The following is a 57,671-nucleotide window of genomic DNA, read 5'->3' on the forward strand; positions in this document are numbered from 1 at the left end:
GGAGATCTTTTCATCAATCATTCGGATGATGCCTCGATCTTGCCTAGCCAGCGCTTCCCGAGCGTCCTTCAGAAGTTTTGCCATTTGTGTCCAGCACCGGTCGTTTTTCCTTGCAAGCTCCGTGGAGCGCAAGACGGCTTGCCCAGGCGAACGGATGCGATCGGCATCTCCGCTAGAATCCGGGCTCGGTGCCCAGATTCACTGACTGGAACAATCATTCAAATGAACGTTGGTGTGATCTGAAATCCGGCTAAGCTTGATCCGTAGGGGAATGACTGCTCGTTCGGAGACGCTTGAGCATATGATCATCGAGTTGTTTGGGCCGCCTGGCGCGGGTAAAACCACGCTGCTTCGCGGCCTCTGCCAAGGGCTGGCGAGACACGGCATCAATGTGAAGACAGTAAATGGGTATCGCCTGATTGAACCTGGATCGGCTCAGGATGACGCTCCGGAAATCCGCCATGGCATAGGAAGAATTGGCAAAAAGATTGCCACATCCGGTCCTATCTTGCTGTCGACCTTGCCAAAGGACAGTGTCGCGGCCCGGCTTCTGGCATCGATCCCTCTTCGAAGCCGCGTGTGGTCATGGCGAATGAAGGTCGACATCGCCCAACTGTGCCAGTCCTGGCGCCAAGCGCGGGAGTCGCCCGGTTGCTTCATCTTCGAAGAGGGCATGATTCAGGCTTTGTGTGCGCTGGGCGTGCTGGCTAGAACTCCAAGCCTCGACGCGGTCCGCGAGTGCCTGGCGTTCCTGCCGCGGCCGGATCTCGTTGTGCAACTCGACGCGCCCCAGGAAACGTTACGCCGCCGTCTTGTGGATAGGCATGCGCAGCAACCGCTCCTCGAGGTTATGCTGTTCGAACTTGGCGTGGACAAAGGATTAAGGCAGGCCGAAATCTCAAGAGAGGTCGGCGAGTGCCTGCGCCAGGACCGATGGCCGTTGATACAAGTCAATGGTGCTGAACCTCACGACGTGGACGGGGTCGTCGCGCGCGTTCTGGGAGAGCATGTTGGTCATGCTGCCTAGGCTGGCCCATGACCTATGATCCATGACACATTTATGCATTTGGCGCCAAGCCGGGCAGCATCTGCCGCCAAGCGCGCAATCATGTCGAATCGTGCTGATCGAGCACTTCGAGCATGGTCGTCAACATGCTTCCGACTTCCTCAGAGATTTCCTCGGGGCGGATTCCCGCTCTGATGGCATCCGCCGTTGCTTGGTCCGCAAGTTTCGCCGCAAGAGCCGGATCGGCCTTGGTGTAGAGTGGGATCTTATCCTCTACCCATTTCTGCAGGAATTCGATGCCGCGCGCGCTCATACCAAGTACAAGCTCGGCGGGGCTTCTTGGTTCCGTCAGCCATATTCAAGAACGTCAGACCATCTTGCTCAGGCTGACGTTCCCACGGTCACGTCACGATGAACGAGGACGCCGTCAGAGCCAGGTGTGGCGATAGAGTGGCAAATTGGATCTGATGTGCGCCGCCCGAGCCGTCGCTGTCAAAGGAAAGCGCGCCGGTCGAGCTGTTATAGACAATGTGATCGCCGCTGTCGTGCGCGGCCCTGCCGGCGTAGAACGCCGAAGAGGGAAGGGTGCCGGTATGCAGGCCGGCAAACACAGTGTGGTCGAGTTGGATCTTGTCGTGGCCCACTTTGAAATCGGTGACCTTGTCGATATTGCCGACCTTGAGAGCCGAATCGAAGACAAAGACGTCGTTGCCGCCATGTCCGGTCAGAACGTCTCTCCCACCACCGCCGTTGATAGTGTTGCTCCCGGAATTGCCATCGATGGTTTGGGCGAATTCGTTTCCCGTGAGCTTGATAGCGGCAGTTCCCAATTTGCTGGTGGTCGCAAGATGCTCGACCTGCGAGCCGGCCGACAGCGCGTAGCTGACCGATGCCAGCACGCTATCGTTGCCGCTGTGCCGCAGTTCCACCACCTTGTCGCCGGCGTTGTTGACATAGTAGGTGTCGTTGTAGCCGCGGCCCATCATCGTGTCCGCGCCAGCGGTGCCGCGAAGCACATCCGCGCTACCCGTGCCGTAGAAAATGTGATCGCCGGTGCTGGTCGGAGGGACACTTGTGGGCGGAGGCACTGTGCTGGTAGGCGGCGGCGTCGGTTCGCTGGCCGAAGGACCGCTTGCGGTGCTCTGGTTGTGTTGAAGGAACAGAGCCTGCAGCGTCGGCGAGCTCTCAAGCGCCGTGTCGCCCTGTTGAGAACCCCAAGCATAGGCATAGTCGAAGGCCGGCGAAGGCGCTACCTTGGCCCAGTGGTCCAACATGGTCTTTTCCTGAGCAACGCTGGGCAGGACATAGCGACCGCCCGTGTCGGTCGTCCAGTCGCCGCCGCCGAAGGTCTGATACACGGGAACGACCTGACTGAGCGGGATGCCCGAGGCGACGGCCGCCGCCACAGTCCTGTCGATCATGTTGTAATCAATCGTGCTTGTTCCGGTCCGTACCGGGTAGGGATCCAAGCCGTAATAGTCGATATGCGTGTTGGCAGGATTGAATGTGTTTGAAAAGTCGGGGTTAGCGGAAGACCCCATGTTCATCATGGTTATGAAGGTCTTGGCGCCGGGCAGGTGGCTGTGGATCCAGTCTGACTCCGCCTTCAGATCAGCGGCGGTGGCATAAGTTCCCCATTTGCCGGTCGGGTCCGGCTCATCGACCAGGAAGAAGCCAAACACTTTCGGATTGCCGATGAAGGGCGTGACCTTCTGGATAAAGGAGGAGGTTGCACCATCGGCTTCATTGAGCCACACCAGGCCTTTCTGGCCGGCCGGCAAGGCGTTGAGCTGGTCCAAGGAAGATACATCAACAAGATTGAATCCGGCTTTCGCGACCTCGGAGGCCGACCCGCCCGAGGCGTAATGGAGTGTTGTCATTGACATACCCTTCGTCCGATTCGGTAGGCGCCCCACACCTGCCTAGGGAAAGGATCCATTAGCGACAAATCAAATACCGGCGCCCCTTGATAGAATCTTTGATCAGCGTCCGAAAAACACAACAGCCTCGATGCTACGCTTGCCTCAGAGGTATGTAGATGATCCAAGTATGGGGTGCTCAAGCCTGCAACGAAAGCATTGCAGCGACGTCTGCCGGAGCGCCTTGTGCGTTTGCAGTGGCGGTAATCGGCCAATGCGCGCTTCGGTTGAGCCACCGCCCAAATGCGCGCTCCCGCAGGATTTCTTCGAGCTCAGACCGCAAAGGAATCGCGCCCTGGCGAAGCCTCCCATTGCAGCCGCTCGATGCTCCTCGTGAGCAAAGCCTCGGCGCCAAATGAGCAACAAGGCAGTACTCCACAAGGTCATGCGAGGCGCGGGCCGCTGGCAATTGCGGAGAGGCACTGAACTGGATCCCGCCGGGTTCAACGGAAAGGCGGGCGTGCCGGTCCGAATGACGGCGAGTATGGCAACGCGGTCGCCCATCCGCGGGAAGAGGCGGCTGGTGGTCCGACCATATCCAGAGACCGGGTGAAAGCCTGTTTCCAGACGAAGCGATCGGGAGAACTGGCGGTGCGAGTCATCACACCGCCTGGTCGCGATGTTGATCCGGCGAGAGAAGGCGGGCGGAAGTTGCTTTGAACGCGGCGCGCGGACCTTTCGAACACAGCCCTTTTCTATATCCCGCCCGCCGTGTCGTACGCGAAGATGTCGTCCTTGCACCGTCAGACCGGATGAATCCAACTCACTGACCGAGGCGACAGCGGTTGTGGCTGCATTGCCGCATCGTTGATCAGCTTGCTTCATGCAAACAGACGAGGACAGCACGAAAGCGTGCTCCTAGCGTGGGACTGGCTGTTGTGTGTTCAGGGGCGATGAAACCGGCCATGGAAACCGCGGATAGGATCAGCTGTTTTACGCGATTGGTATCGCATCCAGGAGCGACAGGATGAGTCCGCATCTGGTTTGCGTTGGCGGCGAGGATCATAGACTAAGAATCCCGTTTCTTTTGGCGCTTCGCGAAAGGGGTTTTCAAGTCACTGCCGTTTCGAGTGATCTCGGAGCCGCCTTCTCACCCCATGGCATTGCCCATCGCCGATTTGGGTTCGACCGCTTTGGCAGCGGCGGTGCAGAATGGGGTGCTGTCAGCGCGATCCGTGAACTGATGTCCGAACTGCGTCCGGACATCATTCAAAGTTTCGACACCAAGCCCAATATCCTAACTCCACTGGCGGTGCGCGGGCACGTTCCCGTCGTTCGCACCATCAACGGGCTTGGTTGGACATTCTCGTCGCGGGAGCCGCGGGCCCTGGCATTGCGTCCTTTCTTTTGCGGCCTTCAGGGGGTGGCGTCTCGTTGGACAGCCATGACCGTCTTCCAGAATAGTGATGATCAGGCCTTCTTCGAGCGCTACCGGCTGGTGGCTCGCGGCAAAGGGCGACTGATCCGGAGTTCTGGCATCGACCCCGATGCATTCTCGATGGCAAGGTATCGTGGTCCTTCGGCTGCCACGATGCGCGAGGAACTTGGCCTACAATCGGCCCAGGTCATAATATTTGTCGGTCGGCTCACGCGGCAGAAGGGGATTCCAACCCTCATCGAGGCGGTTCCTCGCGTTATCCGCGAGAGGCCCAACGCGCGTTTCGTACTTGTCGGCCCGCAAGACTCCGAAGGTCCGTTTGCCGTCAGCAGAGCCGATATCGAGCGCCATGTTCCCCACGTTGTCGCATTGGGGCCAAGGCGCGACATTCCAGCCCTCCTGGGGATGGCGGATCTGTTTGCGTTTCCGACGCAATATCGCGAGGGAATTCCGCGTGTCCTGCTGGAGGCGGGATTGTCCGGATTACCGATCGTCGCCTCCAACATGCCGGGCTGCAACGATGTGGTTGAGGATGGCTGGAACGGCTATCTCGTGGCGCCGCGCGATGCGGATGGCTTGGCCTCGCGGATAGTCGATATTCTTTCCGACCCCGCCCGTGGCAAGACCATGGGGAGCCGTTCCGTCGGATTCGTGCGGGAGCGGTTCTCGTTGTCGTGGGTCATCGACCAGTATTGCGACCTGTACAAGACAATCCTGGGTGGCAGATATCGCAGCAGGCTTGTTCAAGCTGCGCAGGCGAATCCGAGGGAAGAGGCGGTGCCGAGCCCCCATCGACTGGGCGAGGCGCGGCAATGATGCGTGATGCGCTTCTGGCCTTCGGCGTCGCGATGTCCTACGCGGCGCAACTCAGCATCCCAGGGCTGCCCTTCGGCTACAGCGAACTGTGCCTCACGCTCTGGATAATGCTGTCGATGACGCGAATCCTTGCTGGCGGCCAACTGGAGGTTACGCCGGCACTGGCTAAGCTTGGGCTTTTCTGGCTGATCCTGGCGCTTGCCATGGGCGTGGGTTACATCATCGGTTTTCTGACAACCACGTTGTTCCTGGATCCGTTGTTGCACGACACGCTGGCCTATGTGCTGTTGGCGTGCGTCACCTGTCTGGCCGCTGCGGAGCCCAACGCGTCTTTCCGTTTGCGTCGTATCGCCTGGTGGATGGTTGCTGTCGCGAATGCGGGCTTCATCATTCAGGTAGGGCTTGGTTTCGGCTGGCTCCATCAGGCTGGGGTCGAACCCTGGTACTGGGACCGCTTCTGCGGGTGGTCCGACAATCCGAACCAGCTTGCGCTCTACTGCGCCCTACTCGGTCCACTGGCCTTGCATCTTGCCACAACCACCAGCAATAAATGGGGAAGATGCCTTGCCCTATGCAGCCTCATATTCACCGTTTACGTCGGAAGGCTGACAAAAAGCGATACCTACCTTTATACCACGGTCCTGGCTTGTCTGATCCTTCTCGGGCTGCGGGTCCGGGCCTGGCTGGCGAGCGACGGCAATAAGGCGAGCCTTTCAAGGCAGCTTGCCGTCCTGATGGCCGTTGGCTTCCTGCCGCTGGCCCTGTCTATAGCGCCCTATGCCCTCAGCGAGGCTTCCAGCGCCGAAGACTTCGCCAAGAGCCTGACCAAAGACAAGGGCGGGGAAGCGACTGCCCAAACCGCGGCGCTTCGCCTCTACCTCTGGAATGCAGCCTTGGAGAAGGGGGCACGATCGGGATCGCTTGGACTGGGTCCGGGCCCGCATCTAGATAGTCCGCCCGTGGTCAATCAACAGTTTTTGCCGCGGCCCTTCGAGGCGCACAGCACCATCCTGGATCTCTACACTCAGGGCGGCCTGATTTCGGTTCTAGCCCTGATGTGGATCTTCGGCTCGGCTGCGTTGTCCGCCTGGCGGGCGAAGCTGGACGCTCTCGTGGCGCTCGTGGCATCGATCGCCGTTTTCAGTGCTCCGCATTTGGTCATCCGCCATCCGATCGTGTGGTTCTGTCTGACCCTCTGCCTTGCCGCCGGGACGCCGGAAGCGATCCCCGCGATTGTTCGCCAGAGGAGATGCTAGAATGTGTGGGATCGCCGGAATTTTGTTGGCGCCCGATGCAGCCAACGCAAGTGCGCTCAGGGCCATCGGACCGATGGCGACGACGCTTCGTCATCGCGGACCTGACGGTGAGGCCTTCTGGGTGAGCCGTGAAGGGGGGGTAGCCTTCGGCCACCGGCGACTGGCCATCGTCGACCTGTCCGAAGCGGGTCGCCAGCCAATGCTCTCCGCGAGCGGTCGGTATGTCATCACCTTCAATGGCGAGATATACAATTTTCGCGATCTGCGCCGTGAACTGGAAGGGGCGGGCCATCATTTCCGCGGCGCCAGCGACACGGAGGTCATGCTGTGCGCGATTGAAAGCTGGGGCCTTGATGCAGCCCTCGCGCGCTTCGCTGGCATGTTTGCTTTTGGGCTGTGGGACCTGAAGAACCGAACGCTTCAGCTTGCCCGCGACCGAATGGGGAAGAAGCCACTTTATGTCGCCCTGACACGTGATGCGCTCGTCTTCGCCTCGGAGTTGAAGGCGATCACTCGCTTCCCAGGCTTCACCCCGGAACTCGATGTCGATGCGGCGACGACAATGGTTTCCAAAGGCTGGGTGCCGGATGACCGTTGCATTTGGCAAGGCGTGTTCAAGCTGCCACCTGGATCAGTCCTGTCGGTCACTGCGGCGCAATTCGCCAACGCCCGAGGCACCGGTTCGCTTGCGCATCGCATTCACCCTTGGTGGTCGCTGGCCGATGTCGCCTGCAAGGGACAGCGCGATCCGATAGCTGCCAGCGACGAGGACCTCGCAACCGAGCTCGACAGCCTGCTCCGCCTGGCCGTCAAGGAACGAATGATTGCAGATGTGCCGCTGGGCGCCTTTCTGTCGGGCGGGATCGACAGCTCGACTGTCGTCGCCCTGATGCAGGCACAGTCCCGAAACCCCGTTCGGACGTTCACCATAGCGTTCGGGGAAGGTGGGTTTGATGAAGCTCCCCATGCGGCCGCGGTTGCTCGGCATCTGGGCACCGATCATACGGAACTTCATCTCTCGCCGGCTGCCGCGCTTGAGGTCATTCCGGAGCTGCCCCGGATTTGGGACGAGCCGTTTGCCGATGAATCGCAGATACCGACGCTGCTGGTGTCGCGCCTCGCGCGGCAACACGTAACCGTGGCGCTTTCAGGCGATGGCGGCGACGAGTGCTTCGCAGGCTATTCTCGACACTTCCTGGCAACCCGCCTCACAAAGCAGCATGAGCTGCCATTGTCATTTCGCCGGCTGTTGGCATCGGGGGCTGGGTTGCTGGCCCAAGCCTCTCAGAAAGATATCTTCGGCAATCTGCCGCTTTCGGCGAATATGCGGCATGGCTTGCGCGGTGACCGCCTGGCTCGCCTTGCCCGCCTGCTCGCGGCGCGAGATGAGGACGAACTCTTTCTGCAACTGACAAAATCTTCAGCCAACGACCTTGTTCATCGCAAGCCGTCGACAGCACCTACCGACACCACAAAGCTCGACGGCCTGCTCTCGCGTCTCCTATTCGCCGACATGACAGGCTATCTACCGGGCGACATTTTGGTGAAGCTCGATCGAGCCACCATGGCCAACAGCCTTGAGGGGCGATGCCCGATCCTGGACCATCGCGTCGTTGAATTTGCCTGGCGGTTGCCAGCCCGTGCCAAAGTCCGAAACGGGAAGGGCAAATGGTTGCTTCGACGACTGCTTGATCGTTATGTACCACGCCGACTGGTCGACCGGCCCAAGCAAGGTTTCGACGTTCCGGTCGGGACTTGGTTGAAAGGGCCCTTGCGCGGCTGGGCAACCGATATCATTGCCACGATCGGCCGCTCCGGGGACGGGGTCATCGACCGTGAGAAGGTTGACGCATGCTGGCGCAATCATCTGCATGGAAGCCAAGATAATTTCCGCGACCTGTGGCCGGTGCTCATGTTTCAGGCGTGGCGCAACGAAGCCATGCGGCCATCGACGGTCGCCACGCACCCTTCTTACCATATCGAACTGACAGGGGATTGAGATGGAAGGTTCCATAGCCAACCGCGCCCGGCGTCCGCGCGCCAAGCAGATGGAAGTTGGGACACTTGAAACCAATCTGCGCTTGATGCGGCCGCCACGCGAGCCAACGCAATCGTCACCCTTCCACCAGCTCGTCATCATCCTGACGACGCGAAAATGGTTCTTGCTTGCCGTGGCCCTTCTGGGCGGCATCCTGGCCGGACTGGCGGGCTTCACCCGCCCGGTGCTGTTCGAGGCAACGACCCAGGTCATTATCGATGCCCCGAGCAGCAGTGCTTCGGGCGGCGTGGCATCCGCCCAGGACTCGCTGGAATCGAACATCGATGATCATCTGACGATGCTCTCCTCGCAAGGCCACCTGCGTCGGGTCCTGGCAGCACTGCGCAAAGCCCAACCAGTCGACGGTAACGGAAAGACCGTCGTCAATGCCGTCCCGCCCGCGGCTGGCTCGTTCCTCATCGATCTCCTGAACAGGGCCTGGAGACAGGATAACAAGGTGGCGGAAAATCCGGACGCAGCGGACGCGCCCGAGCTGAAGGCGCTACGCAACGGAATGAGGGTCGGACAAGAGCTGCGATCGCGCGTCATCACCATCGGCTTCACCGATCCAAGTCCGGCGCGTGCGGCACTTGTCGCGAACACGTTTGCCCAGGTCTACATTCAAGATCTGGTACAAAAAAGCCGGGCATCGGATCAGGTTCATCTGGATTCGATAGTCGCCAGCCTTCCGCAAGTACAAAGGGATCTTGTCGAAGCGACAGATCGGCTGGAGACATACCGGCTCACGCATGGCGCCGTCGATCAGACTGCGGCCAACAACGCAGCCAGTGAGACAGCGGAACTCGGCCGGCAGATATTCCTATCGAAAGCCAGTCTTTCCGCGTCGGAAGCGCGCCTTCGCCGTATTGAGGACCTGCGCAAGGCGGGCGCCCCGGTCACGGCCATCGCTGAAGAAATCGGGTCGCCCGTGTTGACGGACCTGGTGGCACGCCAGTCGGGTGCCGCCGCCGACGGCGATCTGCGCAACGCGATCGCCCGCGAAATGGAGCAAAGCGTTGCCCGAATCGCTGCCGAGGCAAATGTCTACCGGTCTCAGGCTACGGCTCTTGAAAGTCGCAAGGCGATGCTCGACGCGGCCGTGGCCGACACGGCGAGCCAACTTTCGGGGCTGCGTTCCCTTGAACCTAGGGTAGCCATCGTGACGCAGCATTACAACGAACTCCTGAGCCGGCAGCAGGACTTGACACGTCGCATCGCCGCTCCTTCGCCAGGCGTAGCGGTCCTTTCGACCGCCTGGCCGCCGTCGGCCCCCACGACATTGTCGCCAATTTTCCTGATTCCTCCCGGCATGGTCGTCTTTGGTCTCATGGGGGCGGTCATTGTCCTGGTCCGCAACGGTTTCAACCAAACCTTGCGCAGTGAAGCCGAAGCCGAGGCCGAGCTTGGGGTCCCGTGCGTAGGACTGCTTCCCAGGGTTGCGGGACTTAACGCCAGAAAGCTGCGGCATCTGGTTCTGAGCCAGCAGAACTTGCCGTTCAGCCGCGCCGTGACTTCGCTGCTCGTCACTGCGGCGCCAACTCAGGGAAAGGGACAGCCGCCGCATATCATTCTCGTGACATCCAGCATCCAGGACGATGCCAAGACCGAGTTGGCATGGAGCCTGGCGCTGGCGGCAACGCGGCTGGGAGGAAGAGTGCTTTTCCTCGATCTCGATCGCAAGGATGTACGGCTCACGAACGGGTTTCGTGGTGAATTCAGCACCGACAAGGCCCGGAACTCCTTCGGCGACTATGTGAATGAACGTTGCGTGCTGAAGGATGCAATTACGAGGATGCCGGAAATCGGTATCGACCTCATGGCCGCTCCAGCACCTTCCGATGATCTCCTGACGCTTCTGTCCACCGTCGACAAATGCCAGTTCACCGAGGAGCTGCGTTCGGCCTACGACGTGGTCATCATGAACGGTCCCCTGGGCCTCGGGGGCCTGAAACCAGGCTGCTTAAGCGCTGGGCCGATTCGGTGCTTTTTGCCGTTCGCTGGGCAAGGACGAGGCGCAGCATTGCCCGTGGTGCTCTGGATGCAATAGGAGCCGGCGGATCCGCCACCGTTCCAGTAGGGAGTGTGCTCACCCGGGTGAACCTGAAGAGGCTAGCCGGCTCCAGGCTCGGAGACAACGCCGATCTTCTGTTGGAGAGGGTTTGAAGATGCGTGTGCGATCTTCAACAGAAGCTCCAGGGAGCGATCGAGCCCCTAAATCGAGCCAGCTACACGATGATCATTGAATTTTTCGGACCTCCAGGATCCGGCAAAACAACCTTCGCACATGCGCTTGCGCAGCAGCTGCGCGGGAAAGGCTATCACGCCAAGGTCGCTCTCAGCTACAAGCCAAGCACCAGGGCCGCCAAATATGATCTCGGAATCTTTCTGTTCATATCACGGATCGTATCGGCGATGTTTTCAACAGCCAGAATACTGCTTTTTTCGGCAGGGCGAGCCGATGATATTTCCAATTCCTTTGCAATAGTGAGGATGATACCGCCAAAAAACCGAATATGGCGCGCGCGAATCTGGCGATACATCCTGCACCTTTCGCGTTGCTGGAAGTCTGCGGAGCAATCGCCCGAAATTATAATCTTCGATCAAGGATATGTTCAAGCGATTGGTTCGCTTGCGATGTTTAATGGGAGCACCAACCCCAGAGCGCTGGAAAAGGCGCTCAGCCTCGCACCGGCGGCCGATCTCACCGTCAGGCTCTTGGTGCCAGCTGCGGTCGTGGAAAGTCGCCTTCGTCGGCGGATGGAGCTTGAGCCGCCGGCGGAACGGATTTTCGAGGCCGACTTGAGCGTTAACATGCGCTCATTCGCCGTTTTTGAAGCGATGCATGACCTCCTGACAACATCTGGCCGGGAAATCATCTCCGTCGAAAACACCGATGGTCCATCGACCTTTAAAAGTATTTGTCGGATTGAGAGACAAATACTTTCTGCATTGTCGCGCTTCGATAGGTCGGTCGGCGAAAAGCAAATTGAGTTGCCGGCTCATCGCGCAGATGTAACTGGTTCAGCAACCGCACCGCCGCGCAACAAGGACATGGGCTCGCGGCTGGCTTGGGCAAGCATATTCGCCTTGTTGATCTATATTGGTGGCGCTGGTTTGACCAGTCTTGCACAGTTGGCAATTGCACGCCTTATCGGACCTCACAACTACGGTATCTATTCCTACGTTCAGGCTTGGACGTCAGTGCTCGCCTATCTGGCAACGCTTGGCTTTAATGTATCATTGTTGCGTTTCCTCCCGGCCTATAGGGCCAGTGGCAGGCTTGATCTGGCCCGCGGGGTGATAAGATTTGCGCTGCAGAGATCGCTGATAGCGGCAACCTTGTTCGGGATGATCGGCGCTGCGTCCGTCCTGTTCCTTTCAGATCCAACGGAAAGAGGGCTTGAGACAAGCATCGTGCTCGGCATGATGGCTGTGCCCTTGGTTACGGCCTATGCTCTCGGAGCCACGCTTGTGCGTGCTTTCGGCGGCGTTGTCTCGGCGTTGTTGCCGGAGCGCATCATGCGAGACGGGCTCCTGCTCGTGTTGGTAGCGCTCCTGGCATTGTCGGGATTTCGAACAGTGGATGCGCCCTCGGTGACGCTGGCGGTGCTTGTGAGTTCCGCTTTCACAGCGGCGCTGGTGTTCATCATCGCTAGGAGGTTTGAACCACCCGGCCTGGGACACGCCAAGCCAAGTTATGCCTCGAGGGAATGGTGGCTTGCCGTCCCCCCGCTCATGCTCATCACTGGGCTCGATGTTTTCGTCAGTCGGGCAGGAGTCCTGGTTTTGGGCTGGACAAGCCATATTGCTGAAGCGGGTATTTTCGCGCTGGCCTTGAATGTCGCGATGCTCGTGGGCCTGTCCCGTATCGCCGTGGCAACCATGTTTTCGCCAACAGCAGCCGATCTCTACGTCAGAGGCGATCGCAGAGGCCTACAACAGCTGTTCGCGCGCGCAACCCTGCTTTCTGCTGGCGGTGCCATCCTGGTGGCCGTCCCAATGATGGTGATAGTCGAGCCGTTCTTGAGCTATTTCGGTGAGGGTTATAGCGCGGGAGCGCCGATCGCACGGGTTCTGATTTTGGGATATGTCTTTGTCGCGCTGTGCGGGCCCCAACAGAATCTCCTGACCATGACTGGAAATGAATGGGCTGCGGCAACGACGATGGTAGCGGGTGCAGTGGCCAATATAATTGCCTGTGCAGCCGGAGTTGCGGTGTACGGCCTGCTTGGCGCTGCGGTGGGTGTGGCACTTGCACTGAGCATCTGGAGCATTGCCATGGCCGTTTATATCCGCAAGCGACTGAAAATCATGCCAGGCTTGGTTTTTGCCTTGCTGTCGATGAGGCCGAGCGCGGTCGATGCCCGTCAATGGCATTGGTTCTTGAGGGCGAGCAAATGAGACCACTGTTTTCGCTACGGTGATCGCCGTCGTTCGGGCAGGAAGTCACGAAGCCCGGATCGCACAAAGGCCATAGGGCTGCGCAGACGCTTCGGCGTATACCTGTTCCGGACACCCGCGCGGGCAGCCGATACTTCGCGGGCTGTGTCCGTCATTTGAAGGATGCATCAGTTTCGGAGGCGCCCCAGGGTGTGCTCACAATCTGCGGAGCATCCATGGAACAAGCCCGAATGGCGAGCGCCTCGGCGCCTGCAGTGCGCCGTCGCTCGGAGAGATCGACGCCTGTCGAGCCCAGCCAACGCGAAACCCTCACCCAAGTTCAGGTCCTGCGCGCCCTCGCGGCTAGTTCGGTCGCGCTGCGACACGCCCAGCATGATGCGGCCACCCTGGAATTACAGGCCGGCCGCACCTTTCAGAGCTGGAATCCGATACCATGGAGCGCTGGAGTCGATATTTTCTTCGTGATTTCCGGCCTTATCATGGTGCATACGTCGCGACAGCTGTTCGCAAAGCCCGGGGGCGCGCGTCTCTTCATTTCCCGCCGGATCGCGCGAATTGTCCCGCTATATTGGGCGCTCACCTCGCTCTACATTGCGGTAGCGGTGGCCGCCCCAAATTTTCTCAACCAGAGCTACGTCGATTTCAGGTTTGTAGTCGAATCCTATTTATTCGTTCCGGCCAGTCGCCCTGACGGCGTCGTTCAGCCGGTCTACGAGTTGGGTTGGACGCTCAATTATGAGATGCTGTTTTACGTGTTGTTCACGGCGACGATCGTGCTGCCCATGCGGTGGGCAGTTACGGTCCTGCTCACGATCCTGGTTGGGATGGTGCTCTCGGGCGCTCTTGCGGCTCCTTTGCCAGAGCCCTGGGGTTTCTGGACCAATCCGATCATCCTCGAATTTGCTTTCGGCGCGATGATCGGGGTCATTTGCGCCTCGGGCCTGCGGCCTTCCGGCCCAATCAGGGCCTGTGTCGCCGCAACGGGACTGGGTGCCCTGATGCTTGCGGCGGCGTTTCCCGATATTTCGGCCGGCCTTGGTCGCCCTGTCGTGTATGGCATTCCGGCGTCTCTAATAGTTTGGAGTGCTGCCCTGGCACCGCCGGGTAAACTGAGGCATGACAGCCTGGCGGCGAGGTGGGCCGCTGGCGTTGGCGATGCGTCATACGCTCTTTACCTCATGCATCCATTCGTGATCCGCGCCATGCGCATAATTTTCTGGCGTACAGGCTTGATCTTTGTGCTCGGCCCGTGGGCTTTCATCGGTTCGGCCTTGGCGATAACCCTGGGCGTGGCATTTATCACCCACCGTCTGTTCGAGAAGCCGCTCACCCGCTATGCGCGGCGCCTTTTGGGGGTCGGGCACGGCACAGGACGGCAGCTTGGGTCCCTTCCAGTGCCGGCGTATCCCAAGACAGATTGAAGGCGAGCCGCGACCCTGCCACACCTGGGAAACGGCGGCGTTGTGCTCACTATGCCGTTGCCGGAAGGCCAGCTGGTCGCACCTGTCCGACAGGGCGTGCATGGAATTCCCGATACCATTCCACGAAACGTTGCACGCCGTCCTCCAGTGTTGTCGCCGGTGCGAAGCCAACGGCGCGGCGCAGGTCCCTGACATCGGCGCGGGTTTCCAGGACGTCACCTGGCGGTAAAGGTACGTTGACGCGAACGGCGCGGCGACCAAGGGCCGTCTCGATGAGCGCGATCAGATGGTTGATTTCTTCCGGCCGATCATTGCCGATATTGTAGAGCCTATATGGCGCCGAACTGGTGGCAGGATCGGCAGCGCGACCGTCCCAACCGGGATCCTGACACGGTGGTTTGGCGAGCACGCGAACAACCCCCTCTACGATGTCGTCGATATAGGTGAAATCCCGCCATACGCGCCCGGCATTGGCGATTTCGATCGTTCGGCCCTCGGCGATGGCATGGGTGAACGTGTATACTGCCATGTCGGGCCTGCCCCAGGGACCATAGACGGTGAAGAAGCGCAATCCGGTTACGGGCAAGCCGAACAGATGGCTGTAGGAATGCGCCATGCATTCGTTGGCGGCCTTGGTGGCGGCGTAGAAGCTCACCGGATGATTGGCACCATGATGTTCGGAGAAGGGTATGCGTCGATTGGCGCCATATACGGAGCTCGACGAGGCATAAACGAGATGGCTGACGCCGGCGTGTCGGCAGCCCTCCAGAACGTTGAGAAATGCGACAATGTTTGACTCCACATAGGCATGCGGGTCGACGAGCGAATGACGCACCCCGGCCTGGGCCGCCAGATGCACGAAGTGCGATGGCTGGAATTCGCAGAACAGCGCTTTCACCAGCGACCGGTCCGCCAGGTCGAAGCGCATCGGCGTGAACCTCGGCTCGGCGCAGAGCCGTGTAAATCGCGCCTCCTTCAGCTTCAGGTCGTAGTAAGGCGTGAAGTTGTCGACGCCGATGACCTCGGCGCCGAGCCGCAAAAGGCGTGACGCAACATGAAATCCGATGAACCCAGCGGCGCCCGTGACGATGATCGGCCCCGTGTGCGTAAGGTTCGACGCAGCACCATCCTGCAGCGCGTGAACGATATCCGCCAGCTTGTTGACCTTCGAATCTGCTTCGGCCATGGCAAGTCACTCCCGTTTCCAGGTTCCGCGTTCTGCGCTATCTCGGCAGCGCCTTGAACGATCGGAAATGGCGCCGCCGGCCTTGTGATCTACGCGACAGCGCGCTCAATGCGGGCCGCCGCCGTCTGAATCAAAGCGGATGCAGACAGCAGTCGATTTCTCATGGCAAAACCGAAATGCGCCCCAAAAGAGCCACTAGTTCCGCCTGACGCCTCGTGTCGGTCTTGGCGAACAGTGAGGCAAGCTGAGAGCGGATAGTCGTGCGACTGAGATGCCAACTGCGGGCGATCTCCAGGGGCGCGTCGCCATGGGCGAGGCGTAGCGCCAACTGCGTTTCCGCGCTGGTCAAACCGAACATCCTTTGCAACGTGCGAGGGTTGGCCGCCGATTTGTTATCCCGGTCCAGCAATGCGACGACGGTTGTCCCGTCCGGTGTAACGACGCCCGTCTCGTTCATGGTCACCGGCCTGTCGCCTCTGCTGTGGATCACTACCCATGAGAGTGAGCCCGGCTGGAGGTGGACCGGAACATTCGCGACCAGCCGCCTCAACCCGGCGGCAAGCTCGACGGCTGTATCAGTTGCTTCGCCCTGGCGTGCGAGGGTGTCCCGAGCGGCAGCGTTCCATTCTATTACTTTCTTGTCTCGGTCCAGGACGAGATAGCCGCAACCCATACGATCAAGCATGCCGGTGATGGATTCCAGGCTGCGTCGTCGAGATCCGCCGACCCTTGCGTCCGGTCGGTCCACAAGGCTTATCGGCCGTTCGTGGCGGGTATCGTTCAATACAATGTATTGCCTGCCTGCGAGCGTATCGTTTCGCGTTTCAATCAGTGTCATCGCTTCCACCCAACCCATTGCTACTGACGCAAATCAAATCGGTTGAAGTTGCTGCTTCAACTTGAATTTCCACATACTGCGAGAAATCTGCGAATGGTTTTTCCGCAGCGTCTCTTTGGATATACCTTTCTGAAGAGCGCTCCTGACACATGATTTTATTCGCCGGCAAAGTCATGGCAATCGGGCATTGGGATTAGGTGCCACCCCTTCGGCCTAGTCTCGACGGACTAGACCGAAAGTTGTAGTCTTTGCGCATGGGTTCGGACCTGCGCTGGCTCAAATCGAATGTGTCGAGCACTACGTTGGCTCATCTAGCTTCGCTGTTGGTGTTTGCAGCATCGATAGCATTCGAGGCGATAAGTACGGTATATGGCGGCCAGCCGTTGCCGCTTGTTGCGTTTATCCCCATAACCGTTGTCATCGTGTATCTTGAGGGCCGTTTTGTTGCCATCGCAGCAACGCTTCTGATGGCGGTCGCCGGCTTGTGGATGCGACACCTGCTGGACGGTCACCTCACTGGTGGAGACTGGACCGGGGCCGTCTTCCTCCTGGGTTCGGGTAGCCTGATCGCAGCTGTGTTCCACCGCCTGCGACAAGATCTGCACGGTGCGCTCAGGGTGGCAGAAGCGAGGCTCGCTGCCATCGACGCTGCCGCCTTGGGCTTTGCTAATACCAATCGCCATGGCGAACTGCTGCAGTCGAACAGACGGCTTTTGGAGATGACCGGCTACGCGCACAAGGAACTTGCCCAACTCGAGTTGCAGGAACTCATTGTCCCCGACGATCGAGGTACTGTGCGGAAACTTTTGGAAGATTTGGGCAATGGGACCGCGTCTGCGACGGATATCCGCGTTTTGCGCCAGGATGGCACGGCATTCTGGGCTCACCTGGCCCTGTCTTCGTCGCGGCCGGACGAGGCGCCAAATGAGAGCGTATTCGTGGTGGTTGACGATATTTCCGAGCGACAAGCGGCACGCGAGGCCCTTCGGGCTCAGAAGGAATGGCTTGATCTCGCCGTGTCTGCCGGGCGCCTGGGAACATGGCAAATAGACATTGACGATGGGACAGTCGCCGGCTCGAGCAAGTTCTGGGACATTCTTGGTCTGCCTCCGGCCCCAGTCCGCCGCTTGGAAGAACTCTCGGCTGTAATCCATCCCGTCGACTGGCCGAAGCTGTCCGCCTCGGCAAAGCCTTCATCGGCATTGAACTATGACGTCGAGATCCGTGTCCGGCAAGTGGATGGTCACACACGCTGGATTGCTTTGCGTGGACGGCAGGAAGAGCACGGCGACCGCAAAATGCGCATCGGGGTGGCGGCGGATCTGACCGAACGTCGACAAACAACTTTGCTTCGCGCCGCCGTAAAGAGACGCGAGCGCATAATGCGCGAAGAGCGCCATCGGTTCAGCAATGTGTTTCCAGTGATCAGAGCTCTGGTCAACATGATCGATATTCCCGACAATGACGTTGCCAAATACAAGGAGATGTTGATCGATTGGATTCGAACGCTGGAGGCGACCCATCGCATCCTTTCTCGTCACGCCAACCTGTCAGGGATGCTCCATGAGCTCGTGGACCGGGAATTGCAGCCCTTCAAGGAGACACGCGACATAACGATCAGTGGACCTTCCCTCACTGTGCCAAGCGGCGCCGCCGAGGGCTTGGCGATGATCCTTCACGAGTTGACGACAAACTCGGTGAAACATGGTGCGCTGGGTGACCCGAATGGCAGGGTCGAAGTTAAGTGGCGATTTGCATCCGAGGACGAAGGTGACGACCTCGTGTTCGATTGGGTGGAATCGGGCCGACGGAAGAGTTCAAAAGTCGTACGCCGCGGGTTCGGGTCACTGATAATCGGTGTGGACAGCACGCCGCTTGTCGGTCATTCCCCGAATATGGAAATAACCGAAGATGGCCTTCGATATTCGCTGCGTGTGTCGCGCAAAGAAATTGAGGAATTTGGATTGCAATAGAGCCCCTCCAAGTCGAAGCCGAATTGGCCAATTAACGGATGGTGTGGGCCCTTTGCTGCGATTTCCTGCAAGCAAACTCGGGCCGGTTCGAGGGGCATACGTCAACTTGCCTGTCTCGTCAGCCAGCTTTGGAGCAACACAGCTGCTTCGGTACGGTTTCTAACCCCAAGCTCACGCAGCACGGCTGCGGCATGGATTTTCGTTGTCGCCTCGGCAATGTCCAGATTGCGGGCAATCTCCTTATTCGAGTACCCCTCTGCCATCAGCTTGAGGACGTCCTTCTGTCTAGATGTCAGCCTAGCGACGTCGCCCGAGCCCTCGTGCCGGCGGCTGGCATTTTGTACCGGAGGTGGGGGGGCATGCGATCTCTGGTCGGCAGACGTTCGAGATAGGAGAGATGGCACATAGATCCGGCCAGCGAGGATTTCGTTTACAGCCAGCACGACTTCTTCGTCGCTCTGCGATTTGACGATATACCCGTGAAGTCCGATCGAAAGCGCGGTCAGTATCTCCGAGCGGGAATCATCCCCGGAAACGATCGCAAAGCGAGTGTCAGGATAGGCAGCCATAAAGTCGCTGAGCACTTCCTGATGGAACAGCCCAGGCATGTTCAGATCGAGGATCGCAAGATCGATGGACGCCTGCTCCTCTAGAAGATTGACCGCGGCATCGAAACACGAAGCTTCGAATATTTCGGCGCTTGGAATTCCAGCCATGAGTGCCAGCCGGAGACCACGCCGATATAAGCCGTGATCGTCGGCAATGACGATCCGAGCCATGCAACTACCCCAACGCGTTACTCGGTTCCCGACGAGAAAACCCGCTGGAACCTCCCATTCGCCTATGATCGACAATCCGTGGTGGTCCTAAAATGGCGGCCATCCACTGGTCAACGCATCACAGTGATGTCCGCAGCGTCCCATCCACGCACATCCAGAACGTCTAATATAATACTAAATTGCGAAGCTCATCCATAGATTTTTAACCCTGGCGTGCGGTGCCCGTCCGCAAAACGATGCCGGTTCCCCATTTGTGGGTCCAAAGCCAGCTGTTCAGGACCATTTCTGTTATGTCGCCACCCGCTGTCGCTGGACCTGTAGGCCGGCCCGGCCCGGGCGGATCGCAGCTTTTTTGAAAGCAACTGCTTTCGTTTTATCGCCGTCATGATCAGTGCCCAATCGCGCTTCTATCGGCTGTTGATCTCGTGGCCATCTAATACCTTGAACGTTTTGAATCCCTACCATTCGAATGCACGACGACAGCCGCCCCGGCTGTCACATACCTTTTCACATATGATGTTCGGATTGCCGCCGAGGTTTGGCCGGATTTGAGGGTATGCCCTGGCCGGACAATGGAACACCGATCCCGAACAAAGCCAACTGCAGATCAGGAGGATCGAATGAAAGCGGTGATTCAATGTGGTGGGATGGGTACGCGCCTTCGACCGTTTACATCGGTCCTGCCGAAACCATTAATGCCGATAGGGGCCCGGCCCGTTCTTGAGTTGCTTTTGAAGTGGCTGCGGCGCAACGGCATTGAAGACGTGTATATTACGACAGGGTATCTAGGGCATTTGATCCGTAGCGTCTGCGGCGACGGATCGCAATGGAACTTGAAGATCAAATATACCCAGGAAATGGAGCCACTCGGCACCGTCGGACCTCTCTCTCTGATTAGGGATGAACTGAACGAAACATTTGTCGTTCTGAACGGCGATGTCCTCACAGATCTAAGCCTGAGCCGGTTTGTAGCCGCGCACCGCTTGCATAGGGATCCCGTTACGATCGCCACGGCGTGCCGTCATATCAAGATGGACTTCGGGGTCATCGACGAGATCGACAATACCGTCCAGCTCTTCCGGGAAAAGCCGACGCTTTCCCATCTCGTCAGCATGGGGATTTACTGCATGAACCCAGATGTCCTGCGGTTCATTCCGTCCGGGATCCCATTTGGGTTCGATGACCTGATGCTGCAGATGATGCAGGGCGGCACGACCGTGCATGTTTACAAGCATGACGGTCTTTGGCTCGACATCGGTCGTGTCGATGACTTCCAGAATGCACAGGCAATTGCCTGGGAAGATCAGTCGTCCTCAATCGAGGTCGCGGCTGCCGCTGCAGCCGCATGAAAGTCTGATGCAGAGGTCTAGCCACTAACAAGGCTTTCAGGAGGTCAAGATGCTCTTGGTGAGCGCCCCGATCCTAGGCGTGCCAGAGAAGGCAGCCCTGTCGCAGGTGATTGATAGCGGCTGGCTTACGATGGGGGACAGGGTACGAGAGTTCGAACAGGCCTTTGCCAGCATGCATGGCGCGCGAGATTGCGTTGCGGTTGGTTCCTGCACCGCAGCGCTCCATCTTCTCCTCCATGCTTTGGGCATCGGCCCTGGCGACGAAGTACTGGTTCCTTCGCTGACGTTCGTGGCGACGGCGAATGCGGTGCTGTATGTAGGGGCGACGCCGGTCTTCGTCGATATCGAGTCCGTCGACGTGCCGTTGATCTCGGTTGCGGAAGCCGAAGCGCGGTGCACGACGCGCACGAAAGCGGTCATTCTCGTTCACTTCGCCGGGTATCTCCCCGATCGGGAACAATGGCAGCGGTTCGCCCGGCTTCGCGGGCTGCATATCATCGAGGACGCTGCGCACGCGCCCGGGCTTAGGGAAGTCGGGACCTTCGGCGCCGCGGCCGCGTTCAGCTTCTATGGCAACAAGAACATGACAACGGCCGAAGGGGGCGCCGTGATTGCACGTGACCCCGATCTGCTCGACAGGGTTCGCCTGGCCCGCGGGCACGGAATGACCACGGGGACGCATCAGCGGCTGAACAGTCGTACGCCGCAATATGATGTCACGATGCTCGGGTTCAACTACCGAATGGACGAGATGCGAGCGGCAATAGGGCTGGTTCAGTTGCAGAACCTGCAAGAGTGGAACGAAATCAGGCGTATCATAGCTGTCTTGTACCGACGCCTGATCGCGGACCGTTGCCCAGCCATTGTCATTCCATTTAGCGAACCCCGGACGTCGGCTTACCACATCATGCCGATCGTCCTGCCGCGCTACGCGAGCCGGCAGGATGTCATCGACGAGCTGCGGACACAGGGCATACAGACCACCATCCACTACCCGCCGGTGCACCAAATGACGTTCTACCGCGAGCGCTTTCCCGGCGTGAGTTTGCCCCGAACAGAGGATTTCGCTGAGCGAGAGCTCACAATTCCGCTGCACCCCCAGATCACTTCCGCCGCCGCCGAATCAGTCGTGGCTGCCCTGGCAGCCGCGCTCAAAACAGGCGCGCTCAAAGCAGGCGCCCAAAGAGGAACTGCTGCATGAATGCGTTAGACCCTGCCTTTCACCGGATGTTCGTTCCAAATCCTGATCACGGCTTTGCGAGACGCGCAATCGATCTTGCGGTGGCGGGCATCGCTACCGTCGCATTGGCGCCATTGATGCTGCTGATCGCCGGAGCGCTTCTGCTCGAGGGCGGTGGCTCGATCTTGTTCGCTCAGACCCGCATCGGGGCCGGCGGCCGAACCTTCCGCATGTACAAATTTCGCAAATTCGGTGTGAACTGCGGCTCTCAAGGCCTTGCGCTGACGGTCGTGGGCGATACACGCATGACCACCGTTGGCCGCTTTCTCGCAGCGACGAAGCTGGACGAACTACCGCAGCTGTGGAATGTCCTCAAAGGCGAAATGGCGATCGTCGGCCCACGGCCCGAGAGCCTGGCTTTCGCCGATTGTTTCCGGGGCGAGCTTAGGGCCGTGCTGCAATACAAGCCGGGCCTGCTGGGACCAGCCCAGGTCGTTTTTCGGCACGAAGCGCATTACTTCCCCCAATCCGTAGATCCGATCGTGTTCTACCGGGAGGTCATGTTCCCCGCCAAGGCAACACTGGACCTCTCATATTATCCGCGACGCACCATCGTCTCCGACCTCGCGTGGATGGTGCGGGGAGTGCTGGCAGTGGTCGGTTGGGTTCCGGTACCGCCGATCGACGTTTGAATATCCAAGGGAAGCGTTCCAAACAGCCAAGGGAATGCGCAGTGATGAGCTACAATGGAAAGAAAGTCCTGGTGACCGGCGCGGACGGATTCATCGGTTCGCATGTCACGGAGGCGCTTGTTCGCAACGGGGCAGATGTCACAGCCCTTGCCCTTTACAATTCCTTCGACAGCCATGGATGGCTAGACGATCTGCCGGACACCATCCGCAGCCAGTTGAGGCTCGTCCGTGGTGACGTCCGCGACAGTGCGTTCCTTAACCGGATCATGCGCGGCCAAGTCGCGGTTTTTCATCTGGCGGCGCTTATTGCGATTCCATATTCCTACGCCGCTGCCCAGTCCTATGTGGAAACCAACATCCTAGGCACGGTGAACGTCCTCGAAGCGGCGCGCCTATGGGAGACGGAGCGGGTGATCCATACCTCCACGAGCGAGGTCTACGGAACTGCCCAAACCATGCCGATCGGCGAAACACACCCCCTGCAGGGACAGTCACCATATTCGGCATCCAAAATCGGCGCCGACATGATGGCGGAGTCTTACGCCAGGTCGTTCGATGTCCCTGTGGTGATCATGCGACCCTTCAACACGTACGGCCCGCGCCAGAGTGAACGCGCCATCGTGCCGACCATTATCCGGCAGGTCCTCGACCCGAAATGTCCTGCAATCATGGTAGGGATACCAGCCCGATCCGCGACCTGACCTATGTCGAAGACACCGCGACAGCGTTCCTGACCGCAGGTCTCGCCCAGCTCGAGTTCGGCCACGCCTACAACGCTGGCAGCCAACGCGCTGCGACCGTCTCGGACGTATTGGCCATTGTTCTTGAGTTGACCGATTGCAAAAAGCCGGTCCGTCGTGATGAAAGCCGCCTGAGGCCGCAAAATTCCGAAGTTCGCGCCTTGCTCGCCGACTCCTCGCGCTTTGAACGTGAGACTGGATGGCGGACACAGACCAGCCTGCGCGATGGGCTGGAGCAAACAATCACGTGGTGGCGCGAGCGCCTTAGTGAAGGCCGGGTACGGCGCGAAGTGGGTTACATGACATGACCCTGGGCGGCCGTCATGCGTTGGCGCTGTTGCTGGCTGCCGGTGCCATATCTCCCAACATCTACGTTGCCGGCGGCCGTCAAAGCAAGGCAGCGGAGGTGGCGGCCACAGCGGTCGTGAACAACCTGCCAGGCTATGTGCGCCAAACAAGGGATCCTTGGTCTGGCATGGTTTTCGCACGGATCACCAGACCGGGCGTTCTCGGCCGGGCGGGTGTATGCGGGAAGAAGTACTGCACCCACCGTTACTCAAGCGCACAGGCTTGGAATGCCGACCAGAGCCTGCTCCTGATCGCCAATGGCTGCGGTGGCCTGTGCTTTCTCGACGGACAAACCTACTTGCCTTTGTTCCACCGCAACCGCGCGACCGAATGCGAATGGCATCCCACTGATCCCGAGTTGATGATCTGCGTCGGGGGCCGGCAGATTGCGACATGGGCCCCACGTACCGATCATGAGGACGTCGTGTTCGCCTCCGGAGCGTACTCCAACCTCAAATTTGGACCCAACAAAGGCAATCCGAGCCGCGACGGCAGCCGGATTGCGGTGCGTGCAACGAACAATGACGGCCGAGCGGTGGTTTTTGGCTACGATCTCAAGCAACGGCGGAAATTCCCGGATATCGATCTTGCCGAATTCCCGGGAACGACCGGCTCCTGCTCGATCTCACCACTCGGAATCAACATAGTGTGTTCCCAGCAATTACCGGACGGAATCGAAGCGAGTTTCGTCTTCTCCATCGACGGCATATTGCGCCAGAAGTGGATGGAGCACCATCGACCGGGCCATGGCGACATGACGGTCGATTCCGACGGAAGCGAAATCTATGTCGGGATCAGCAAATCGGATCCTGACAAATATCAGGTGATCAAGCGCCGCTTGGCTGATGGCAAGGCTACCTCGCTGATGAAATATGGCGAGGCCATGCATGCGTCACTCAGGTCGCTCGGCAGGCCCGGCTGGGTGTTTCTGAGTTATGGCGGCACGCCAGCCGAACTATCGCAGCACCCGGATTGGGCGCCTTACGCTCAGCAAGTCATTGCTCTGCGTCTAGACGGCAGTGGAGAGGTCCGCCGTGTCGCAGACACGCACAACGCGCCCTTCGACTACTGGAGCGAGACGCATGCCTCTCCCTCTCCGGACGGCTCCCAGGTGGTCTGGTCCAGCAACTGGGGCGTGCCCGGTGGCCCGGTATACGATTTCGTTAGTCGTGTTGAATGGCCTTTGAAGCCGGTGTTTGACCGGAAGGAGATTGTCGCAAATGACCTTCAGTAGACGATACGTTCTTGGCGCAGTCGTGATGATGTCGCTAACCTCGATGGCTTGCGCAGGCGAGGTCGAGCCCTATCAACTCTCACCTGGCGATACGGTCGAGATAGGAATAGCGCCGATCCCTGATCGGACGCAGCGCGCCGTAGTCCAGATGGATGGCAATATCGCCCTTCCGGAGGCTGGAATGATCATGGTCGCAGGCCTGACGGCGTCCCAACTGCAAAGGCGCATGCAAGAGGTCTTGCCAAGCAAGATTTTTCACGTGCGTCTGACTGATGGGCGGGAGCAGACAGTTACTGTCGAGCCCGACGATGTCACAGCGATCATAGCGGACTATCGCCCGATCTATGTAACGGGCGATGTGCTCACCCCGGGACAACAGGCCTACCGTCCGCTCATGACTGTACGGCAGGCGCTGGCCGTTTCCGGCGGCTTCAGTCTTTTGCGATCACGGGCGGGCCAGGCCGGGCCTGATCCGGTCGATCTCAAGCGCGATTACGAAATGCTCTGGGGAGATTACACGAAAGAATACCTTCACGCTGCCCGCATTCGCGCCGAGCTTCAGGGCCAGGCGGATTTCGACAAGAAGACACCACAGGGATCACCTCTTTCGCCGAGCGTTGTAGCCGCGATGGCACAGGCTGAAGCAGAGGCGCTGAAGGTTGCGCTGAGTGATTTCCGGCAAGAGCAGGATTTTCTGGAGAAGGGCCGGACGGACGCTGCCGAGCAAATTGGCGTTTTGCAGAAACGCGAACGAGTCGAGGGCGAGAGCGTGAAGGCGGATGAGCAAGATTTGGCGCGAGTGACGAAGGCATTCGATGCAGGCAATCTGACCAACACCCGGCTCGCGGATGTCAGGCGCGCGTTGCTTTTATCTTCAAGCGGCGCGCTTCAAACCTCGGTCGAACTGATGAGGGCGCGGCGCCAGCAGGAGGACTTTGTCAGACAGCACGAACGCAACGACAATCAAAGGAGGATTGGCCTGCTGACGGATCTGAAGGACACCAACGCCCGGCTGGCGGATGTCACCGCCAGGCTCCATGCCGCCAGCGAGAAGCTGCAGCCGACCGGAGCATCCACACAGCCATTGCCGATTGCCGGCGAAACGGTACGGGCCCAGGTGACCATCGTACGCAAGATCGGCAATGAATGGCGCAAGCTGTTGGTTGACGAAGATGCGATTGTGCTGCCGGGGGATACTGTCGAAGCCAGATTCAGCAGTGAACTGCAAAGTGTGGCAGTCCAATAGGGCGTCAGCCGCAGTCCGTGCGGAGCTTACTGTTCTATCGGGGGGGGCGAACCCAACTGAACGGAGATCCAAGGTGAGGCGCATTTTCAACCAGGGAGCGACCCTGACACCCTCAACGAACGCGGATCAGGTGACGCAGTCGTCAAGTTATGCTTTCCATATGCCGTCAGCGCGAATTGTGCGGTCCAGGTCGCGCGCCGGTGAGTCCGGAAATTGGCAGGAATTTACGTCTAGCAAGGAGAGCAATGCGCAGGGCGGCTTCGTGTCGGACGGCTACAGGACCAGCCATTGCGCGCCCGGCTACGGCCTACATTACAACAAAACGCACAGTTCCGGCTATTATGGCGCGCTTTGGGAGAACATCGAAAAGCCGCTGATCCTCGACGTTCTTCGCCCCTTGAGCGGAGCGAGCCGAAACTGCCTTGATTTCGCATGCGGAACAGGCCGCATCGCCGAGGTAGCCGCCGGCCTCTTCAGCGAGGTGGTTGGCGCCGACGTTTCCAGAACTATGCTCGACAGCGCTCAAGTACCGCCCAATGTGAGTTTGCGTCACGTCGACGTGACAAGGGAGCAGTTGGGTATGACGTTCGATGTGGTAACCGCATTTCGTTTTTTCCTGAACGCAGAGGATGAACTGAAATGGCATGCACTGAAAGCGATCAATGAGCACCTTAAAGATGGCGGGCGGCTTGTGTGCAACGTTCACATGAATGCGACGTCGCCCGTCGGCCTGGCGTGCCGGCTGCTCAATCGAGTGTCTCGACGCACCATTCGCAACACGCTGAGCGCAGCGAGGTTCAAGGCCCTCCTGACTGCCTCGGGATTCACCGTCGAGCAGACGATACCGTACGGTTACCTGCCTCGGCCGGGAAACCTGTTGCCAGGGTTCTGTGAAATGATGATGCAGCCTGTCGAGAAGGCCTGCAGAAGGCTTCGCGTTCCTGGCCAGCTGGCGCAACACTTCCTGGTTGTTGCGAGGAAGCGCTAAATCCCGAGAAAGCCCCGAAAACGGCAGGCAGCGGTTTTCTTGGGGTGGCTCGCCCGGCAATGAAGCCCGTCTAAATACGGTGGAACGGCAGTTTTCCCCCGATTTAATATGTGGGTTCCGGGTTTCTCGGGTCAGCGCCACGATTTTGCTACATTTTGACTAAAGTCCAATCATGTTAGTGGGGCGTAATATTAGAAGCTAAGGGGATACGCTCCTGAACAGCAAGAGATTGTCCGTGCCCAGTGGGGCCAGTGAGCTTGCGCAACGATCTCTCACGGGAGGTCGAAACCCATGAACCCTGGTGGAAGGAGTTCGTCGGATCTGCGAGGCGCAATGCTTGGGACCGTGCCTGGCCTGGTAGGCGTCGGCGTCTTCTCGGCAGTCATAAACCTTCTCGCCCTGACCGGCTCGGTCTATATGCTGCAAATTTACGATCGCGTTTTACCTTCGCAGAGCGTTCCGACGCTTGTCGGGTTCACGATCGGAATGCTGGGTCTTTACACTGTCTACGGGCTGCTGGATTTCGTGCGGCTGCGCCTGCTGGTTCGAGTGGGCAATCGTGTCCATAGGAATTTGAAGCAGAGGGTGTTCGGCCTCTCACTGTCCTTGCCGCTCATTGGCGGGCAGGATGCGAACCGGATACAGCCCCTCCGTGATCTCGATCAGTTACGCGGCTTCCTTTCCGGAATGGGGCCGACTGTCATCTTCGACGCTCCGTGGATTCCATTTTACCTGCTGATCATCTATTTCCTGCATCCTGCGCTCGGTCTGTTGTCCACAAGCGGTGCGATCATTGTCGTGCTGCTCACGGTCATGGCGGAAGTTCTTGGCCGCACATCGGTGACACGCGCGTCCGAGACGCTGGTGTCGCAACGCAATCTCGCCGAATCCGGACGCCGCAACGCGGAAGTCGTACGCGCGATGGGCCTTTCCGCACGGCTTGCCCACCGCTGGGGCGAGATCAATAACGCATATCTGCGGCACCAAGAGAGGCTTTCCGACGTCGTCGGCGCCACCGGGGCACTCTCTAGGGCACTGCGTTTGGCCTTGCAGTCCTGCGTTCTTGGACTGGGTGCCTACCTGGTGATAGGAGGCGAAGCCTCGCCAGGCGTGATCATCGCATCCTCCATCTTGCTGGGCCGCTCATTGGCTCCTGTTGACGCCGCTATCGCGAACTGGCGAGGCTTCGCCGCGTTCCGGCAAAGCTATTCGCAACTGGCAACGGCCCTGGCCGCTTTTCCTGACCGGGACGAACATATGGAACTTCCGCGCCCCCAGGCGGAGCTTGCGGTCGAGGACCTGACTATAGCGCCACCGGGCCAGCAAAAACCGACGGTAGCCAATGTCAGCTTCCGCCTGGCTGCAGGGACGGGAATGGCCGTTGTCGGCCCGAGCGGTTCTGGCAAAAGCACGCTTGTGCGCGCGCTGGTGGGCGTCTGGCAGCCACTTCGCGGCACGGTGAGGCTGGACGACGCCTCGCTTGACCAATGGGACCAAGAACACCTTGGCGCACATATTGGCTACCTGCCCCAGGACGTCGAACTGTTTGATGGAACGGTTGCCGATAACATTTCGCGATTTGGCGGGAAGGGCGACGCCAAGGGCGTGCTTGCAGCTGCCAAGGCAGCGGGCGTCGACAAAATGATCCTGCGATTGCCGAACGGTTTTCAAACACGCATGGGCGAGGGAGGAACAGCCTTGTCGGCTGGACAGCGGCAACTCGTCGGGCTTGCCAGGGCACTTTACGGCGATCCGTTTCTCGTCGTTCTGGACGAGCCGAATTCAAATCTGGACGTCGATGGCGATACCGCCTTGGCCGGCGCGATCCTGGCAGTGCGCAGACGTGGAGGCATCGTCATCGTAGTTGCGCACCGTCCTTCTGCCCTTACCAACATCGACAGGGTACTCGTAATGTCCAATGGGATGCTTCACGCCTTCGGCTCACGCGAGGAGGTCCTGGCCAACGTCATCCGCCCCTTTGCTGCGCCTGTTGAACGCCCGGCAGCGGCCGTCGCGATGCACAAAGGGGTGAGCGGTCACGCATGAGGAATATTTTTTTGTCTGAGGCGACGATGGCTCCATCGGCCCCGATCGGCAATGGGAGCCGGCGCAACGCGATGATTTCGGGCACGCGCGATGGAATCGGGGCCAACCTGATCCTGGGTGCGGCGGTCACGGTTATGTTGCTTGCCGGCGGCGGGCTCTGGCTCGGACTGACCAAGATTGCTGGCGCGGTAATTGCGCCGGCGACCGTGGTGATCGAGAGCAACATAAAGAAGGTCCAGCATCTGACGGGCGGCACGATAGGGGGCATCTTCGCGCAAGATGGGGATCATGTACGGGCCGGCGATGTGATGGCACGATTGGACGACACGCTGACACGGGCCAATCTGCAGATAATTAGCAAGGATCTTGATCGGGCAACGGTTCGGCTTGTGCGGCTGGAGGCAGAGCGGCAAGGCCTGTCGGAGATGCAGCTTCCGTTCAGCCTTCAAGCGCGAATGGGCGAGCCGGAGCTGGCTGCGCTGGTGAACGGTGAGCGCACGCTGTTCGACAGCCGCGCTACGGCCCTCAAGGGGCAGAAGGCACAGTTGCAAAGCCGCTCAAAGCAACTCGAACGCCAAGTTGAGGGCCTCAAGGCGCAACAGACCGCGGAAGAACAATCCGTGGTCCTGCTGGATGGCGATCTTGTCGATGTACAGGCGCTTTTTACAAAGAAACTGGTGTCCAAAGAGCGACTTAGCAACATCAGACTGGATGCCACCCGGGCGCACGGAGAATCAGGGCGCCTCGCGGCGGCAGTTGCCGAGGCGCAGGCCCGGATCAGCGAGACCGAATTGCAGATTCTTCAGCTCGATGAACAAAGGCGTAGTGACGTGACGAGCGAACTTCGTGAAACGGAAGCCAAGCAAACCGAACTCAGCGAGCGTAAGGTTGTGGCACAGGACGAACTGGCCAAAACCACCATCCGCGCTCCGCAATCGGGAACGGTACAGGAATCTTCCATTCACACGATCGGCGGCGTGATTGCCGCGGGCGAGGTTCTCATGATGATTGTCCCTGACACCGGCAACCTTGTCGTCGACGCGCTGATTGCGCCGTCGCGCATAGATGACGTTCGTCCAGGTCAGCGGGTCTCGATCCGGTTTCCGGCTTTCGACGCCGGCACCACGCCTGCCTGCCAAGGGTCTGTCAAGCGCATCTCGGCGGACCTGATAAAAGATCAACAGCGCCAGCTTTCTTATTTCTCGGCGCGCATCAATGTCGAAGACAAGTCCACCTGTCTGACCGATGCCAAAGTGCTCAAACCCGGTATGCCAGCGGAGGTTCACATAAGTACGGACGAACACAGCGTCTGGTCTTATCTGCTGAAGCCGCTTACCGACCAGATGTCGAGGGCTTTCCGGGAATGACATGGCGGCTGTGAGCGGTCGACCGCGGGAACACGGCAGGCGTGCTTGCTGACATATTAGGGTAGGCGACGTGATGCCAACAGGGGTGACGCCTGCGGCCGACGCGCGAGGCTCGTCTGGGACATTGTCCCGGCTACAAGGATGCCCCAACAGGATTTTCCTGGCCGCCTCACCAAGTCCTGCCCCGACAACAGCGTTAGTGTCCTGTCATCTTTTGCGCAACAAACAGCGCATACCGTTCCACGATCATCGACATGGGCAATTGCCTCACGAGGAGAGGTTCTTTGCTCCTACGACGCGGCGAGGGCCCTGCGGCGGACACGGCGTGCGGCATGCACCGTTCGGTCTGCAGTCACCGCTACATTTGCCACGTCAGATGTATGCGGCAAGGCGTTCGCGCTTCCATGCGACCTCTTGTAGGGCAGCAATTCCCTGACCCGAGCATTGACCGAGGCAATCTCGACCCGCAAGTCCTCGCATTCCTGCCGTCTCACATCGAGTTCAATCTGATCGGACGCCTGCTGCATGGACAGCTGTGCAAAATCTGCGGCGATCTTGGAAAGGTTCACCTTGTTGGTTTCGGCCTCCTCGGTGAGTGCGGCCAACCTTTCGTCGGTCACCTGTTTTTCGGCCAGGGCGTCGCTCCATTGTAGCTGGAGCCTGGCGATCTCGGCCGCGGCCTCGTTGTTTGCGTTTGAGGCGAGTTCGAAGCGCGATTGGAGACTTTGAATTTCTGAGCGCAATCCTCGGTTCTCAGCCTGGCAGCGTTTAAGCTCGCCATCCATGTCCGCCTGCATAATCCTGGCTGCTTCGGTCACCTCCCATAGCTTCGCCTGCGCAACCTCGAGTGAGGTGTGCAATTTGATTGCCTCTTTTTCGCTCTTGCCGAGCGCACTCAGCATTTCGGAATTTCGCGCAGCTTCGTTGGCATGGATCGTGGAGAAGGCATCCAGCCTATGCCGTGCCTCTTCCTCCCGCTTCATGGCCTTTTCCAGGTCAATAGACAGGCTCACATTCTTTTCACGCAGCTGTTTGTTCTCTCGGGAGCGCCTGTCGGCCTCGACATTTGCGGCGGCAAGCATGTTCGTGAGGTCGCCAAATTCCGCTTCGTTCTTTGTGGTGGTGTTCGCCGCTTCGACCAGCTCCAGCCTTGCCGCGGCCAACGCGCCACGGAGCACTTCACACTCCTGAACAAGGCTTGCCTGGCGCTGCTGCAATGTCTCGACGGTGCCTTGACGCTCACAGTACCGTCTGTTCAGGTCATTGAGTGTTTCCGACAAGTTCCTTTGATCTGCGATCAGATTTTGATTCGCCAACTCCAGTTCGTTGGCACGGAGAATGTCCGCGTGAAGGATGTGAAAAAACTCGAACGTCAGTTGACATGTGCTTGTAATTTCGGAGATTTTTGCGTTGATCTCCTCGAAATGGAGCTTGGCATCGTGGAACAAGCCGTTAAACGAGCTCACGGCAGCAATTCGGCTCTGCGTATGTGAGGTCATCCGATGCGCTGGTATCGGCGAGCTATCATCGTCGTCGCCGGCACCGTCCTCGCTTGGTACGCTGTCATCCTGTTCGTTGTTGTCGCCTGCCGTGTTTGGCACGTCGGCGACATCCTCCAAATCGAGGCACTGGTCGACAGCGTTAGCCAAGTCAGCTTCGAGATCGTCGAACGACCTCTCCACATTGTCCTCGGCGCGTCTGATCAAATCCCTGAACTTCATGACTTCATCCCCTGCAGCCGCATGCCCGGAACCATTGAGGCACGAGGACTGAGATGCTTTTGTATCGAGAGCTCAACTCAGCGTCTTCGTTCAATCAAACGATGCCAGGGCGCCGGCGCCGCGAGGAGCCGAGAGCTGCGATTGGAAGGCCCTACATCGGTCTAGGTGCCTGCTGACTTATTCTTGAGGACTGCGCGACTCCCCTTCTTGCCATCGTCTTGGCGTCGATGGTGTGTTGCCTGGGCACATTAACGCTCAGGTGCAGAAGCCCCGACGAACGGCCCGGCACAGCCTCTTGTGGGGCGCATCAGGCGGCCGGGCCTAACCGGCGGTTGAGTGTTTTGGTTTGCCGGCTGACTCACCATGCGACCTTGGCGAGGCAAGCGCATCATTCGAACGAATTGGGGACCGGCCGCCTGGCCGCCCAATCACACTAAGCTTCCGTTGCCGGAGCTGGCGACGAGGTGCTTTGCCTTGAGCCTTGGTATCTACATACGAAGCGGCAATACGCGCCGGTGGAGCAGTGGTCCGACCCGTCAAACAATCGCTGCAAAATGCACGACAGAAAATATCCGAGTACATTCTCAGTGCAGCGGTAGGAGATCGAACGCGGGCGATCTTGCTGAATTCCCCAAACAATTTCGGCGGATATGAGTTCGGCAGGGACGATCTGGAAACAATTGCCACATTTGCCGAGCGGCACAATCTATGGATCATCAGCGATGAGGTTTACCGCAGCACAGTGTTCGACGGCGAGTTCCCTCAATAGCATCCATTCCCGGAATGAGAGAGCGGACGATAATTGTGAACAGCCTGTCGAAGTCTCATGCAATGACCGGCTGGAGGCTAGGGTGGACGCTTGGGCCGGTCTCGGCATCAGGTCATTTGGAAAATCTTGCGCAATGCATGCTCTTCGGATCGCCGACCTTTATTCAAGATGCCGCAGCGGTGACTCTCGATGAGGCGGTGACGCAGAGATGCGTTTCTTTTCGGACGCCCTTCTGCCGTTGATGTTGACCATTGCTGTGCGGATGTTCGCCGGGATATGCGTGAACCTTATCGTCCGCTGCGGCGCTCAATTTGCTTGGGGTTCTTGGAACCGTTCCGAACTTTCTCCTTGCGCCTCCGATCGAGTTGCGCGTGCTCATGCGGGGCGCTGAGGTGTCTCGATCCGCAGTGGCGCGGCCATTATGCGACGAAGCCTATTAGCTTAGTTGAAATTTGTCCCCAGCGGACGGGAACGACGCTTGGCCGTGTTAGTTGATGTGAATGGAGCAGCTAAGAAAAGATCTGGCATTGCTTACGCGACCCGGCTTCTGGATAGCTTTCGGCATTTTGTTGCTGCTTTACGGGATTCAGGTCTTTTTTCTAATTCGGGCATGCCAATGCCTTTAGCCTGGAACATCGATCGCCCTAGCTGGAACGCGGTCTGTCCATCTCCCGGCGGCTGCGCCGATAGCGTTGATCAACGATATATTTATTTATAAGCCTGCTATTCCCGGGGACGCCGAGGTTGGCAGCGCCTGCATCGTTGATTACGCACGTGGCGCTCCCCTCAAGGTAGGTGGTTACCATTCTCGCGCTGCCGGTGAGCATTGGAGCCCGCACTGTGTTGGACGTGCGCTCATGCGTCGGGAAATTTCTTATAGACAGGGGAGGGTCTGTCAGGCTGGAAAATCACAAGCTGCCCCGCGAATGAGGAAGCAAAAAAGGTGCAAGACCAGATCGATTTCTTCCGGGCAACTCGGTCCTCGCATCATCGCCGATCAGCGGCCGTGCCGCCGAGAACCAAAATGCGCACGATCTCAGCCGGTCGGCTTCGACAAAACATGCGGACTACCGGACGGGGACAGTCGGTGCCGCGTCCCGTTCTGTGGCCGGCGCTATGCTGACGCTCCTACGGTATCCCGTTCACCGCCCGCGGCAGGAAGGCGAATTTCCTCCGTCCTGCGCGCAACAACCGTCCACTGTTGCGGCCGCACGCAGGACTGCGGCTTATACGCCGTTCTTCCTTTGAGCGGCGTCCAGTTCGCAGGGCTAAATCACCATTGGTATGCAGACGAGCCTCTCGGCGTCTGGACAGAGATCAATTGCGCTTTGCACCAGGGTTCCTGGATCGTAAGCTCCAAACACGCTGCAGTCGCCTGATATGGTCCACTACGTTGGCCGGCTCATACGGCTTCGCAAGGTGCGGGCCTTCCTGACAGAGGTCGCCCGCCGCGATCGCAGTTCGTTCTACTGCGGCAGAAAGCACTATTTTGACCTCGGGCTTGTTCTCGCGAACCCACTTCGACAGTTGGAACCCGTTCATGTTGCCCGGCAGGTCAACGTCACACAAGACGGTGTCCACACCGAACTCCGCATAGTTCAACGCTTGTTGCGCCTCACGTGCGAAATGGGCCTCAATCACCCTGTAGCCACAGTGGCGGAGATAGTCCGCGATGACGCATCGGGCGATGACGTCGCCGTCAACCACGAGGATCGTTTGGCTCTGTTGGTTCGGGGCTTCCATTGACGGAGAACGGTCAGCAACCGGCAGGGTTCCACGCATCATGACCTGCGCGGGATGCCGACCGAAGATCGCGGCGATCCTGCACGAAATGATCCCTGCCGGCGGGCGCATTCAATTCAGAGGAGCGATGCCGCACTGGTGACGCCGTTTGCCACCTGGTCGACGAGACGGGCTAGAAGGCATGGTCTCGAAGCTCGAGGGGCAGTCCATATCGCAGCGGCAAACGAGCGCTTGGCGCAAGATCAAGTGCTTTGAGGAAAAGGAAATGCAAATCATCGGTGCACAGCGCGAGCGCGGCAAAGCTACCCAGGTGATCATGGCTGAAAAGGGCCTCTACAAAGGCGGCGCACTCGTCAACTTCAATGCCGCTGAGCGGCAAGCGCTTTGGGATCGTGTCCAGGGCAAGGTTGGCGGCCCGGTCCCGAAGGGACATAAAAAGGAAAAGGCCGAGTGGCTGAAGCCCGGACTGGTTGGCTGGGTCGAGACCCTCAAAGGCGAAGAGAAGCTGCGGCACGCAAGGCTGCTGGATTTCCGGGAGAAGAACGGAAATGGCCGTAGCTAAAAAGGACCAGGAGCGCGTCACCTATGCATGGATGTACGGTGCGCAGTCGCGCAAGGATGGCAAGGAGCGTGAGGTGCCATTACTGGCAGGAATATGCGGAAGCATGGCTGCAGGGCTTTGACGGTGTGGCGATGGACGGTTTTGGCAAGACCAAAACCGTCAACGACGAGATGGAGGCCGAGGTCGACGAAGCCGCCGTCGAGCGGCCCGACGAATAGCCATTTTGCCACGTGCCGTATGTTCGTTTTTGATTGAAGAAAGGGTTTCGGCGGGCCTATAAAGATTGCGTTTACCATTGCCTTTTTTGGGAGGATGCGATGGTTGCAGCGCCCATAGATATCGCTCAAGCGGCCACTGCGACTACGGCTACCTTGCTGAAGTGGCAGAAGTCCATGGAGGAACGCGCCACGTTTCGCCAGAAATGGATCAATCGCGCAGGGCGATTCAAGCCTCACGCGATTTGCTGAAGCGCCTTCGCCAACGTCATCGCGACGACATGGCGGAAAGTTCGGAAAATGCCGACCCATCTACTGCGCCGATATCGCAACGCGCCGGCAGCTAGCGGGAGGCGACCAGAGCCGATGTGATGGGGAAAGTTTCACTGGCCGTTCCTTGGGGGGCAGGCAAGTTAAACTTTGTCAACGAGCGGCCTTTTTCGCGCTCGCGGAAGCGCCACGTGGCTTTCGACCAGGCGCACGTGCTCGGCCTCGACAGTCACCAATGGCCGGAGGCTGACGGTTACCTTGTTCCCGTCGATGCGTGTATAGGGCCGATCAATTCCATATGCTGGCCAATCACAGCCTTCGAAGCCGAATCGACAACAGAATGCGGGAAGTCGTAGGAGGGGATCGTCACGCTCATGCGATCGGGCGTCACCCGGCCGCGCACAATCGCCGTGACTGCGACCTCGTCGCCAACTTTGATACTTCCCCGAGCCATGCCCAAGACTTTGGAGCAGCCGGCGCCGGCGTCAAGATGAGGGGGAGCTAATAAAACCCCTCCGCGCCGCGATTGTGACGCGGGGCGATCCGATCGCCGCCAGCGACTTAGCAGACCAATTGACGACGGCGGCCGAGAAGCCTGGCATCCCTGCCGACCAAATCAACGGCGAAATCGAAAGCGTCTTCGAACTGCTCTTAGAGGTGATGCGGCGCGAGAGTTGCGCGAGGAGAACCAGCCCGGAGGCTTCTCCGGGGCTGTGCCGGTCCTGTCCCGTTCCACTGGATGAACTTCGCCCTCTGGCCGGTGATGGTCTCGATCGACTTCAACAGGGGTCCATGGACCTTACGTAGAGCTTGGCAGTGCTCCCTGTGGTACGCCAGGAGCGGCCCGGCGATGCTCTTGTGCAGCGCTTCGGCTGCCGCCAGGCGCTCGATTTCAGCCCGGGAAAGCTGTTCGGAAGGTTTGTTCTGGCCATTGGCGCTCTCCATTGAGGGCGTCGCCGCAACGAGGACCATAATTCTACATGCCAGGCCGTCTGACAAGCGCCTCGCCGGCCTTACCTGAAGGAAGACGCAGGGCCACGGCGCCAAGCGGAGCCATCAGGAGCAACCCGCAAAGATGAGCAACGGCAGGCCCGGCGACCTCCTTTGGCACACGGGACAAACAAGAAGGGCGCCGAGCCTTACCGGCGCTGCTTTGTGAGGGAGACGACGCCGGATGATGAGAGTATGCGATCATGCTAATGTCTGCGAACCATGCGAATGAAGGAAAGCCGCGTGGCAGTGCCAATCAACGACGTTGAGACCAAGGTCGGCGGGTGCGATCAGGTTCGGACCATGATGACGGGCTGGCGGGCCTGCACATGGTGGTGGCTACCGCGCTACCGCCTTGCTTTGCGCCAGCCGGCGGCCCATGCCTCTGCCTCGCTGCACAGCCAGCGCTCGCTGTACTGAATCTGATCGTCGTCTTCCAGTAATGCTCCTGCCCTGGAACGTGATAAATCGCTCGTCGGTACTGGTGGAAATGTTGCCCTTGATATCGCAGCTCCCCGCGCCGGCCGTGCGGGTGCCACTCAGCCAGCCAGCTGGGATGAGCCGGTCAGGGAACCATCACCAGCGCCGGCAGATATTGCCGTCGCCACATCCACCGCCCCTTTGCGTTCTTGCGCCAGCGGTCGGCCTGATCCGCACCTTGATGACGCTGGACTCTGCCCACGCCCTCTCCCCCGAGTGCAGAATGCTTCCAAAGCGGTAGCGAGTCCAGACCGAAACATTAGCGCCGACTAACGGTTATTTCGGCAGTGTTCCGAACCGTGATTGGTAGAGCGTTGGTGGCGCCCTCCTAAAATATGTGGTCGGACGTGCTTTAGAAAGCTTCGCCCCAGCAGGGGCGTGCTTGACGATTTCGGCGAACAGAAAAAGTCGCCGGCTCCGCCCGACCAGGCCGGGAGGCGGTCTTCATGGCCAAGCCTAAGGCCATGCGCGAAATGATCTTGCGCGAATGCAATGACGCGGCAATGAGCAAGCCCTACGCCGAGTTCTGCGCCGACGTGAATTCCCTCCGCGGAATGCAGTAGGTCATTCACGGCGCCGCGCAGTTTGACGACGATGGTGGGCAAATTGCCCTCATCACAATGACTGTCAGCTTCCGCAGGCAACAGCGTAGCCAGCGGTGACCGACGCCGGCCCAGAGACTCCCCAGGCCGCTCCTCGCCAGCCTACAGGCGAGCAGGCCGGCATCGGTCAGTAAGGTCCCGTAGGTGTGCAATATATCGTTCACGCCACGAATTGCGGACGTTCGAAACCGGTGATTGGCCATTTCGTGTGACCAAATTCCGCGACTGTTTACTTGCGATCACAAGGCCCCGCAACCTGGAGGTTCCGAAGCGCCATACTGGAGTACCATTGGCGTGGTCACGCGATTTGAACCCGACAACGGTGCTTGAACCAGACCAGGTTAAACATCCGTTATCGTTTTGCGCCAGAAGCGGCCAGTCAGCTTCCGGCCAAATGCGGCAGCGCTCATATTACCATGGTCAAATACAGCTCGCATGAAACTAGTTGTCTTCTTGGTCCTTTGGTTCGCCAGACCATACGAGAGAATACGAGAGAAACGGCTTGGCGAACTATGAAATCCAACGGATCTACGCTCCCCGTCATTTCCTTCGCGAGCGTCAGACGCTCCTCCAGGCGCTGCTCACGCTCCTCGTTCGTGCACTTGAGGCGCTCATGCGCATCCGCGAAAAGGCACTCTGCCGTCAAAGCCTTTCCCCACTCTCGATAATTTCCGCAAGCTGCCGCTGGCTATCGGCGGTTCGTTGATGCGCAAACTGTGACGGCGGTCGTTACCGTGGCTCGAGTGTCAGCAGATGTGGTAAGGCTGATTGTCGACGAGTAGCAGAGGGGTCCAGCAACAATGACTTTGAGACGAACCAGAGCTTACGGCGGATCCGGCTTGGTTCTGGCGGTTTGCACTGTATTGGCTTGGCAAAACGCCACCGCCGCTCAAGATTGCTACGCAGCCGCGACGCCTGGCGTCAATTGGCAGGAGTGTGACAAAAAGCTTCTCATCCTAGAAGGACAGGACCTGAGCGGGGCAAACCTGTTCGGTGTTGATTTCACTTCGACCGACCTCAGGAACAGCAATCTCCTTGCGGCAAATTTTGAGAAGGCAACGCTTGTGCGCGCTTCCCTGGCCGGCTCGACCGCCAAAGGCGCCCGGTTCGACAAAATCGAGGCTTACAGGACCGACTTCAGCCATATGGACGCGCAGGGCGCTGTGTTTGCGGGCGCGGAAGTGCAGCGCTCGAATTTCCAGGACGCCAATCTGGTCAATGTTGATTTCACAAAGGCGGAATTGGGGCGTGCGCAGTTCCATGACGCCGATATCAGCGGCAGCCACTTTTCGTTTGCCAATCTCGCGCGGGCGGACTTCCGAGGAGCGAAGTTCACCGCACCGATAGACTTTGAGGGCGCTTTTTTCTTTCTGACCCGTATCGAGGGCCTCGATCTATCCAATTCGGCGGGTCTGTCCCAGTGGCAGCTCAACATGGCTTGCGGGGACGCCCGGACCGAGTTGCCTTCTGGCATGACGAGGCCAGAAAATTGGCCCTGTCAATTCCAGCAGGAATAGCCCGCCCGTCCGCTTCCCGCCCAAAGGCTGCCGGGCGGCAATGCGCCTCAATGCAGTCCTCGGCCGCGGGTCAAAGCACGACACTGCGGGACATTTCCGGCAATCTCATTTACCGGCGAACGACAACGACCAAATGGAGGACGGATGCCCAAGGTCAAAGGTAGTACCGCTCTGGACAAGGAGCGCGCCAAAACAGAGAAGCTCCTCAAAAAGGTTGGATACACAGCCTTGAAGGAGGCCGGTGTGGTATCCAAGCGACCCGACCTCCCAAATCTAAAGATTGAAAAGCGAGGGAAGTAGCGCGGACACTCCCATGCTGACCTGACCGAAGGCACGCCCAAAATGTAGACGTCTGCTTTGCCTTCTCAAGCTAGGAGTGTGCAGGCGGCGCTTGCGACAACCACAAAGCGGACTGCTGGGGCCGGAAGAAGCTGTCGTATTTCCGCCCCGGTGCGATCCGATACTTCACAACTTTTTCACTTTCCAATTGGGGGGCCATAGCAAATGAACGAAGAGACCGGCGTTCAGAAGTTGGTGCGCACGCTGCGTGCTCGAGCACCTGATGACGCAGCTGAATTGCTCGCTAGAGAGTCTCCCGAGTTCATCCGCGACACACTAAAGCTGTTGCCGGACGGGCACGCCCGTAAGGTGGCCGAGCATTTGCCACTGCATATGCGGCCCATCAGCTCTCATGACGGTGAGATGGGTTTCGCGATCCCCGAGTCGCTCGTCGACGTGATGGACCCGATCCCCGCCAGCGTTCCTGTCGGGACGACGGTTGCTGCCGCGGTGGAAGCTGTCAGAGGCGCCCAGGTGCCGACCGAGCTCACTTATCTCTACGTCACGGACGAGGGCAATAGACTGGTTGGGCTGGCGGTCCTGCGCGATCTGATGCTGAGCGAACCCGATGCGATTGTCGATCACATCATGCTGCCCAGGCCGTTCGCTCTTGATGTCGGTCTCTCTTTGAGTAACGCATGCAAAGCGGCGGTACGGCGTCACTATCCTGTCTATCCGGTGGTGGATGCGGAGAACCGGCTGCTCGGGCAGGTTCGCGGCTGGCGATTGTTCGAGCAGCAAATCATCGAGATTTCCGCCCAGTCTGGACAGATGGTAGGCCTCCAGAAGGAGGAGCGCTCTTTTACGCCGCTGTTTTCAGCCTTCCTGAAGCGTCATCCGTGGCTGCAGTTGAATCTCCTGACGGCCTTCATGGCCGCATTCGTGGTCAGTTCGTTCACAGGCACGATCGAGAAGATCGTCGCTCTGGCGGCGTTTCTCCCAGTCTTGGCCGGGCAGAGCGGAAACACCGGCTGCCAGGCACTGGCTATGACGCTGCGTGGCCTTGCCCTGGGGGATGTGGACAAACGACCGAAGCTGCACTTGGTGATGAGAGAGGGCGCGCTCGCGGCCGCCAACGGCGCGCTCGTCGGCGTTGTTGCGGCTGCGGCGATGTGGTTCTATGCCTCGAGGCAACCGGCGTCGGCGGCGCAGGCGCCGATGCTGGCACTTGTGATCCTGCTTGCCATGTCCGGATCGTGCCTCATGTCCGGCATCTCCGGCGTGCTGATCCCGTTGGGCCTGCGCCGGGTAGGCGCCGATCCGGCGGTCGCCTCGGCGATCTTCCTCACCACCGTGACCGATATTGTAGGCATGGGCCTGATGTTGGGGCTGGCAACCATGCTCGTGCTCTAGACTAGCAAGCTGCGTGCGGTGACGCGTCCCTGGGAGTTGGGGCAATGAGCTGACCTCGCGTTCAAAGAAATTGCAAGACCCGGGCCGAATCGCACACGCGTCGTGAGAAGCACCTTCCGGCAGCTCTCCGGCCTCTTGCGAAACGCGACGGAAGGCCTTTGGAAAAGCCGTGGGTGACCTTGAAGCCTGGTGACCAGATACGCAGAATCGCCCACCCAATATTAATCTTGTCGGCTGTGCGATCCACTACTGATGAGATTTGAGTTTGTTAAGCCTTGGGCCAAATACTTCAATCACGTGCAGCAATGTCGAGAAGAGTTTTTGACAATCAGCGCATCCGAAATAGGAATAAACCCGATATCTTGTTGCGCAGCTGCAACAGCTGCTGAGGACTCGCATAAGTCCGGCGACCGTTCAGTCGCCTTTTTCTTGCAGTCGTGCTAAATCTCTCGCACTAGTCGGGTTTGGGGGTGGGTTCTCGGCATGCAATCTTCGTTTCGAACGATCTTCGGCGTCGCCGCAGCGCTGCTTTGTGCCGGCGTGTTGCCGGCCGGCGCACAAGGTCTTTTTGGGGCCTATGACGATGCGTTTGCGGCCCGCATCGCCAGTCCGGCCGACAACGGAACGCTCGCCCAATTCGTCACGGTTGCGGTCAATGCTGGGCAATACGATCAGGCGATCTCCTCGATCGAGCAGTATCTGATCCAATACCCGCGCGATGCGCGCGCCCGGCTTGCGGCCAGCCGGTTGTATTATCATGTAGGGTCCTATGAATTGGCCCGGCGGCAGGTGCAGTACGGCATCGAAGTCGGAGGTCTGACCGCAAGTGAGCAACAGGAAGCTGTTCGCCTGCTCGCCCGCATCGAGCGCGCGTTGCGTGGCGTCACCTGGGAACTCGCCCTGACCGGCGGCGTATTCAGCGCATTCACCGATTTTGAGCCAGGCGGGGCGCAGGACGACGACAGCTTCGTCTCGCCTTACGGGCAGGCGGAAGGTTTTGTGCGGTGGGACCTCGGCACGCCAAGTGCCGACGCGCTCGTTCTTTCGGGGTCGTTGACCGCGACTGAGCGTCTTTTCACGGAAGACCTGTCGGTTCCGGGTGGCGAGAAGACTTTTATCCACGGCAACGCAGCGATAACCTGGGACAAGGGACTGCCCAACAGCGGGATCGATTCGCTGCGCCTGCTGCTTTCCGCGTTCACCGTTACGGATCGTTTCGACAGCGACATTTACGAAACCGGTATCGGCCTCAGTGGACGTTTCGTCGTTCGCCCGACGGTCGAGACGACGCTCTTCGCCGGTGGCGGCTACATCGATCTAAGCGCCTCGCAAGGCATTTTCGCGGATAGCAGGGTCTTCTATGAGGCAGGCGGCAGCTACCGCTTCCGCAATGGCCAGGCGCTCGGCTTGCGCTTTGTCGGCTCGAATGACTTCGCTTCCGGATCGGGCGAAATCAGCCGCAGCTATACGGGCGAGGTCCGCTATGGCGGCCTGTTGATGAACGTACCGGATTTTTTCGCATGGTCGCACCAGATCGCCTTATCGGCCGGCCACAGCGACACTCCCGATCTGTCCGTCGGCATCGGCACAAATATCAAGAGCGACTTCTGGCGCATTGCCTCGGAAAGCGATTTTCAGCTGACGGAAGCGCAGAAGATCAGCGTCGATCTCGCCTACCGCAAAACCAACTTCGCCCTCGCCAACCGCGACCGAAAATCGTTCGAAATGCTCATGAGCTATACGTTGACGCTCAATTGAAAGAGGCCGCGATGAGGTATCATCAGATCGTCATTTTTATCGCCTGCCTCGCCTTCGCGGCACCATCCGCTGCTGAGACGGTCGGGTCGATGACGGCCTACCAGACCATCATCGTCCGCAATAACGGCGGGACGATGAACGTTGGCGCCGGCGTCGAACTCGGCGACCAGTTGCGCAGCAATCCCACCGGTCTCGGAATGCTGGTGTTCCGGGATGAATCGAGCGCCAAAATTGGTCCAAACACCAGCCTGACGATCGATGAGTTCGTCTACAATCCGGGCTCCGGGTCGGGAAAGATCGACATCGGGATGAACAGCGGCCTGGCCCGTTTTTATGGCGGCCAGGTTTCGAAAGGGGGCGTCATGCAGGTTGCGACGCCGCACATGGTGCTCGGAGCGAGAGGCGGCATCATCGAAGTGCTGGTGGCAGCCGGCCAGACCGTCGGCATATTGCGCGCCGGCCGCATGACCTGCACGATCAATGGCAAACGGCTGGTCATCACGAACCCGGGCTACGCCTGCACGTCGGACGATGGCAAGCTTCTGGCCGGCTACGGCGGCATCGACGCCTTCCCGATCTTGGACAGTATCGACCGGATAGCGGGAACCGGCCTGCCGGGCGCACCGGGTCCTGGGTTGGACGTAAGCGCAATTTGTGCGTCGGCTCTAGGCTCCTCGCTCAAAGTCTGCGGGTCCAGGGACGGCGCACTGCCAGGAGTGGTCATGGAATTCCCTGACAGCCCAACGCCACCTGCGGGCAGCGGGGGGCGGCGGGGCGAGTGTGAGGGTGAGGGTTGCTGCTACTACTACAACTGCGATTAGGCCTGGCTGCACGAGATGAGCCACTCGGTCGGTAGGCGCTGGGCTGATTGGCGGCAAGCCGGCAGACGCAAAATATCCGGCCTTGTGGTCGTGCTCCTGCTGCTCGCTTGCCATTTGACTTTTGACGGGCCGTTGTCGCGCCTGCGTGAGCGGACGTACGACTTCTATCAGTTTCTCGCCCCACGTCAGGCGACGAGCAATCCTGTCGTGATCGTCTCGATAGACGACGCCAGCCTCAAGGCACATGGGCGATGGCCCTGGAACCGTGGCCTCTTGGCCGATCTGGTCAATGGCATCACGCAGTCCGGTGCGGCGGTGGTCGGGCTTGCGCTGGTACTCCCCGAGGCTGACACCTCGCCTGAGGGCATGGCCGGAGACAAGCGCCTGGCAGCGGCGCTGTCCAAAAATCGAACGGCGCTTGCCGTCAGCCTGGGCAATGAAGCGACGGTTTCAGAAGCAGAACCCAAAGCCGGCTGGTCGATCGTCGGGCAAGTACCCGATACACTTCCCGGCTTCACCGGTCTTACCGGGTCGCTTGCCGAATTCTCGAACGCCGCCGCAGGCCTCGGCGTGATTCGCACCTTGCCCGATCCCGACGGCGTACTGCGCCATGTGCCGCTGCTCTGGCTTCGCAACACCCCTCAACGCGCGCAGCTGTGGCCGTCTTTCGCACTCGAGCTCCTGCGCCTTTACGCTGGACAGGACGGTTACACAGCCCGGATGAATGCAGCCGGGTTCGACGCACTCAGGATGGCAGGCGCCATTGTGCCGCTCGAGCCGGAGGGGAGCATCCGCCTCTGGGAAACCGCCACGGACACGCCTCGCCTGTCTGCCAGCACTATCCTTTCGGGCCATGGCGATCCGCGGCTGCGGGACGCCATCGCCATTGTCGACCTGTCGGCTGTGGGCCTGACGCAGTACCTGCCCACGCCGACGAGTCCAGCGCGACCAGGAGCGGAGATCCACGCCGATGCGATCGGCCAGATGCTTGCCGGGCGCTTCCTGGCAGAGCCAGCGCACGCGCGTATGCTCGAGCGGCTCTGGTTTCTCCTCAGTGCCGTCGTTTTCATCGGGCTTTCTGGAGTGCTCGCCGGGCGTGTCGTGCTTGGCGCCATCTCCCTGGCGCTGCTGGCCGTCACGCCGTTCGTGTTCGGCGCTCTCGAGTACAGCCTGCAGGGTGCACTCTATGACCCGCTGCAGCCGGCGCTTGCAACCATCATGGTTGCGGGCTTCGAAGGCTATGTCCTCTACAGGCGCAGCGAGCAGCGCCGGTCCACCCTGACGCGACAGTTCTCCCAATATCTGTCGCCCTCCGTGGTGCAGCGCCTCGCAAGCTCGGACACCGAGGCAATCCTGTCCGGCGAGAAGCGCGAGATCACAATTTTGATCAGCGACATACGTGGCTTCACGACCATGAGCGAACAGCTCGACACCCAAGAGATCGCCAAGGTGGTCAACCATTTCCTCGGCATTGCGACCGATGAGATCCTCAAGCGCGACGGCACCATCGACAAGTTCATGGGCGATGCGGTGCTGGCCTTCTGGAACGCACCGCTAGATCAACCCGATCATCGTGAGCGTGCGCTCGACGCGGGCCTGGCCCTTATCGAGCGGGTGAGGCGCGAAGACGCCGCCTTCACCGCGGATGGCCATCGCTCCATCGAAATCGGCGTCGCCATCGAGACCGGCATCTGCTCGGTAGGCAATTTCGGCTCCGAACGGCGCTTCGATTACACCGCGATCGGCTCCCCCGTGAACCGCGCGGCACGGCTCGAATCGACGACCAAGAAGCTGGGCATCCCCCTGGTGCTTGGACCCGGCTTTGCGGCAGGAGCATCGATGCCGGTCGTCCAGGCGGGCGCCTTTGAGCTCCAGGGTTTCAAGGGCGAGGTCCCGGTTTTCACCGTTCCGGAGATGCAAGCTGCTCAACAAGGTATGAGCCGCGAAGTAGAGAGCCAACGTGGTGAGCAATCTGGCGCCCCCGCCATGGTGGTTGGTTCGCCGCCATCCGTGCAAATGGCGCCGCTTGATGTTGCACCCCGAACCCGAAGCACGCGCTGATCGGCCAACGGGTCGCAGGATGCGATTGTCACGGGCACCGACGGACATCTTGTTTCGGCGACATCGAGGGATGCGACGGCTTGCGTCACTCGTCCTTGAAAGTCACCTTCATATGTTTGTGCACCATTGAGGCGAGGTCCTCGGCATCCCAGTTCGTTAGCCTGATGCAGCCGTGAGAGAAGGTCTTCCCGATCTTGCCGGGTTCGGGCGTGCCGTGAATGCCGTAGCTTTCGATGGAGAGGTCGATCCAGATTGATCCCACGGGATTGTTAGGGCCGGCAGCAATGGTGAAGGGCCGCTTGGTTTTGACTCCCTTGAATGCAAAATCGGGATCGTAGTGATAGGTCGGGTTGTGCACCACCCTTTGGATCTCTGCCTGCCCACTTGGTGCCGGCTTCTCGTCGCTCCCGATCGAGGCGGGGTAGACGGCAAACGCTTTATTGGAGGGGTCGAGCACGCGCACCTGATGAGCGCCTTTGTCGACTTCGACGCCGGCAATGGTGGCGGGAGGTTCACCCCGGCCAACATCTGGTACCAGCAGCGTGGTTCCAGCTTTCCTGAATCCGGTGCCTGGGTTTAGCCTCCTGAGCAATGGTTCGCTCACATGGAAGCGCTCCGCCAGCTTCTCGATCGAGTCGTGATAGCCAAGCCTTCTCAGGCGAGCCATCCTCTCCATGCGCCCCGGAATGCGTTTGGTGAAGGGGCCGCGTACATCTTTGCGGGTCAGTTCATAGGTGATCAGAGCTGGGCTGGTGGAGGTTGCCATCAGCTTGTCCCAAGTCGCCTGGGTGAGCTTGCCATCTGGGGCCAGTCCGTTCGACGCCTGGAAGGCCTTGACCGCCTTGGCGAAGTTCTCTCCAAGGCGGCCGTCGATGAGCCCCGGTGAGAAGCGCGCACGATCCAAAAAAATTTGCGCCTTCAGCACGGCAGGATCGAGCCCTTTCGGATCGCCGGCGGAGAATTGCGCCTGATTTACAGCGGCTAGATCCAGCTTGGCCGCCTCCGTCCCGCCGCATGCGAAGGCGAATGCAATGGCGAGGAGGAGAAGGAGCCTGATCATCGATGTCACTCCTTGCGTTAAATCGCACCTGATCTGCTTCTATGACGCGCTGTGGCAGATCTGGTTCCATTCGCCGGTAGGAGGATCATAGGCAACCAGCCTTACGCCGCCGACCGGTCCGAGACGTTCGATGCCCATGCCTTGCCCCTCACGAGAGGCGTTGCTGGCCGCGCAGATCGGCAGTGTAAAAATGGTCTGGCCATGTTGACGTGAGCTTCTACCTTCAAACTGCCCACTACCTGGACCGGCAGTCAAATGGTCTCAGGGCAGCAAGTGAGGAGATGCGCTGGGAACCGGCTTGTCGGGCGGGTATTCTATTGATCTTCGGTATCGATAGATCCATGTTCCGTCGTCACTGTGATCGCGTTGTCGCCCGCGATTACTCTAGCGTATTCGAAGCGCTCCAACTTCTGTTCTGCCGATAGGCCTTTGAACATCGCGGTGGCCGAGTTCGTGATTTTGAAGTCGCCGCAACTCGGACAGCGAAACTCCCGGATGTCACCAACTGTCTCCGAATTAACGAGCGCCTGCTCATCTGTAATCGGGCAAATTGCGGCCATCCAAGCCATCGTGGTCCTCCGTCCTAAGGCCGTCCTCGATTACCCAAAAGGCATCATCGAGTGCAAAATCCATTTCTACCGACGCTCACCCCACCTGGAGTACTCCACCGAGTAGATTGCGCTCTCCACTCTCCAACCCAGAATGTGGATTAAAGCCAGTTCCTCGGCGAGCGATTTGCTGGTGGGCGGTAGGCGCTCTCGCTCTGGAGCCTCTCCCAAACGATCGGAGATGTTCATGTAGCGTCGGGCAGGACCGAAGGGCCGGAACGTGGCGTTTTCATCTCTTCGGCAATCACCAGCAGCGCCTCCAGAGCGACGGCGATCCCCGACATCACCGTACTTATGTCTGCGCTGCCGCCGAGCGTCGAAAGTTCGGCCGCTCGCGTTTGCATGCTTTGGCTCAGCTCTTGTAACTTCAGGCGCAGCTCGTCATCCATGTATGTTCTCCAAGCTTGACGCTGGAGGAACGCGCCTGCTTACAACCCGTTCCGCCGGTGGCCGCAGAGAACCAGAGACACCGCAGATGCTACAACTTGCGCTGTGGCGGCGCTTAGGATGGGCGGTGGATTGAGCCTCAGCGACTGACCGTCGGCAAATAGCGGATGCTTCAGTCTCGAAAAGGTGCTGGACGGCTCGATATGCACCGCCCCTTGGCCCTGGGTGCTGGTCCCATGCACAGTAAGGCCGTGCAAGTGCGCGCGGCCTCTGGGCTCAACATTCCAGTCGTCATGGTCCAAAGTTGTCCCAAGGTGGGTTCTCACCAAAGTGGGCGGCGAGAAGCGTCACGAAGCTTTGAACTTTGGCGGAAAGATGCCTTCTTGACGGGTACATCGCGTAGATCGACCGGCTTACCGGCTTGAACTGGGGCATCACTGTCTCCAGTTGGCCCGAACGAATGGCTTCTCCAACAAGGAAAGTGGGGCAAAGTACTATGCCTGCTCCACCCAGCGCCGCATCGCGCAGGAGCTGCCCGTTCGTTGCCGTCATCCGTGCAGTGATTTTTACCGCCACTTGCCCCTTTGGTCCGTCGAACCGCCATTTTCCGCGGCTGGCGCGCAACGCGTAGTCCAGACAATCATGGTCGTGGAGATCCGACGGCTTTGTGGGACGCCCGCGTCTGTCCAGATAATCGCGCGAAGCGCAGACCACCTCGCGTGACGGCGCGATTCGGCGAGCAACCAGATTGGAAACCGTGAGTGGAGCGATGCGTACCGCGACATCCAGGCCCTCTTCCACGATGTCAACCACACGGTCGTCCAACACCAACTCAACCGACACCTCCGGGTAGACCGCGAGATATTCTGCAACGACTCTCCCAAGGTGCATCGCGCCGAAGGAGATCGGCGCGCTGACACGCAGTGAGCCGGTCGGACGTGTCTTGCTCTCGGCCGCGCTCGTACGAACTTCCTCGACATCCTCGATTATGCGCAGACTGCGCTCGTAGACGGAGGCGCCGAGCTCTGTCAGGCTGATGCGCCGGGTCGTCCGGTTGAGAAGGCGTGCGCCAAGCCACTCTTCCAGCATTTGGACATGCTTGCTCACGGCCGCTGGCGATAGTCGCATCCGCTTGGCCGCTCCAGCGAAGCTGCCTTCACCGACGACGTTGGCAAACACGGTCATGCTGGTCAGCCGGTCCAACTGCAATCACCTCTTTCATTCACGTTTCGTGAATTCACCATCCATATCTCCCTCGATTATCAATCCGCAGCGGACAGATTATCTGAAACCAGGCCGGGATCAAATTGCCCGATCCGTCTCTCTAACGTTTGCCCGAAAAGTTGGCGTCGAGTGCCTCTCGCGGGCTGAAGGTGATCATGTCTCTGACCAAAGCAGCCCTTCGGGAGAAACAGGGAGCCACTTTTCGCATGTGGCTCTCCGTGCTCACTGTATCGCTGGGTATTTTTTCGATGATCACTGCGGAGCAACTCCCTGTGGGGCTGATTCCGGCAATTTCTTCCGAGTTGAATGTCTCTATTGGGAGTGGCGGTCTCACGGTGACGATACCCGGCGTAATTGCGGCGTTCGCTTCTATCGGTTTGCCGTTGGCAGTGGGGAGGCTCGACCGGCGTATTCTGATGGCGGGCCTGCTCGCGGTAATGGCTGCGGCGAGCGTGATTTCAGCGCTCGCAACGAACTTTCCCGTTCTGCTCGCGTCCAGGCTGCTCGTCGGGATCACCATCGGTGGCTTTTGGGCGATAGCCGGGAGCATCGCAGTACGCCTTGTTCCTGGACCGTCCGTGCCGCGCGCCATGACTATTGTCTTCGGCGGTGTAAGTGCCGCTGCGGTGCTGGGCGTGCCGGCCGGCACGATCATCGGTGATCTAGTCGGCTGGCGCGGCGCGTTCTGGTCTCTCGCCGGCCTGAGCTTTGCCACACTGCTCGCCGCCCTGCTTGTGCTTCCGAAGCTGGAGGCGGCGCAGCCTGTGGAGGTGAAAGCCCTGCGTGCGCAATTGCGCAATCCCGCCCTTCTGGCGGGCGTGGTTGCGACCGCACTGCTGGTGGCTGCCCACTACGGTGCCTACACCTTCGTGAGCCCGGTGTTGCTGGAGGTCTCGGGCGTCACTGCAGGGAGCATAGGCTGGCTACTGTTGGGGTATGGCATTCTCGGAATGATTGGCAACGCCGTCGCAGGCGTCTGGGCCGCCAAATCCGTCGGTCGCACATTGGCCTGCGTCGTCATTGGGCTCGGGGCCACGCTGGCTCTTTTCCCGTTGCTCGGGGTCACGCCGCTCACAGGAACCATCCTGCTGCTGGTGTGGGGCTTCGCGTATGGCGCGGCGCCCATTACGCTGCAGACGTGGGTGCTGAGTGCAGCATCAGAAAGCGCGGAGACCGCGACGGCCATCTACTGCTTCACTTTCAATCTTGCCATCTCCGTGGGTACCCTAGCGACCAGTCAGATCGTCGACACGATGGGCGTGAACAGGGTCCTCTGGGTCGATTCCGCCATCATCCTGCTGGTGCTGCTGCCGGTGTGCCGCGCACCCATGCTTAACCGGAACATCGGAAACTCGTAGACAGCAAGCCATCCTGTGCCGCCATCTGTCTATGATGCTGTGTAGGTTGAAGTAGACCTTCGTTCCTCTGTCTTGAAAGTCACGCGCGTCACATCAAACGCGGGTTCCGCCGCACCGTGCGGGTGCCGATGCTTTGCGCCCCCGGAGGACAACTGGCTACTTGAAAAAAGACTTGATCCCCTCGTCGACATGTGTGCTGATATGAGATCGATCTCATGCCGCGCTCTCAATTGCTCTACGGGAGCGCGCTCTGGGAAGCATATGTCTGAATGACGATGAAGAGGGAGGTTCAAGTGAGGAAATTGATCGCGTGGCTGGCCTTGGCCACTACCACGCTCGCGTTCGCGTCTGCGGCGTCGGCGGGTGAAACCATCGACCGGGTTACCTCGAAGAAGGCAATGGTGGTCGCCACAAACAGCGGTTGGCCGCCGCAGAGTTTCCTCGACGACAGCAATCAGTTGGTCGGCTTCGATATCGACGTCTCGAAGGAGATCGCAAGGCGCCTCGGTGTGGAGGTCAGTTTCGACACGCCGGACTGGGCGACGATGACGGGCGGCCATTGGCAGGGACGCTACGATCTGGGTGTCGGCTCGGTGACGCCGACCAAAGCGCGGGCCAAGGTGATCGATTTCGAAGGCATCTATTATTATAGCCCCTACGTTTACGTGGTTCACAAGGACAGCCCGGCCAAATCGGTCGCCGACCTGAACGGTAAGATCATCGGCGTCGAGACCGCCACCACGTCGGAGGATTTCATCCGTAGACAACTCGAGATCGATGCTCCCGGCCTGCCGCCCATCGAATACAAGCTGGAGCCCGGTGAGATCAGGACTTTCGCTGACTCAATGCTGCCGTTCGACGATTTGAGGCTCGGCGACGGCGTGCGCCTCAACGCGGTCATCGCACCAGAACAGACGGCTCAGAACGCGATAAAGAACGGCTACCCGTTGCGTGTCCTGGAAGGCGGCTATGCCTTCCGTGAGCCACTGGTGGTGATCGCGGAAAAAGGTGATGCCGAGTGGAATGCCAAGATCGGCGCCATTCTCGACGAGATGAAGAAGGACGGTACCCTCGCGAAACTGACCACCAAGTGGTACGGCAAGGATTACAGCTCTGACTGAGAGGCATCGTGGATAAAGCTTGAGCGGGGTGCATTCAATTGAACATCCCGCTCCATCTGTTTTGTTTCAGCCGCATTTCCACGACACCGGGCGGCTCCGCCTGCTTGCAAAATGCTCTAGTGCCGCCACCTCATCATATTGATCATGACATGTCCTGACACCTATTACCGACGCACGCTTGCCGACAACACCATCAGACCGCCGCTGAGCGGCGTTTCCGAGTGCGAGACAGTCGTTGTCGGCGGCGGACTGGCCGGCCTGACGACGGCGTTGCAGCTGGCTCGCGCCGGCCAGCAGGTCGTCGTGCTTGACGCGCAGCGGATAGGATTCGGCGCTTCCGGTCGCAATGGCGGCTTCGTCAATCCCGGTTTCGCCACCGGCACCGACAACATCGCCGCGATGGCCGGCGTCGACGCGGCACAAAAACTGCACCGCCTGTCCATCGAAGGCGTCGACTTCGTGCGGCAGACGATCCGCGATCTCGACATCAAGGCGGCAGAGCCGCGCTCCGGTATATTGAGCGTGCTTCGCCACGATGGTGGCGCCGCGCTCAAGGCATATGCCGAGCAACTGGCGCGGGATTTCGACTATCGGCTCGACTATCTCGATCGCGACCAGGTGCGAGCGGTGCTGCATTCGGATCGCTACCACCAAGGCCTGCGCGATCCCAGCGCCTTCCACATGCATCCGCTTAACTATCTGCGCGCCGTTGCTGGCGAGATCGAGCGGCTGGGCGGCAGGATATACGAGAGAACGGCTGCCGTTGAAGCCAACCTTGACGGCGCCGAAAAGATCTTGCGTACCGACAGCGGCGAAGTGCGCGCCCGCCAGGCCGTAGTTGCCACCGGCGGATATACGGGGCCACTGGTCGGTCGGCTGCAGCGGGCATTCCTGCCTATCGCCACTTACGTTATGGTGAGCGAGGAGGCGCCTGACCTCATCGCCAAGTCGATTACGACGACCGACGCCGTCGGCGATAACCGTCGCGCAGGCGATTATTACCGTGTTGTCGAAGACGGCAGGCGGCTGCTCTGGGGAGGGCGCATCACCACCCGGGCAGCCTCATCGGGCGTGTTGGCGAGGCAATTGCGCCGTGAGATGGTCACCACTTATCCGCAGCTCGAACACCTCAAGACCGAACTCGCCTGGTCCGGGCTCATGTCTTATGCCCGGCACATGATGCCCCAGATAGGCCCGTTGCAGCCGGGCGTCTGGTACCTCACGGCTTTTGGTGGCCATGGCATCAACACCACGGCGATCGCCGGCAAGTTGATCGCCGAAGCCATACTGGGACAATCGGACCGCTACCGGCTGTTCACACCCTTCGGCCTTGCCTGGGCGGGCGGCCCGGCTGGACTTGCGGTTGCGCAACTCACCTACTGGAAGCTGCAGGCGCAGGATTGGTGGCGCGAGCGGGCCCGCTGACCGCAGGGAGATCGAAGACGTGATCGGCCGACTATTGCTCAACCACCCGGACGCGGCGCGCCGCGTTGGCGTATTCTTCGTGCTCGCCGCCATCGCCGCCGGCCTGTATGGGCTCGGCATCAAAGCCAGTTGGCTCGGCAAGCTCGTTCCGGGGTCGGTCGAGTGGCTCGCCGCCAACCCGGACGTCGGGCGGGCGGTCTCGGCGGTGCTGATCGCATTGATCTTGGTGGCGAACTGGAACGCGCTGCGGTATCTCAGCCGCAAACAGCAGATTGTGGCAGTTTGGATAGAGCTGTTCGTGTTGCTAATGTTGTTTTTCTATTCCTTCGACCTGTCCTTCGCGTTCATCGCCAAGAAGATCGGCTTCCTCGTCTCGAAGGGTGTGGTGACGACCCTCTACATTTCGGCCATTTCGATCGCCATTGCCACCCTCATCGCCTTCGTTGGCGCCATCGCCAAACTTTCCCGCAACGGCGTGGTCTATGGCTTGGCGACCTTCTATACCTCTCTGTTTCGTGGCTTGCCGTTGCTGATGCAGATCTACATCATCTATCTCGGCCTGCCGCAGATTGGCTACGTGATCGGCGCCGTGCCGGCCGGTATCATGGCGCTGTCGCTCTGCTACGGCGCGTACATGACCGAGATCTTCCGCGCCGGCATCGAAAGCATCTCGCGCGGCCAGACCGAGGGTGCTACGGCACTCGGCCTTAGCGCTAACCAGACGATGTTCCTGGTCATCCTGCCGCAGGCGATGCGCGTCATCGTGCCGCCGACCGGCAACCAGTTCATTGCGATGCTGAAGGATTCTTCGCTGGTCTCGGTGGTCGGGGTCTGGGAGATCATGTATCTCGCACGCACGCAGGGCCAGACCGAGTTCCGCCACATCGAGATGCTCATCACCGCCTCGATGATCTATTGGCTGCTCTCGATGGGGCTCGAGTTCCTTCAGTCGCGGATCGAGGACCGGTTCGGGCGCTCACTCAAGCGCTGATCGTCATCCGTGATCTTCGCCAAAGCGAGTTGCACAGCACCGCAACAGCCAGCTTCGGAGAGCAGCTGCAGATTGTACGCGACAGCATGCCTTTCGGCGACGTCGTGAGGGGTAAATCAACCCGGTATTTCATCGGCTTAGCCCGATCGGAGGGCAGAATAGAGCAAGTGCTGGACGAGCATGTTCGTTGGCCGACTGCCCGGCAACTACGACCGATTGCTGGATTTCACCCGCGCCAATAAGTTAACAAAATTAACGACTTTAACATGTCTCCGGGCCAACCATTATCGCTATGTATCGGTGGAGCCGAGTTCGCCACGTGGTTCGCCAATAGGCTTGTCAGGCAGTGGTTTGCGCGTTACCAGCCGCACGACTCGGTCCATACCCTGCACAGCCAAACGCACCGGCGAGGCTTCCCGGGAATGAAGCTCGGCATGGTGTTTCGTTCCTTTGAAGTGGGCGTGTTTGGGGGAAGACCGTAGTCGGCGTGTTCGCGCCCGGTGGAATTTTCGAAGAGTTGTTTCCAACGGCGGGAACGAACCAAACTTCCATGCATTTAGCTCTGGCTTCGTTCATTCACTCTTTCTTCTGGGAGCTGGACCATTGTCATCCGGAGGCTATCTCTTGGCCGACCAACAAACCAATGACGTTTCCATCGTTGATCTGATACCTGCCCTGCGGGCTTTCGCGCGCACCTTCTGCCGCGTTCCAGACGATGCCGACGATCTGGTGCAGGAAACGTTGACCAAAGGGCTCGCCAACATCGACAAGTTCGAACCCGGTACACGCATGAAGTCGTGGCTCTTCACCATCATGCGCAACACCTATTACACCCGGATCAAGATCGCTGCACGGGAAGCGCCAGGCCTTCTCGACTGCGCGTCTTCGAGACCGATTTCGGAAGCTACCCAGGAATGGACCGTTCAGAGCAAGGAAGTTCACGGCGCCATCCAAAAGCTGCCCGAACATCAGCGCGAGGTGCTGATGCTGATTGGCGTTTTAGGAGTGGGCTACGAGGAAACCGCCGAAATCTGCGGCTGCGCGGTAGGGACGGTCAAGAGCCGGCTGAACCGTGCCCGCGCCAACATCCTTGAGCTACTCGGGGAGAGCTCGTTGCAGACATTGATAGAAAGGCGAAATCAGCTGTCGGATGGTCAGCTCGATATAGAGGTCGACAGCCGCAGATAATCAGCTCTTCACGTCTCGCCGACGCTTCTCGACGAGAGCGTTTTGCAATTCGATCGCCAGCTTGGACAGGCGGTCCGGTATCTTTTCCTGCTCTATGGCGGCCAGCAGGGAAGCAATCTCCCGATCCACTGCCATCTCGACAAGCAGATCCGTGGTATCGTCGCTCGAATGAGACATCACGTTCTCTTGATAGCATCCCTAGATCCAAGTCTGATGATGAGCGCTCGGCACTACAAGGCGTTGTCGACCGCCGAGAGGCTCACCGGCGGCCCTTGCACAGTTTTTCCTCCGTGCCGCGGCAAGACGCGGCGCGGTGGCGTCAGTCCTTCAGCAACCGGTTTGCGGCGTGATCCTGAAATTGATCGGACTTGATTCGATTGCCGTCCAGCCCGCGCTCTCGGCTATGTTGCTTCCTGTCGCGGTTGGACAAAACCGCGTTTTCTTCGATCTTGTCCTTGTCCAAGGTGGTCATTGCGCCGGCGCCGGCACCTTTGCCTTGGCTGCCTTGGCCGAAATGCTTTTTGCCGCCGGATGCCATGATCTCCTCCTTCGAATCCAGGACACCGATCGGTGCCGACGCCCGAACCGGCATCGCGCTGTAATGTTCCGTCTCACCCAGCAAGCAGGAAGGCGTCGCCATCCCATGACCGAAACGGCTTCTCGCCGTCGATGATGACCCGCAATTGGTGAGCTTGCGCAAGACGGCCGATGTCGGCCCGGTCCAAAGAAAGCGATCCGCGATAAGAATAGTTCAGCAATGCGAGCCGGCCCGGCCGTTTGAGAACGCGCGCAATTTCATCGAAAAGCCGCTCAGCCATGCCGGCCAGGACCAGGTAGGGAAAGCTGTCGACCGCCAACACGCAATCGAAACTGTCGTCGTCGAAGTCGGCCAGATCGAGACCGGAGGTTTGGCGCAGTTCGACATTGCCGAGCGCTGCGCATTGCTCGGAGGCGATAGAGATCATCCGCGAAGATATGTCGATGCCGACCATCCGCTTGAAGGAATTGAACAGCGCGCGCTCGAAACGTCCGATGCCGCAACCGATGTCGAGAATGTCTCGTTGAATTCCGGTGAATTCTCGCGCCTCGAGCCATTCAACGATTTCGTCGGTCATGGCTGTCAGCCGCTCGTCATCGCCAAGGGATCCTAACTGGACACTTGCCGCGGTCGAAATTGCTGCCGCGGCATCAAAACTCGAGGCCAGCCTCCTGACCACGGCGATATCCGTCTCGCCGTTACCGCGTTCATGCCGAACGGCGCCGCCTGTCGCTCGCAAAGTGGCAAGGACGCCCGGTTTGTGGCGCAGCAGTCCAGCGACCTTTCGCAGTCTTTCAGCATCGCCGGTATTCGCCGGACGGACTTTCAGCACGACCTCCGCCAATTCCGCCGCTTCAATTGTGGGCGGCAGGTGAAGCGCCAGCCTGACGAGAACAGCTTCGGCGCAGGCACCATCGGCCACACAACCTTCGACCGCCCGTCTGACCGATGTCCGGCGCTGCGCGTGCACACTCATGACATCAACTCCGCGTCCAGATCCTCCGCATCGTCCACCTGTCGACGGCGCCCCAGCCATATTTGTAGGCTTCCTGGCCGCGCAGGAAGTCGAACTCGCGCGCATCCTCGCGGATCGACTCCGCGATCGCGTGGCCGATCAGGATCGCACCTGGGCTCTCCTCGGCATAAGCAGGATCGAGGCCGCCGAGATAGGCATAGGCGCGGCCACGGTGGTGAAATCCGTAATAGGCGGCGACAGTCGTGCCATCGATCGCGAGCAACCAGCATCGGACCAGACCGTGAGCATCGAGCAAGGGAAGTGAAAGCCCATGGAACTGCTGCACGGTGGGATCGGCCAAGACACCACCTCCATGTCCAACCCAGCGCGCATGGTGCAGACGGATCAATTGGTTCAGGAAGTTCTGATCACCCCGAGCTGACGCCAACGCGAGCCGGCCGCGTCTGGACGCCGCTTGGCGCGCCCGGCGCAACTGGCGCCTGCGCCGAGCGGGAACGCAGCCGGCCAACGTTTCGTCGCCGGCAACAGCAAGTACGGGGCAGGCTGCATGAATTACCGGCCTCTCGACCGTTAAACCGGGATGCGCGATCGTAAGACCGGCACTGTTTTGCGGCAGATCAGACAAGATCCATTGTGACCACCCGACCGAGCAGATCGTTTCGGCAATTGTGGACACGACCGCCGCCTCGATATCCCGGACAGCCAGGATGTCCAGATAATCGCTGAGCGAAATACCGACCGGAAGCAGCTTCGAACCGGCCGTTCCATGCTCGAGATAGAGTGGCGCCAGCCCGACCAGATCGCCGCCACGCCAGACCGCGACTGTCGCCAGTTCACCGGGTGCGAATGCGCGCCACCATGGCACCAGCCAGGCGGGGGATTGGAACGGCGTCGCAGAGGAACTCTGCTCCCACAGTTTCCACCAGTGCGGCGTCAAGGCATCGAATTTTACGGGGTCATCGATGATTTCGCTGCGCAACACTGCTTTTCTCACGGTGCCGCAGCGAAGCGCCTGCAATCGGTGCCAAGTTGTGCCAGGGCCTGATAGGCAGCCATATACGACGAGATCATCCGTTCCAGCGAAAACCGCCGTCGCGCTTCAACCCGGCACGCCTCGGCGTCCAGGCTGGGCGCCGCAAGAATGGCTTGGGCCATCTCGTCGACTGTGTTGACGAGAAAGCCCGTCCTGCCGTGCTCGATGACATCCGCAAGCGCACCATTCGGGAATGCGACCACCGGGGTACCGCAGGCGAGGGCCTCCATGGCGACAAGCGAGCTTGTCTCGGCGGCGAGGCTTGGAATGACCAGACAGCGGGCTGCGTTGAGAAAGCGCCTCTTGGCGTTAAAACCGAGCGGGCCCAGGAAGCGGCGGCGAGCATCAAGACGGGATTGG

Annotated in this window: 47 protein-coding genes and 1 pseudogene (1 of these 48 only partly in view); 32 read left to right on the top strand and 16 right to left on the bottom strand. The window is 59.6% G+C overall.

Annotation, left to right across the window (positions count from 1 at the left end; all coding sequences use genetic code 11):
* The first annotated feature begins 301 nt into the window (after positions 1–301).
* Positions 302–1,027, top strand: coding sequence for an AAA family ATPase (locus tag NLY33_RS13910; RefSeq protein WP_023670888.1), 726 nt, complete (start codon positions 302–304; stop codon positions 1,025–1,027).
* Between the two features lie 79 nt (positions 1,028–1,106).
* Here the strand turns inward: NLY33_RS13910 and NLY33_RS13915 are convergent, their stop codons facing one another.
* Both NLY33_RS13915 and NLY33_RS13920 read right to left on the bottom strand, forming a co-directional pair.
* A complete protein-coding gene (locus NLY33_RS13915; protein WP_023670889.1) occupies positions 1,107–1,319 on the bottom strand; it encodes a DUF768 domain-containing protein in 213 nt (70 codons plus the stop codon).
* An 88-nt stretch (positions 1,320–1,407) separates the two neighbouring features.
* On the bottom strand, positions 1,408–2,886 hold the full coding sequence (locus NLY33_RS13920; protein WP_023707687.1) for a M10 family metallopeptidase C-terminal domain-containing protein: 1,479 nt from the start codon (positions 2,884–2,886) through the stop codon (positions 1,408–1,410).
* A 1,006-nt stretch (positions 2,887–3,892) separates the two neighbouring features.
* Here NLY33_RS13920 and NLY33_RS13925 point away from each other — a divergent pair.
* The 6 genes from NLY33_RS13925 to NLY33_RS13950 all read left to right on the top strand — a co-directional run bounded on the left by NLY33_RS13925 (position 3,893) and on the right by NLY33_RS13950 (position 14,235).
* Positions 3,893–5,119, top strand: a complete 1,227-nt coding sequence (locus tag NLY33_RS13925; RefSeq protein ID WP_023670892.1) for a glycosyltransferase family 4 protein — start codon at positions 3,893–3,895, stop codon at positions 5,117–5,119.
* Positions 5,116–6,375 carry an O-antigen ligase family protein gene (locus NLY33_RS13930; protein ID WP_023691498.1) on the top strand — a complete coding sequence of 420 codons (1,260 nt, stop codon included), beginning with the start codon at positions 5,116–5,118 and terminating at the stop codon, positions 6,373–6,375. The genes NLY33_RS13925 and NLY33_RS13930 overlap by 4 nt, the downstream gene beginning before the upstream one ends.
* 1 nt (position 6,376) lies before the next feature.
* Complete coding sequence (gene asnB / locus NLY33_RS13935; RefSeq protein WP_023706585.1) at positions 6,377–8,374, top strand: asparagine synthase (glutamine-hydrolyzing); 1,998 nt, start codon at positions 6,377–6,379, stop codon at positions 8,372–8,374.
* A 1-nt stretch (position 8,375) separates the two neighbouring features.
* Positions 8,376–10,460, top strand: coding sequence for a GumC family protein (locus NLY33_RS13940; protein ID WP_286439849.1), 2,085 nt, complete (start codon positions 8,376–8,378; stop codon positions 10,458–10,460).
* 185 nt (positions 10,461–10,645) lie between these two features.
* Positions 10,646–12,814 (top strand): polysaccharide biosynthesis C-terminal domain-containing protein, encoded by a 2,169-nt coding sequence (locus NLY33_RS13945; RefSeq protein ID WP_031195841.1) that lies wholly within the window; start codon positions 10,646–10,648, stop codon positions 12,812–12,814.
* Positions 12,815–13,029: 215 nt separating this feature from the next.
* Entirely contained in the window at positions 13,030–14,235 is a 1,206-nt protein-coding gene (locus tag NLY33_RS13950; RefSeq protein ID WP_050590863.1) for an acyltransferase family protein, read from the top strand.
* Between the two features lie 49 nt (positions 14,236–14,284).
* Here the strand turns inward: NLY33_RS13950 and NLY33_RS13955 are convergent, their stop codons facing one another.
* A complete protein-coding gene (locus NLY33_RS13955; protein WP_081725364.1) occupies positions 14,285–15,421 on the bottom strand; it encodes an NAD-dependent epimerase/dehydratase family protein in 1,137 nt (378 codons plus the stop codon).
* 160 nt (positions 15,422–15,581) lie between these two features.
* Complete coding sequence (locus tag NLY33_RS13960) at positions 15,582–16,259, bottom strand: helix-turn-helix transcriptional regulator (RefSeq protein WP_023706589.1); 678 nt, start codon at positions 16,257–16,259, stop codon at positions 15,582–15,584.
* 254 nt (positions 16,260–16,513) lie between these two features.
* On the opposite strand from NLY33_RS13960, the gene NLY33_RS13965 reads away from it, so the two are divergent.
* Complete coding sequence (locus NLY33_RS13965) at positions 16,514–18,232, top strand: sensor histidine kinase (RefSeq protein WP_023706590.1); 1,719 nt, start codon at positions 16,514–16,516, stop codon at positions 18,230–18,232.
* A 101-nt stretch (positions 18,233–18,333) separates the two neighbouring features.
* Here NLY33_RS13965 and NLY33_RS13970 read toward each other — a convergent pair whose 3' ends face one another.
* On the bottom strand, positions 18,334–19,011 hold the full coding sequence (locus NLY33_RS13970) for a LuxR C-terminal-related transcriptional regulator (protein WP_023681040.1): 678 nt from the start codon (positions 19,009–19,011) through the stop codon (positions 18,334–18,336).
* 620 nt (positions 19,012–19,631) lie between these two features.
* Here NLY33_RS13970 and NLY33_RS13975 point away from each other — a divergent pair.
* The 9 genes and pseudogenes from NLY33_RS13975 to NLY33_RS14015 all read left to right on the top strand — a co-directional run bounded on the left by NLY33_RS13975 (position 19,632) and on the right by NLY33_RS14015 (position 30,201).
* A complete protein-coding gene (locus NLY33_RS13975; RefSeq protein WP_023706591.1) occupies positions 19,632–20,360 on the top strand; it encodes a nucleotidyltransferase family protein in 729 nt (242 codons plus the stop codon).
* Between the two features lie 49 nt (positions 20,361–20,409).
* Positions 20,410–21,561 (top strand): DegT/DnrJ/EryC1/StrS family aminotransferase, encoded by a 1,152-nt coding sequence (locus tag NLY33_RS13980; protein WP_023706592.1) that lies wholly within the window; start codon positions 20,410–20,412, stop codon positions 21,559–21,561.
* Complete coding sequence (locus NLY33_RS13985) at positions 21,558–22,232, top strand: sugar transferase (protein ID WP_023681043.1); 675 nt, start codon at positions 21,558–21,560, stop codon at positions 22,230–22,232. Before NLY33_RS13980 ends, NLY33_RS13985 begins: the two co-directional genes overlap by 4 nt.
* Positions 22,233–22,276: 44 nt before the next feature.
* Positions 22,277–23,280, top strand: a pseudogene (locus tag NLY33_RS13990) (SDR family NAD(P)-dependent oxidoreductase).
* The gene (locus NLY33_RS13995; RefSeq protein WP_023706594.1) at positions 23,277–24,554 is read left to right on the top strand and encodes a hypothetical protein; all 1,278 of its coding nucleotides are present in this window, start codon (positions 23,277–23,279) and stop codon (positions 24,552–24,554) included. Before NLY33_RS13990 ends, NLY33_RS13995 begins: the two are co-directional and overlap by 4 nt.
* Complete coding sequence (locus NLY33_RS14000; RefSeq protein WP_023706595.1) at positions 24,541–25,800, top strand: polysaccharide biosynthesis/export family protein; 1,260 nt, start codon at positions 24,541–24,543, stop codon at positions 25,798–25,800. Before NLY33_RS13995 ends, NLY33_RS14000 begins: the two co-directional genes overlap by 14 nt.
* Before the next feature lie 73 nt (positions 25,801–25,873).
* On the top strand, positions 25,874–26,788 hold the full coding sequence (locus tag NLY33_RS14005; protein WP_023706596.1) for a class I SAM-dependent methyltransferase: 915 nt from the start codon (positions 25,874–25,876) through the stop codon (positions 26,786–26,788).
* 333 nt (positions 26,789–27,121) lie between these two features.
* Positions 27,122–28,834: a type I secretion system permease/ATPase gene (locus NLY33_RS14010; RefSeq protein ID WP_023706597.1), complete on the top strand. Its 1,713-nt coding sequence runs from the start codon at positions 27,122–27,124 to the stop codon at positions 28,832–28,834.
* Positions 28,835–28,905: 71 nt separating this feature from the next.
* On the top strand, positions 28,906–30,201 hold the full coding sequence (locus NLY33_RS14015; RefSeq protein WP_348524481.1) for an HlyD family type I secretion periplasmic adaptor subunit: 1,296 nt from the start codon (positions 28,906–28,908) through the stop codon (positions 30,199–30,201).
* A gap of 290 nt (positions 30,202–30,491) precedes the next feature.
* On the opposite strand, the gene NLY33_RS14020 is transcribed toward NLY33_RS14015, so the two are convergent.
* The gene (locus NLY33_RS14020) at positions 30,492–31,922 is read right to left on the bottom strand and encodes a coiled-coil domain-containing protein (protein WP_023706599.1); all 1,431 of its coding nucleotides are present in this window, start codon (positions 31,920–31,922) and stop codon (positions 30,492–30,494) included.
* Between the two features lie 481 nt (positions 31,923–32,403).
* Between NLY33_RS14020 and NLY33_RS29480 the strand changes: the two genes are divergently transcribed.
* Both NLY33_RS29480 and NLY33_RS29485 read left to right on the top strand, forming a co-directional pair.
* Positions 32,404–32,691: an aminotransferase class I/II-fold pyridoxal phosphate-dependent enzyme gene (locus NLY33_RS29480; RefSeq protein WP_084013535.1), complete on the top strand. Its 288-nt coding sequence runs from the start codon at positions 32,404–32,406 to the stop codon at positions 32,689–32,691.
* Positions 32,692–32,705: 14 nt separating this feature from the next.
* On the top strand, positions 32,706–32,933 hold the full coding sequence (locus NLY33_RS29485) for an aminotransferase class I/II-fold pyridoxal phosphate-dependent enzyme (protein WP_084013534.1): 228 nt from the start codon (positions 32,706–32,708) through the stop codon (positions 32,931–32,933).
* Between the two features lie 1,075 nt (positions 32,934–34,008).
* Here the strand turns inward: NLY33_RS29485 and NLY33_RS14025 are convergent.
* Positions 34,009–34,545 (bottom strand): response regulator, encoded by a 537-nt coding sequence (locus NLY33_RS14025; RefSeq protein WP_245260964.1) that lies wholly within the window; start codon positions 34,543–34,545, stop codon positions 34,009–34,011.
* A gap of 70 nt (positions 34,546–34,615) precedes the next feature.
* On the opposite strand from NLY33_RS14025, the gene NLY33_RS14030 reads away from it, so the two are divergent.
* From NLY33_RS14030 to NLY33_RS14075, 8 genes are all read left to right on the top strand, one after another.
* Positions 34,616–34,996: an ATP-dependent DNA ligase gene (locus tag NLY33_RS14030; protein ID WP_050590862.1), complete on the top strand. Its 381-nt coding sequence runs from the start codon at positions 34,616–34,618 to the stop codon at positions 34,994–34,996.
* 68 nt (positions 34,997–35,064) lie between these two features.
* On the top strand, positions 35,065–35,214 hold the full coding sequence (locus NLY33_RS14035; protein WP_245260474.1) for a hypothetical protein: 150 nt from the start codon (positions 35,065–35,067) through the stop codon (positions 35,212–35,214).
* A gap of 1,500 nt (positions 35,215–36,714) precedes the next feature.
* On the top strand, positions 36,715–36,891 hold the full coding sequence (locus tag NLY33_RS14045) for a hypothetical protein (RefSeq protein ID WP_156932541.1): 177 nt from the start codon (positions 36,715–36,717) through the stop codon (positions 36,889–36,891).
* Between the two features lie 1,462 nt (positions 36,892–38,353).
* Positions 38,354–39,070 carry a pentapeptide repeat-containing protein gene (locus NLY33_RS14055; RefSeq protein ID WP_023704577.1) on the top strand — a complete coding sequence of 239 codons (717 nt, stop codon included), beginning with the start codon at positions 38,354–38,356 and terminating at the stop codon, positions 39,068–39,070.
* 504 nt (positions 39,071–39,574) lie between these two features.
* Positions 39,575–40,762 (top strand): magnesium transporter, encoded by a 1,188-nt coding sequence (locus NLY33_RS14060; RefSeq protein ID WP_023707691.1) that lies wholly within the window; start codon positions 39,575–39,577, stop codon positions 40,760–40,762.
* A 540-nt stretch (positions 40,763–41,302) separates the two neighbouring features.
* Positions 41,303–42,520, top strand: coding sequence for a tetratricopeptide repeat protein (locus NLY33_RS14065; protein ID WP_197031261.1), 1,218 nt, complete (start codon positions 41,303–41,305; stop codon positions 42,518–42,520).
* Entirely contained in the window at positions 42,517–43,341 is an 825-nt protein-coding gene (locus NLY33_RS14070) for a FecR family protein (RefSeq protein ID WP_023687780.1), read from the top strand. Before NLY33_RS14065 ends, NLY33_RS14070 begins: the two co-directional genes overlap by 4 nt.
* A 90-nt stretch (positions 43,342–43,431) precedes the next feature.
* A complete protein-coding gene (locus NLY33_RS14075; protein WP_198020316.1) occupies positions 43,432–45,402 on the top strand; it encodes a CHASE2 domain-containing protein in 1,971 nt (656 codons plus the stop codon).
* 85 nt (positions 45,403–45,487) lie between these two features.
* On the opposite strand, the gene NLY33_RS14080 is transcribed toward NLY33_RS14075, so the two are convergent.
* From NLY33_RS14080 to NLY33_RS14095, 4 genes are all read right to left on the bottom strand, one after another.
* Positions 45,488–46,462 (bottom strand): L,D-transpeptidase family protein, encoded by a 975-nt coding sequence (locus NLY33_RS14080; RefSeq protein ID WP_023704582.1) that lies wholly within the window; start codon positions 46,460–46,462, stop codon positions 45,488–45,490.
* 314 nt (positions 46,463–46,776) lie between these two features.
* Positions 46,777–47,031 (bottom strand): hypothetical protein, encoded by a 255-nt coding sequence (locus tag NLY33_RS14085; protein WP_023704584.1) that lies wholly within the window; start codon positions 47,029–47,031, stop codon positions 46,777–46,779.
* 224 nt (positions 47,032–47,255) lie between these two features.
* Positions 47,256–47,459: a hypothetical protein gene (locus NLY33_RS14090; RefSeq protein ID WP_023667962.1), complete on the bottom strand. Its 204-nt coding sequence runs from the start codon at positions 47,457–47,459 to the stop codon at positions 47,256–47,258.
* Positions 47,460–47,748: 289 nt separating this feature from the next.
* The gene (locus NLY33_RS14095) at positions 47,749–48,660 is read right to left on the bottom strand and encodes a LysR family transcriptional regulator (RefSeq protein WP_023681081.1); all 912 of its coding nucleotides are present in this window, start codon (positions 48,658–48,660) and stop codon (positions 47,749–47,751) included.
* 176 nt (positions 48,661–48,836) lie between these two features.
* On the opposite strand from NLY33_RS14095, the gene NLY33_RS14100 reads away from it, so the two are divergent.
* The 5 genes from NLY33_RS14100 to NLY33_RS14120 all read left to right on the top strand — a co-directional run bounded on the left by NLY33_RS14100 (position 48,837) and on the right by NLY33_RS14120 (position 54,764).
* Positions 48,837–50,039, top strand: coding sequence for an MFS transporter (locus NLY33_RS14100; protein WP_023691454.1), 1,203 nt, complete (start codon positions 48,837–48,839; stop codon positions 50,037–50,039).
* 293 nt (positions 50,040–50,332) lie between these two features.
* The gene (locus tag NLY33_RS14105; RefSeq protein WP_023704585.1) at positions 50,333–51,160 is read left to right on the top strand and encodes a transporter substrate-binding domain-containing protein; all 828 of its coding nucleotides are present in this window, start codon (positions 50,333–50,335) and stop codon (positions 51,158–51,160) included.
* A 144-nt stretch (positions 51,161–51,304) separates the two neighbouring features.
* Complete coding sequence (locus NLY33_RS14110; protein WP_023704586.1) at positions 51,305–52,585, top strand: NAD(P)/FAD-dependent oxidoreductase; 1,281 nt, start codon at positions 51,305–51,307, stop codon at positions 52,583–52,585.
* A 19-nt stretch (positions 52,586–52,604) separates the two neighbouring features.
* On the top strand, positions 52,605–53,576 hold the full coding sequence (locus NLY33_RS14115) for an amino acid ABC transporter permease (protein WP_023687785.1): 972 nt from the start codon (positions 52,605–52,607) through the stop codon (positions 53,574–53,576).
* A 624-nt stretch (positions 53,577–54,200) separates the two neighbouring features.
* Complete coding sequence (locus NLY33_RS14120; RefSeq protein WP_023667968.1) at positions 54,201–54,764, top strand: sigma-70 family RNA polymerase sigma factor; 564 nt, start codon at positions 54,201–54,203, stop codon at positions 54,762–54,764.
* On the opposite strand, the gene NLY33_RS14125 is transcribed toward NLY33_RS14120, so the two are convergent.
* From NLY33_RS14125 to NLY33_RS14145, 5 genes are all read right to left on the bottom strand, one after another.
* Positions 54,765–54,941 carry a hypothetical protein gene (locus NLY33_RS14125; protein ID WP_023704587.1) on the bottom strand — a complete coding sequence of 59 codons (177 nt, stop codon included), beginning with the start codon at positions 54,939–54,941 and terminating at the stop codon, positions 54,765–54,767.
* Between the two features lie 142 nt (positions 54,942–55,083).
* Positions 55,084–55,302 carry a hypothetical protein gene (locus NLY33_RS14130; RefSeq protein ID WP_023691451.1) on the bottom strand — a complete coding sequence of 73 codons (219 nt, stop codon included), beginning with the start codon at positions 55,300–55,302 and terminating at the stop codon, positions 55,084–55,086.
* 73 nt (positions 55,303–55,375) lie between these two features.
* Complete coding sequence (locus tag NLY33_RS14135; protein ID WP_245262843.1) at positions 55,376–56,383, bottom strand: class I SAM-dependent methyltransferase; 1,008 nt, start codon at positions 56,381–56,383, stop codon at positions 55,376–55,378.
* The gene (locus tag NLY33_RS14140; RefSeq protein ID WP_245260965.1) at positions 56,283–57,260 is read right to left on the bottom strand and encodes a GNAT family N-acetyltransferase; all 978 of its coding nucleotides are present in this window, start codon (positions 57,258–57,260) and stop codon (positions 56,283–56,285) included. The genes NLY33_RS14135 and NLY33_RS14140 overlap by 101 nt, the downstream gene beginning before the upstream one ends.
* 8 nt (positions 57,261–57,268) lie before the next feature.
* Positions 57,269–57,671, bottom strand: partial view of a glycosyltransferase gene (locus tag NLY33_RS14145; protein ID WP_023704590.1) — the final stretch only. The gene runs 755 nt beyond the window's last position; 403 of the gene's 1,158 nt are visible here — the last part of the coding sequence; the start codon falls outside the window, past its right edge — the gene reads right to left on this strand; it ends in the stop codon at positions 57,269–57,271.

The organism is Mesorhizobium sp. C432A (assembly GCF_030323145.1).
Classification (GTDB): domain Bacteria; phylum Pseudomonadota; class Alphaproteobacteria; order Rhizobiales; family Rhizobiaceae; genus Mesorhizobium.

What these genes read in the sequence shown, in the direction of transcription:
- NLY33_RS13910 (WP_023670888.1), top strand. Translation starts at nt 302, where the DNA reads ATGATCATCGAGTTGTTTGGGCCGCCTGGCGCGGGTAAAACCACGCTG.
- NLY33_RS13915 (WP_023670889.1), bottom strand. Translation starts at nt 1,319, where the DNA reads ATGAGCGCGCGCGGCATCGAATTCCTGCAGAAATGGGTAGAGGATAAG.
- NLY33_RS13920 (WP_023707687.1), bottom strand. Translation starts at nt 2,886, where the DNA reads ATGACAACACTCCATTACGCCTCGGGCGGGTCGGCCTCCGAGGTCGCG.
- NLY33_RS13925 (WP_023670892.1), top strand. Translation starts at nt 3,893, where the DNA reads ATGAGTCCGCATCTGGTTTGCGTTGGCGGCGAGGATCATAGACTAAGA.
- NLY33_RS13930 (WP_023691498.1), top strand. Translation starts at nt 5,116, where the DNA reads ATGATGCGTGATGCGCTTCTGGCCTTCGGCGTCGCGATGTCCTACGCG.
- asnB (WP_023706585.1), top strand. Translation starts at nt 6,377, where the DNA reads ATGTGTGGGATCGCCGGAATTTTGTTGGCGCCCGATGCAGCCAACGCA.
- NLY33_RS13940 (WP_286439849.1), top strand. Translation starts at nt 8,376, where the DNA reads ATGGAAGGTTCCATAGCCAACCGCGCCCGGCGTCCGCGCGCCAAGCAG.
- NLY33_RS13945 (WP_031195841.1), top strand. Translation starts at nt 10,646, where the DNA reads ATGATCATTGAATTTTTCGGACCTCCAGGATCCGGCAAAACAACCTTC.
- NLY33_RS13950 (WP_050590863.1), top strand. Translation starts at nt 13,030, where the DNA reads ATGGAACAAGCCCGAATGGCGAGCGCCTCGGCGCCTGCAGTGCGCCGT.
- NLY33_RS13955 (WP_081725364.1), bottom strand. Translation starts at nt 15,421, where the DNA reads ATGGCCGAAGCAGATTCGAAGGTCAACAAGCTGGCGGATATCGTTCAC.
- NLY33_RS13960 (WP_023706589.1), bottom strand. Translation starts at nt 16,259, where the DNA reads ATGACACTGATTGAAACGCGAAACGATACGCTCGCAGGCAGGCAATAC.
- NLY33_RS13965 (WP_023706590.1), top strand. Translation starts at nt 16,514, where the DNA reads ATGGGTTCGGACCTGCGCTGGCTCAAATCGAATGTGTCGAGCACTACG.
- NLY33_RS13970 (WP_023681040.1), bottom strand. Translation starts at nt 19,011, where the DNA reads ATGGCTCGGATCGTCATTGCCGACGATCACGGCTTATATCGGCGTGGT.
- NLY33_RS13975 (WP_023706591.1), top strand. Translation starts at nt 19,632, where the DNA reads ATGAAAGCGGTGATTCAATGTGGTGGGATGGGTACGCGCCTTCGACCG.
- NLY33_RS13980 (WP_023706592.1), top strand. Translation starts at nt 20,410, where the DNA reads ATGCTCTTGGTGAGCGCCCCGATCCTAGGCGTGCCAGAGAAGGCAGCC.
- NLY33_RS13985 (WP_023681043.1), top strand. Translation starts at nt 21,558, where the DNA reads ATGAATGCGTTAGACCCTGCCTTTCACCGGATGTTCGTTCCAAATCCT.
- NLY33_RS13995 (WP_023706594.1), top strand. Translation starts at nt 23,277, where the DNA reads ATGACCCTGGGCGGCCGTCATGCGTTGGCGCTGTTGCTGGCTGCCGGT.
- NLY33_RS14000 (WP_023706595.1), top strand. Translation starts at nt 24,541, where the DNA reads ATGACCTTCAGTAGACGATACGTTCTTGGCGCAGTCGTGATGATGTCG.
- NLY33_RS14010 (WP_023706597.1), top strand. Translation starts at nt 27,122, where the DNA reads ATGCTTGGGACCGTGCCTGGCCTGGTAGGCGTCGGCGTCTTCTCGGCA.
- NLY33_RS14015 (WP_348524481.1), top strand. Translation starts at nt 28,906, where the DNA reads ATGATTTCGGGCACGCGCGATGGAATCGGGGCCAACCTGATCCTGGGT.
- NLY33_RS14020 (WP_023706599.1), bottom strand. Translation starts at nt 31,922, where the DNA reads ATGAAGTTCAGGGATTTGATCAGACGCGCCGAGGACAATGTGGAGAGG.
- NLY33_RS29485 (WP_084013534.1), top strand. Translation starts at nt 32,706, where the DNA reads ATGAGAGAGCGGACGATAATTGTGAACAGCCTGTCGAAGTCTCATGCA.
- NLY33_RS14025 (WP_245260964.1), bottom strand. Translation starts at nt 34,545, where the DNA reads ATGCGCCCGCCGGCAGGGATCATTTCGTGCAGGATCGCCGCGATCTTC.
- NLY33_RS14030 (WP_050590862.1), top strand. Translation starts at nt 34,616, where the DNA reads ATGGTCTCGAAGCTCGAGGGGCAGTCCATATCGCAGCGGCAAACGAGC.
- NLY33_RS14055 (WP_023704577.1), top strand. Translation starts at nt 38,354, where the DNA reads ATGACTTTGAGACGAACCAGAGCTTACGGCGGATCCGGCTTGGTTCTG.
- NLY33_RS14060 (WP_023707691.1), top strand. Translation starts at nt 39,575, where the DNA reads ATGAACGAAGAGACCGGCGTTCAGAAGTTGGTGCGCACGCTGCGTGCT.
- NLY33_RS14080 (WP_023704582.1), bottom strand. Translation starts at nt 46,462, where the DNA reads ATGATCAGGCTCCTTCTCCTCCTCGCCATTGCATTCGCCTTCGCATGC.
- NLY33_RS14085 (WP_023704584.1), bottom strand. Translation starts at nt 47,031, where the DNA reads ATGGCTTGGATGGCCGCAATTTGCCCGATTACAGATGAGCAGGCGCTC.
- NLY33_RS14090 (WP_023667962.1), bottom strand. Translation starts at nt 47,459, where the DNA reads ATGGATGACGAGCTGCGCCTGAAGTTACAAGAGCTGAGCCAAAGCATG.
- NLY33_RS14100 (WP_023691454.1), top strand. Translation starts at nt 48,837, where the DNA reads ATGTCTCTGACCAAAGCAGCCCTTCGGGAGAAACAGGGAGCCACTTTT.
- NLY33_RS14110 (WP_023704586.1), top strand. Translation starts at nt 51,305, where the DNA reads ATGACATGTCCTGACACCTATTACCGACGCACGCTTGCCGACAACACC.
- NLY33_RS14125 (WP_023704587.1), bottom strand. Translation starts at nt 54,941, where the DNA reads ATGTCTCATTCGAGCGACGATACCACGGATCTGCTTGTCGAGATGGCA.
- NLY33_RS14130 (WP_023691451.1), bottom strand. Translation starts at nt 55,302, where the DNA reads ATGGCATCCGGCGGCAAAAAGCATTTCGGCCAAGGCAGCCAAGGCAAA.
- NLY33_RS14135 (WP_245262843.1), bottom strand. Translation starts at nt 56,383, where the DNA reads ATGCGCGCGAGTTCGACTTCCTGCGCGGCCAGGAAGCCTACAAATATG.